This is a genomic window from Paenibacillus rhizovicinus (genome assembly GCF_010365285.1).
Classification (GTDB): domain Bacteria; phylum Bacillota; class Bacilli; order Paenibacillales; family Paenibacillaceae; genus Paenibacillus_Z; species Paenibacillus_Z rhizovicinus.
Genome location: NZ_CP048286.1, coordinates 5,268,874 through 5,317,500, shown reverse-complemented (window position 1 = coordinate 5,317,500; position 48,627 = coordinate 5,268,874). Strand labels below are relative to the sequence as shown.

The window sequence follows — 48,627 nt, the reverse complement described above, 5'->3', positions numbered from 1 at the left end:
CACTTCCGGATAAACGAGTAGATCGAGCGGATTACGGACCGAGACGGCTACGGTGCGATCGGCAGCAAGCGCCAATAGACGGGTTGCCGTCTCACGCTCGTTGTCGAGCTTCGCCGCATCATAACTGACATAGACGATCTGCTCGAAGGCATCGAGTCCTTCCAATGCATCTTCATCGCCGATATGACGTTCCGTTACATCGGACATGCGAACCGCGAGCCGGCCGCCGAGCGTGCCGTCGTCCGTCAGCAATTCATCCGCTTCCGAGACGGTAACGATAGAAGGCCAGAGCACGAGCGTCTTTGCGGAACGCTTGAGCGGGAACAGACCGCCTTCGTTCTTGACGAGCGTTACCGAAGCCTCGCTCCACTGTCTAGCGGCAGAGGCTTGTTCAGGCGTATTCATCGCAGGCGCTACCGCTGACCAAGGTTGAAGCGGCTCGCCGACTTTACGTTTCTCCTTCAGCTTCATGATCCGCTTCAAGGACGCTTCGATCCGCGCTTCGGTCAGATCACCGCGCTCGACGGCTGCGGCAACCGCTTCGATAGCCGCACGCTGCTTGCTCGCGGTGTGACAGACCAGCACCATGTCCGCCCCGGCCTGAAGCGCCATGACAGCGCCCCGTTCCGGGCCGTAGAACGTATCGATCGCATTCATTTCCAAGCAATCCGTCACGATGACTCCTTCATAACCGAGCTCCTCCCGAAGCAGCCCCGTAAGCACCGGCTGCGACAAAGTCGAAGGTAGCCCGGACGGATCGATCGCCGGCAGGCACACATGTGCGGTCATGACCATGTCGGCCTCGTCCGCAACTGCCCGGAACGGCACCAGCTCGACCGCCTCCAGCCGATTGCGGTCATGAGGCAGCACGGGCAAATCCCGGTGCGAGTCGACGCTCGTATCGCCATGGCCCGGGAAATGCTTGACCGTAGCGCTCACTCCCGCGCGCTGATAACCGCGAACGGCGGCAAGGCCCAGCTCGCCCACTACCTCAGGACGGTCGCTGTAGGAGCGAACGTTGATGACAGGGTTATCCGGATTGTTGTTAACGTCTACGCAAGGCGCGTAGTTCAAGTTGATGCCGAGCGCGCGCATCTGCTCGCCGCAGATGGATGCCGTCTCGAATACGCCGGCGGAATTGCCCATCGCCCCGAGGGCCATGTTGCCGGGCATCAATGTTACGCCTTTGACGAGACGCGATACCATGCCGCCTTCCTGGTCGACGGCAATAAACATCGGGGGCCGCCCCGAATGCTCGGCGGCATCCATGAACGCCGACGTCAATCCGTGTACCTGCTCCGCATCGACGATGTTGCGCGTGAAATAGATGATGCCGGCAACGCCGTATTCGGCGATTAACGCCTTGATCTCTTCAGACGGTAGTTGTCCATGAAAGCCAAACACGAACAGCTGACCGATTTTCTCCCGCAAACTCCAATTGTTCCAAGCCTCGCTCATGTCTGGTGCTCCTCTTCCTGTTGAATGTTGATAGATTCGCGTACGCAGCCTGCTCGCCGCCTAGCGTTCATCCTCGTGTTCCTCTTCGTCATGCACAAGCGATCCCGCGCCCTGCAGCGCCATCCGGTATTCGGACGGTTTCTGGCCCGTATACTTCATGAATACTTTCGTAAAATACCTGCGCTCCGCGTATCCGACTTCCTTCGCGATCTTCGCAACGCTCTTATGCGTCTCCCCAAGCAGCGACTTGGCGGTTTCCATCCGCTGCCGCGTGACGTATTCGATAAACGTCTCTCCGTAAGCGCCTTTGAAGAGCAGGCTGAAATGCGAGGTCGAAAGCCCGACATGGGACGCCGCCTCTTCCACGCTCAAGTCGCGGAACAAGTGGCGGTCGATGTACTGTTTCGCTTCCGCCATCTGCAGCTCGGAATGCTTCCTCTTGTCCTTCGAACGGGCAGCGCCTTCGCTGGAGGCCTGTTGAATGGCAGCGAACAAATCCTTCACGCCGAAGCGCAGATCCATCTTGCGCCAGAGCGCTTCTTCCTGCTCCCACGACAGCAGGTTCGCTTCCTTGAGCTCCCGCATCAAATGCAGCGCAAGGAAATGCAGCAGCGGCTTGAGCCTGCCCTCGGCACCTCCGCCTGCTTTCTGCAGCTGCTCCCCGATGCGCCGCTGCTCCGCGTTAACCCCTTCCGCATCGCCGCGCTTCATCGCGCCGATCAGCCGCTCCGCAATGTCCCACAACGCCTGGTCCGTCTCGTAAACGCCCGTCTGTTCGCTGCCGTAAAACGCTATCGGACGGGATTCCGTCGACAGCTGCATGCCGCGCTGGACGATTTTGTACGCTGCGGACAGCTCGTTCATCGCGGCGACTTGGCGATAAACGCCTGCGTGAAGCTGCAGCTTCGCGTTCTGCCGCACGGATAGAAGAAGCCGCTCCGTCCACAAGGATACCTGCTGCTCGCGAAGCCGTTCCCGCTCTTCTTCCGAGTACGCCGGAGCGGACGACTCACCCGTGCATCCCAGCAGGAGCACGCACCATTCCCCGTCGCGCATTTGGATGACGACATGCTGCAGCTCCGCGTTCTCGAGCGTTTCCCGCAGCACGTTGCACACCGCGAAATTCCACATCTTCCGTTCCTTGTTCCGCCATTCGCGCCAGTCCCGGGCATCCGCTGAACCGACGTCAATATCCAGCACGATAAGCGTGTATTGCGGCTCCTCGATGCGCTGCTCCTGCCCGGCCATCAACCAATGATCCGGCGTCAAATCGGCGTAATCCATCAGCACATCGTAAAGGATCTTCTCATTCGCCAGATCGATTATTCGCTGCAGCTTGCGCTGTTCTTCCTTCTCGAGTGCATGCTTGTTGCGGCGTTCCGACGTGACGCGCGCTATGACGCCGGTCAGCTCATCGTAAGGAATCGGCTTCAGTATGTAATCTTTGACCCCGTATTGAATCGCCGATCGCGTATACGAGAAGTCCTGATAGCCCGACAGCATGATGATGTCGCACGCTATGCCGCGCTCCCGGATAATCCGAACCAGTTCCAAGCCGTCCATGACGGGCATCCGAATATCGCATAAAACAAGATCCGGCTCCTCGGACATCATCAGCTCCAGCGCCTCGACGCCATTCTTCGCCGTGCCGGCAATGGTAAGACCGAGCATGCTCCAAGGAATGACCTTCTCCAAATTACGCGTGATGTGTTGCTCATCGTCGACGAGCAGTACTTTGCCGTTCAAGTTCAAGGTCCTCACCTCTGCTTCGGAATGTTGATCCGGATAACCGTCCCATGTCCCGCCGCGGAGCACAGCCGCAAGCCGTATTTGGGTCCATAATGGATCCGCAGCCGGTCCGCGACGTTATGCAGCCCCATGCCCCGGCGTTCTCCCAGCCCTGCATCGTTCGCATCCAGGTCGCGCTCCCGAACATGCGACAGACCGTTAATTCGTCTCAGCGCGTTCGGATCCATGCCAATGCCGTTATCGGCGATGCAGAACACAAGCTCGTCTTCCAAAGCCGTAATGGCAATGCGGATCGTTCCGCTGTACGGCAGCCCTTCGAAACCGTGCTGGATGCTGTTCTCCACCAGCGGCTGCAGCGTCAGCTTCAGAATCGTGCAGTCCAGCGCCTCGTCGGTTATATCCAGCTCGTAGCTGAACACGTCCTCGAAGCGATACTTCTGAATGTCCAGGTAGCTGCGCACATGCTCGACTTCCTGGCGAATCGTAATAATCTCGGAATGGTGCATGCTCGTGCGCAGCAAGATGCTGAGCCGGCGCACCATGGCCATGATTTTGCCGCCTTCGTTCTGAGCCGCCATCGCGTTGATCGATTCCAGCGTATTGAAGAGAAAATGCGGTTTGATCTGCGCCTGCATGAGCATCATCTCGGCCCGCTGCTTGCGCTCTTGTTCCGTACGCACTTCGGTGAGCAGGCCGCCGATCGTGTCGACCATGCTGTTGAAGCTGCGCGCGAGCAGCACGGTTTCGTCCTTGCCTTTGGCAGGCACGCGGATGTCGAGCACCCCCTGCTCCACAAGGCGCATTTTGCGGACGACGCGGATAATCGCTTTGGCGACCCGGCTGACGAAGAAAATATTGAACAGCACCGCGAAAACGAGACAAAGCAGCGTGATGCCGCCGATCCATTGAATGAAGCGGACGTTCTCGCTCGTCAAGGACTGCCATGATTTTACGGAAACGAGCACCCACCCGCTCCTGTCCAAGTTATAAGCGGAAATGAGCGAATCCTCATGGCCGAACTTCCCGTGGTAGCTGGCGTACCGTTCCGTAGCTTGCAAATCCAGCTTCGTCTCGTCTCCGGCCTTGCGTCCGTCGAGCTCATGCCGGCTGTCCATCATGACAAGCCCGTCATGATCGATGATGAGATAACGCGTCTGCGTCTGCTGTTCGCCGGTCAGCGTGAAGTCCTGCAGCATGCTGTCGACCTCGTCCGACTTCACCTGCGTGACCATGATTCCGGAATCGTTCAGCGTATCGATATCTTTCACGAGCCGCATCTGCGTGAACAGCGCCGCGTCCGTGCCCGTCAGCTCCGCCTGCTCATAAGGACCAATCCAGAGCGGACGGCCGGCAAGCCTGATAATTTCGGCATAAACGGAGTGGCTTTGCAGCAAATCATAGGGAATCGGCTTAAAAGTCGTCGGATCGTTGCGATACGAACGGAACATCGTGCCGTCCTTGCCATACAGCACGACCATGCTGAGAGCCGGGTTCTGAAACAAGATCTTGCCCAGCGATTTCTCGTATTGGCTGATTGCGATGAGCCGGCTGGCGTCGTTGACGGAGTCGCGGGAGCTGCGCAGCGCCTCTTGGACGCTCGGGTTCGTAACGCTGGTATCCGTCAACTGATCCAGCTCGCGAAAGAAATAGCGGATATTGCCGCCGACCGCCTTGAGCGTGATCTCGGTCTGCTCGCTGTATTTCTTCTCCAGCAAACGTTCCGAATTCAGAAAGGAGGCTATGCCCAGCCCGATCAGCGGGATGACAATCAGCGAAATGAAGGCTAGCAGCAGCTTAGGGCGCAGATTCATTGGCGAAGGCTCCTTGTAGGATGTGCGGATATTTCGCATGGCGAGCGGGCCGCGGACGTCTATTCGCGCGCCTTCTGAGCGCGCAAAGCTAGCCTTTGACGCCCCCCGCGGTCATGCCGTCTATAATTCGGCGCTGCAGAAACATATACACGGCCAGTACCGGAATAATGCTCATGATCACTGCCGCGGACAGAGACGAGAAATTGGTCCGATAGCCGTCGTTGAACGTCGCCATCCCCGTCGGCAGCGTGCGCAGCGAATCCGAGGTCACGAACAGCTGAGAGATAATATATTCGTTCCAGTTGCCGATGAACGAGAGAATGAACACGGTGACTAGCGCCGGAACGGTAACCGGAAGAACGATTCTGGCAAATAGGCCTGCAGCGCCGAGCCCGTCTATAATCCCCGCCTCTTCCAACTCTAGCGGAATGGACTGCATGAAGGCGTGAAGGATAAAAATCGTAATCGGCAGCGCATAGGTGCAGTATACCAAAATAAGCGATCGAAGCGTATTGATGAGATGAACATCCGTTACGAGTTGATAGAGCGGTATGAACACCGCGCTTGGCGGCACGATGAGCCCCATGAGGATAAAAGCGTGTATTTTCTTGCTGAGTCCCTTGTATTTCATCCGGGACAGCGCGAACGCGGTCGCCGACGACAGCAGCAGCGTTAAGAAGCAGGCGGCCAGCGTCACGTAAAGACTGTTCAGCGCGTAACTGCCGATGTGGGCGGTCTCCCAAGCGGCCTTGTAATTCCCGAAATTGAAATGCGATGGCAGCGACCATGTTCGGACGGTAATTTCCCGGTTTGTTTTGAAGGAGGACAAGAGAAGCCACATGAGCGGAAACAGCATGACGACGACATACGCCCCTAGCAGCAGATGCATCGGCCATTGACTGCCCGGGCTGCGGCCTCGACGTGTATGAACTCCACCTTCAGACTCCATCCGGGAAGAGGATTGCAGCATGCGAACCATCAGTACTGCACCTCCTCCGATCGCGCGATTCGCTGCAGGATGCCGGACATCAGCAGCGTGATCACGAACATGGCGACGCCGATCGCGCTGCCGTACCCCAGTTCCAAGGAGCGGAAGCCTACCTTAAGCATGTACGTGGACATGACTTCCGTGGATCGAAACGGTCCGCCATTGGTCATGATTTGAACGATATCAAGCACCTTCAGCGTTCCGGATACCGTCAGCAGCAGCATGACGAACAGAATCGGCCGGATTAGCGGCAGCGTCACGAGCCAGGTTTCGTTCCAGCCGTTGACGCCGTCGATCTTGGCCGCATCGGCGATCTCCTTTGGTACGTTCAGAACGGCAGCCAGGCAGAGCACGATGAAGAATCCGATATTTTGCCAAGCGTTCGCAATCAGAATGGACAGCATCGCCAGCTTCGGCTTCGAGAGCCATTCTCTGGCCCAGCCGTCGCCGCCGATCGCGCGAAGCACATGGTTAAACAACCCGGATTCGTAGTCGTATAGAACGCCGAACAGAATCGCGACGGTAGCCGTCGAGATGACGACAGGGACGAACACCGCCGATTTATAGAAACCGCGCAATCGTCTGACCTTGCTGATGACGATCGAAATCAGAAGCACGAGCGGAATGTTGACGATCAGCGAGAAAGCCATGAAATACATGTTATTGCCTAGCGCCTTCAGGAAGGTCGAATCGTGCAGCAGCCGCTTGAAGTTATCGATGCCGACGAACGCCTTCTGCGACACGCCGTCCCATTGATACAGGCCATAAATGAAGGAGACGACGACGGGATAGATGAAAAACAGCATGTACAGCACCAGTGTCGGAACGACGAATGCGATATAGGTCCATGGATTACGGAGCGCATTGATCATGATAGGGACCTCCTGGAAATCGGCGGCGAACAAGACCGGCGCAGTTACTGGTAAGCTGCTTGCTATCGATAAGGCGGTAGAGGCGACCGCTTATTTCTGCGCGTTCGCTTTGTCTTGGGACGCCTGGATTTCCTTGGCTACGGCTTCCGGCTGCTTCACTTTGCCGATCAGCTCCTGCAGGCCCACGCCCACATCGGCGCCTACGCTCGGCTGCACGATGGCGTCGAACGCTTTCCAGGAGGACGATGCGCCCGACATCACCTGCAGCACTTCGGAGATGAGCGGATCTACGCCGGACAGGTCGGACAGCTTCATGGACGGCAGCACTTTGTCCTCCAGCAGCGTTCGTTTCTGAATCTCTTCGTTAAAGAAGTTGCGGACAAACGCCTTGACCATCGCTTTCTGGTCATCCGACAGGCTGGACGAGAAGCCGAAGCCGTTGGAGTAGCTCGCATTGATCGACGTCTGGTCGCCTTTGCCGCCCTCAATGGAAGGGAAGGAGAAATAGCCGATCTTGCCATTCAGATCGCCGGCTTCGTCGCCCGTGAAGCGGTTCACGTCCCACGTGCCCGTGAACACCATCGCTGCATCGCCTTTAAGGAACTTCGCGCCTTGCTCCGCATAAGCCAGGCCGAGCGCGCCCTTCGTAAAGTAATCGTTATCCACCAGCTTGTAATAGTCGCTGAATCCGGCGACGAAATCAGGATCGGTCCACTTGGCTGCGCCCGAGACGAGCCCTTCAAAGCCTTTGATGCCGACATGGCGCTCCATGACCGTATTCCAGAGCATGCCGTTGACCCAAGCGTCCTTCGCGGCCAGCGCAAACGGCGTTTTGCCTTTCGCTCTGATCGAATCGGACAGCTTCAGCAGCTCGTCGAAAGTTCTCGGGATGGAGAGTCCCATGTCCGCGAACATTTTCTTGTTGTAGAAAATGCCTTCGCTGTAGCCTCCGAACGGCAGACCGTACACTTTGCCGTCGATGGTGAATTCGTCCAAGCTGGCGAATTTGTCCTTGATGCCCAGCTCCTCGATCATCGGCGTCAGGTCGAGCATGCGCCCCGCCTTGACGTACAAGTTCAAGTCCGCGCCGCCGAACACTTCGAAAATATCCGGCGGATTGCCTGCCGCCATTTCCGCTTTCAGCTTCTGGTCGCGGTTGACGACTTCGTCGATGCCTTCCAAATTGATCTTGAGACCGGGATTCTCCTCCACCGTCTTCGCGACGACGTCTTGGAGGATTTTCAAACGAACCTTGCTCGTTTCCTTGATTTGCGTATGTCGGAGCGACAAAGTCACGTCCTTGGCCGGAGGCGCGTCCTTGGCATTCGAATCCGCCGCCGTCGATGTATCGTTCGTCGAATGGTTGGTATCGTTCGTGGAGGAACCGCAAGCAGAGAGAACAAGTGATGCCGACATCCATGTCGTTGCAACGACCGCTAACCCTTTCTTCATGAAAAGCCCTCCCGTTCTGGCCGTAATGGTTGACATGCGTTCCTTACATTATAGAAGGAGATGGAACAAGACAGGAGGTCGAAATTACCACGAGCGCGGGCGACTTTTCGACGGAGATGTCAGCCGGGGGAAAATATAAACGGCCCACAGGAGGCGAATCTCCCGTGGGCGGCGTTTTTGAATCAGAGAATAGCAACCTCTATGTCGGCATGCTTAACGTGTGGACGACTACCAAGCGTAGGCGCGAGGCGCTTCTCCGCCAGGTCCTGGGAAAATCTCGTCGATCCGCGCCAGGGTCGCTTGGTCAAGCTCTACTTCCACCGTGCGCAGGGAACGTTCGAACTGCTCCAGCGTCCGAACGCCGATAATCGGTGCGGTTACGGCCGGATTGGCGATCAGCCAAGCCAGCGAAACGACATCCTCGCGTTCGCCGAGCTCGTCGCACAGCTTCGCATAGGCTTCCAGCTGCGCCGCATGCTTGTCGAAGCGCGATACGTCGCCGCTCCGTTTGCCGCCGCCGCCGCGTTTGATGTTGCCTGCGAGCAGGCCGCCGTCCAGCGGACTCCAAGGAATAACGCCGATGCCCAGGCCTTGGGCTGCCGGCAGCACTTCTAATTCCGGCAAGCGGCAAAGCAGGTTATATTTATGTTGTTCGGAAACAAGGCCGAGTACGCCGCGCGCTTTCGCTTCGCCTTGCGCGACGGCAAGGTCCCAGCCCGCGAAGTTGCTGGCGCCGACATAGCCGATCTTGCCTTGCGTCTGCGCCGCTTGGAATGCGTTCCACAGCTCGTCCCAGCTCACGTTGCGGTCGACGTGATGCATTTGGTACAGCTCGATGTGATCCGTTTGCAACCGCGCAAGCGAGCCTTCCAAATGACGGCGAAGCTTGTACGCCGAGAGACCGCCGTCACGGTTAGGACCATCCGTCTTGTCGCTCATATCGCCATAGAATTTCGTCGCCAGAACCGTGCGCTCGCGGCGTCCGCCGCCCTGCTTAAACCAACGGCCGATAATTTCTTCGGTGCGGCCGGCGTTCTCGCCCCATCCGTAAATGTTCGCTGTATCGAAAAAGTTGATCCCGGCATCAAGCGCCGCATCCATGATTTTGAAGGCTTCCTTCTCTTCCGTATCTACGCCGAAATTCATCGTGCCGAGACAGAGACGGCTGACTTTCAAACCCGAACGTCCCAAATACGTGTACTTCATGTTTACAGCTCCTTTGGATTTAAGTCTGCAAAAAAATAAGGAAAAGGATTCTAATCCCTTTCCCCATTATAAGGAATACCTACCGCCAAAAGATATGTCATAAAGTCTTATTTTCCGGAACGCATGTCCGAAACGGCATCCCGAATGGCGCGGTAGAAGTCACGCCATTGCGGCGCTGCTCCCGCGGGCCCGATGGCGGGAAGTCCGTCGTCGTCCGAAACGGCTCCAGTCCGGCCGCCCTCCGCCTCGTCGGATCCGCGATCGGACGCCTCCTGCCCCGCGGCTCCGGACTGTCCGGCCGGGTTCGTTCGGAGACGGTCGCCTGACGCCGGACCGGCGGACGTCTGTAGACGGTTCTCGGTCCGGCCGCTCGTTATCGGCTCGTATGTGGATTCATCCGCCATCTGCCTGCGCCTCCTCGTATCGCGGTTATCCACCGCCAATCCATTCCAATCCAATCCAATCCATTCCAATCCAATCCAATCCAATCCAATCCAATCCATTCCTAGCGCCTTAACTAGAACCTTACTTAGAACCTTACCCTTTCAACCTATGCTTCCGCAGCGAGAACAGCTCGCGCAATTCGTCGGTGGACAGCTCCGTGATCCAATTCTCCGAGCCGCTGACGACTTGGTCGTTCAGCATTTGCTTGCGCGAAATCATATCGTCGATCCGCTCTTCCAGCGTCCCCAGCGTAACGTACTTGTGCACTTGCACGTTGCGCCGCTGGCCGATCCGGAACGCCCGGTCCGTCGCCTGGTTCTCGACCGCCGGATTCCACCACCGGTCGAAATGGATGACATGGTTCGCCGCCGTCAGATTGAGCCCCGTGCCGCCCGCCTTCAGCGACAGCACGAACGCGCAGCCGGGCTCGGCTTCGTTCTGGAACGACTCGATCATCGCATCGCGTTCCGCCTTGGGCACGGCGCCATAGAGATACGGCGTCTGCACGCCGATCCGTTCTTCCAGCAGCCGCTTCAAGGTCGAGCCCATTTCGACGTACTGGGTGAAAATCAAACAGCGCTCGCCTTCGGCCGCGATCTCCTCCACCATTTCCAGCAGACGCAGCACCTTGTTGGACCGCTCCGGATCCCAGGCACCCGGCAGCATGCGGTCTTCCTTCAACAACAAGCTCGGGTGATCGCAAACCTGCTTCAACCGCGTCAGCGTGGAGAGAATCATGCCCCGGCGCTGCAAGCCGCCGGCTTTCTCGAGCCCGTTCATCAGTTCGGACACGATGTTCTCGTACAGCGTGCCCTGCTCGACCGTGAGCGACAAGTACGTGTTCATCTCGTTCTTCTCCGGCAGCGCAAGCTGAATCGCCGGATCCTTCTTCAGGCGGCGCAGCATGAACGGCTTCACCCAGCGCTGCAGCTCGGCGATCCGCTCCGCGTCCCGATCCTTCTCGATCGGGAGTACGACTGCTTTGCGGAATTCGTTCAAGCTGCCCAAGTAGCCCGGATTCGTAAAATCGTACAGCGACCACAGCTCGGTCAGCCGGTTCTCCATCGGCGTACCCGTCAAGGCGATCCGGTGATTAGCCGGCAGGCTCCGGATCGATATCGACTGCTTCGTGTAGTAATTCTTGATGTTCTGCGCCTCATCCAGGCAGACAACGTCCCATGAAATGCGCTGCATATCTTCTTCGTCGATCGGCGCGAGCGTGTACGACGTGATGACCAGATCCGCTTCCGCCACCGCGGCCGCGAATTCTTCGCCCCGCGCGCGCTTCGGCCCGTAATGCACCAGAACGCGAATTTCCGGCGCAAACCGTTCGAGCTCCTTCTCCCAGTTGCCGATAACCGACGTCGGGCAAATGAGCAGCGATGGACCAAGACCGCTCGTCGCCATGACATGGAGCAGGTACGCGGTGAACTGAATCGTTTTGCCGAGGCCCATGTCGTCCGACAAACAAGCGCCAAGGCCGAAACGGCGCAGGAACGCGAGCCACGAAACGCCCTGCAGCTGGTAAGGCCGCAGTTCGCCGTGGAACGCTTCCGGGATCTCGACGAGCGGCAGCTCGCTCGATTCGTTCAGCTTCGCGATCCAAGCCGTCAAATGCTCGTTCAGCTCCACTTCCGCGGTGAGGGCATCGCCGATCTCGCTCTCCGGTTCCAGCTCCGTGCCGCCGCGCAGATGCATCTCGAAGACGTCCCGCATCGTGAGGCCTTTCTTGCCGCCGTTCTTCTTCAGCCAGCGCTGCAGACGTTCCATGTCGCCCGGGTCCAGGTGAACCCATTCGCCGCCGATTTGCATCAGCCGCTTGTTCTGTGCCGCCAGCTGCATGAATTCCGCTTCGCTCATGTTCACGTTGCCGACCGCAAGCTTCCAATCGAAATCGACGATTTGCTCCAGGCCGAACATCGACTGTTCCCCGGAGCCGACGGAAGATTTCACTTTCGCCTTCAGCTTCATCTTCTTGCTGCGCGCCGCCTCCCACCAGCCCGGCAGCAGCACGGAGCAGCCGGAAGCCAGCAGCTTGACGCTCTCGTGCTCGAGAAACTCCCACGCCTGCATATCCGTAAGTTCCGTAATGATCTCACTCTGGATGCTTCCCTCGTCGTTCACGCCGACGGGCTTCGCCCAATCCGCCAAAGCGGCCGCCCATTTGGCTTCTTCCTTGACCAGCCGTTCGGCGAAGTGTTCCCTCCACTCCTCTGGAGCATCGTCCGGAAGAACGAAACGCGAAACCTCGTTGTCGGCGATGCCATTAACTTCGTCCTCGGCATCGCCGTCTCCGCCGCTTCCGCGATGGGCGTCATGACCACTGCCATTGCCATAACCGTCCGCAGCAAATGCCAGCGTAAACCATGCTCCGCCTTGCTCGCGGTCCTGAAGCGCGGGCCGCAGCTGCCAGCCATGCCGCTCGTTCGGCTCCAGCAGCTGAAGCGCGATTCGGAACGGCACATGATCTTGCTTCATGCCGATCGAGACGAGCCAATCGTCCTCGTCGACCGCTTTCATCACGAGCGCGCTTTCGCCAGCGGCTTCCGCGGCTCCGCGCCAGGCCTCGCCCGCAGCAGGATTCGCCGCGATCAGCTCTTCCACGATGCCGCCGAGCCAGCCCTGCACCGCGGCCGCGTCGCCGTTCGCTTCAAGCTGCGGCACCAGCTGGCGCCAAGCGGCCAGCGTCGCAGGTTCGCCCTGCGGCAATTCAAGACGCCAAGCCCGGGCATCCGGCTGCCAGCGCGACCAATCCGGCGTATACCAGCCGTTCATCAGCGCCTGCCGCAGCAGTACCCCAAGCTCGGATAAGCGTTGAAGCCGTTCCGTCCACTCCACTTGCAGCAGCCGGACAGGTTCGGGGGAAGACAAATAATCCATCGCAATGGCCGGCGTGAGCACCATTTCCGTCTGCTTCAGCCGTTCATTGTTGCTTTCCTCGATTTCCGCGCCGTACCAAGAAGCCTCATGCCAGGCGAACAGCAGCCGCCGCAGCCGAATCGTCAATCCGGCGGCATGCGCAGCGGCGAGGACGATGCCCTCGCCTTCTTTCCAGAAACCGTCCACTACGATTGTTTCAGCGCCCGTGTACCCTCTCATGTGACGATCTTTCCTCTCCACAGCTCTTCCTGCAGCGCGCGCAGCCGCTGGTGTTTCCGTACGATGCCGTCCACGAAGCGGCTCCACGCCTCATGCTGCTTCTCTGCTTTATACAGTTTCTCCAGCCGCTTCATCAGTTTAACCGCCTGCTTGTAGCCTTGACGGTTGCGCGAACGTATCGCGCCGTCGATCGCCTGATGGTACAGCGGATACAGCACGCGGGGCGCTGCCTTGCCGATTTCCCGCATCAGCTGAACGTCGATCTCGTCAGGCTCGATGCCGAACAGCAGCTGCAAGTCCGCCCATTTCGTATACTGGCGCAAATCCAGCCAATGCTCCGTCAAGGCGGAATACGAATACGGCAGAAACGATACCAAATACCGCTGCCAGCGCGGATTATCCGGCTGCTGCCGGTCCGCAAGGCGGCACATGGACAGGAACGGTCCGAATGCCTTGGATTTGCGTTCGATCGACAAGCCCTCGTACAAATACCCGATCCAGTCCTCCAGCTTGGTCCAATCCCGCTCCTCCAGCCGCTGCAGGGCGCAGTCGCAGGCGAGCAGCGCCGTTCGGCTGAACACGGTCCGGCTCAGCAATGCCATCGCATCCTCGTCGCGGTCGTCCGCGAACGCGAGATAAGCGAGCGCCATCGGCAAGAAGAAGATGCCGTGCTCCGCCTTCATTTGCCGCAAACGTCCGCGCAGCAGCTTTTCTTCCCGCGCCGCCCACTCGGCATCCGCGATCAAATTCGCCCATAGCGCAAAATAAAGCGTCTCCCAGCGGTGCAGCTGCTGCTCGCGATCCATGTCGCGCCGGTGGAATACGCCGATCAAGCTCTCGACGGCAGCGCGTTCTTCCGCATTCAAAGCCGCAGGATCAAGCTCTGCCGCAAGCTCCTGATATTGATTGACCCAAGGCTCCGTCATCCGGGCAAACGCCATTTCGTAGTAATAACGGCTGTAGCTGTCCGTATGCGAATATGCCCGTTCCGCTTGCTCCAGCACGAATACGATGCCATGCATCCAGTGAAGCCGCCGCAATCCCGCATCCCAGTTCTTCGAAGCCGCTTTGATCGACGTCAGCACGGACTGCAGCGGATGAAGGGAGTGCCGGCACTGCTTCCACACCTCGCCGTGCTTCTCCTCCATCTCGTCCAGCCAGTTTCCCGGATGATGCTCGATCAATCCGGAATCCTCCGCATTCGTCTTGGCTCCCGCGGACGGTTCGAACGGAATTCCGTTCAATAACCGGTTATAGACTTCATCCGGACTCGCTCCGATAAAAGCTTGGTAGGCAAAGAAAACGGCAGCCATATGCTTGCAATTGCCTTTAACCGGACAGGTGCACGTGCTGAACGCGAAATCGTCGCTATCCAGCGTAACTGCGTAAATCGCCGTCCCTTTCACGACGCCATAGATGGAGAAGCCCTCCATCACCTGAACGGAGAGTACTTTCTCGCGGCGGTAATAATCGAAGCCTCTCTCCAGCACATCCAGCGGAATGCTGCTTGCGATCGCAGATTCCAGTGCCCGCAGCCGCCCGTCATCCAGCTGAAAAAACGTGCTCATGGCGTCCCTCCGTTCGTTGATACCCATTCCTGCCATTATAACACAATCGATCCTGTTGTCGCTTTGCAATCTAATCCCGACGGCGGCAGCCGACGACAAAGCCCCTTATCCGACTTCGACGCGGACAAGGGGCTGCAATTGGATTTAATACGGAATCTTAATCATAAACGTCACGGAATTGGGTTCGTCGACCGACATCGTAATGACGCCTTTGTACTTGTCGACGATGGATTTCACGATATGCAGGCCGAGACCGGAATGTCCGTTGCCCTTCGTCGAGAAGCCGGCTTGGAACAACGGCTTGTCGCGGAGCGCTTCGGCGCGGCTGCAGGTGTTGCGGATCATGAACTGGAAGTAGCCGTCTTTCTGCCCCGCCTCGATGCTCACGCTGCGATTGCCTTCCTCGTAGGTCATGACCTCGTCGAAGGCATTATCGATCAGGTTTCCGAGCAGGCGCGTCAAGTCGAGCGACTTGATCCCGAGCTCCAGCTTGTTCATGTCGTTGAATACGGTCGTGAACTCCACCTTCAGCGTGTCCGCCTGCAGCATTTTGGAACGAATCAGCGCCGCGATTGCAGGATTGCCGATATTGATAATATCGTTCATCTGGTGAATCTCGCCCGTCAGCTCTTCCGCGTAGGCGGTCAGCTCTTCCGTCTTGCCGAGTTTCGCGAGCGAATTCATCGTCTGCACGTGATTCAGGAAGTCATGCCGCTGAGACCGGATGGATTGGAACATCCCGTTAATCTCCTCCAGGTAGGTCTCCTGCGCCCTGCGGACCAGCTTATCCTGCGACTTGCGGTAAGCCGCCACGACCCAGTAGAGGAAGACCAGGCTGAGCAGCGTCGCGATTCCGATAATAAGCGCAATGTTGATCAGCTGCTCGTTCAGCGTGTGCTGGATCGTTCCGTAATCCGCGACGAGCGTGAGCACGTACCGCGGGATCGGCTCGCCTTCGCCATCCAGCATGCTGGCCACCTTCGTGCTGACATCGACCGGGATAAACAGCTTAATGACATGCTCGCCGCGAATGGTCGCGTCTTGATATGTCTTTAAACCCTGCTTATTCGCCAGCTTCACGTTAGCGGTATCGGTTGCAGCCTTCAGCGTGTAGGCGCCTTCGATGATCGGGTTTTGCGTCTTGTGCGTGACCCATTCGCCTTTTTCGTTCAGCGTCTTCGCTTTGCCATCCGGGAACGTCTCCGGGTTAATGACGGCGATTTCTTTCAGCCATGAATTAGCGTCAAGCGTCTTCTGGATCAGCGTGTTGACGCCCGTTGCGTTATCGAATGCAAGCTGCCGGCTCTCGTAACTAATGTAGGGGTCGGAAATATAGTTCGTCGTGCCGTCGAAATAGTAGCCCCATTTTTGAATCGATTTCGTCTCCGTCGAGGAGAATTCGAACGGTCCCGTCCAAAAATTCTGGAGGCTCTGGCCCCAGTCGATGGTCACTTGTTTCTGGTCGAACAACTGATTAAACGCCTGGTACCACGGATCCCAGCTGTCCGTTTTGTATCCGATCTCCTTGGGGTCGGAGGATTTGTACAAGACGATATTGTCTTTCGTCCGCTTCAGCAGCGTAATATCGACGAGATCCAGCTTCTTCGCCAGTTCCGCGAGCTGATCGTTCGAGACTTTATCCACATCGGAGTCGAGCGCGTACTGCGTCGCGACGGATGCAGCGCGAAGCTCGCGTCCGACTTCTTCTTGATAGATTTCCGAGCCGTTGCGCGAATTTTCGATCGATATGGCAATTTGCTTCGCCACTGAATCAAGCTCATGGCGGAGGCCGTCTTCCAGCGAATTCTTCGTCGTAAAATAATATACGGTATTGTTCACGCCGAGAAGCACGGCGATCAAAACGATGATCAGCAGCCAGGCATTACGAGACATTTCGAGTTTCTCCGTTCAAAGCCATATTTTCTGCGCCTTTCATGGATGCTCACATCCTGGCGGACGCTATCATTATGAACGATTTTGACGAGAGTGACAATGTGAGAATCCAACATTACTGGGACATTAAAGCAATCCTTCGCGGAATTAATTATGAAGGTAACCTGGCATATTCGGAAAACCAATCGGTCAAGAACGCATGCCTTTCAACCAAGCGCGCAGCGCCCATTTGCGTTCCTGGCGCTTCTTGTAGCGCGGGAGCGAGCGGTAGATCGTGCCGCACTCCGCAAACATGCGCTTCGCTTCGTCCCGCTGCCCGAGCAGCGTGTAAATTTCGGCAAGCTTATAATAAGCTTCGATCGACGATGAATGAATGCCGCGGAACGCCTGAAGATAGCCGATCGCCTTCTGCGGATCCTTCTTGGCATAGATGGAAGCAAGCCGGAGATAGGGCGTACCGTATTTCACCCGGGGGTTAATGGAAAGCGCGTTGCCGATCGAGGCTTCCGCCGCTTCCAATTCGCCCAGCTGCAGCAGACAAGCGCCGAGATCGTCCCAGAACTCCGCCGAATTCTCGAGCGCGTCCTGCAGCGGCATCAGCCATGCTTTCGCTTCCGCATAACGTTTGCGTTCGATCAACAGCCGGGCAAGCTCGTGCTTGGCCGGAACATCGTTCGGGTTCATCGCGATTTGCTGCCGCAGCCGTTTGATCGTGCTCATGCGCCGAAGCGGCCGCACGATGCTCGGGGTCAAGCCGACATATCTCCGTTCCAAGACATATAAAATAATCAAAAACACGATAACGGCAAGTATCGGACTTCCTGTCAGCCGCCATAGAAGGAAGAAAAGCAATACTTTGAACATAGGGGCCTCCCACCAAGTCTCGGAAATGGCAAATCTCCCCTTATTGTACACGATGGGCGGTGTTCCTCATAGCGAGGATTGATTATTGCACACGCCCCGCCATGGGACGTACACTAGTAGAAAGACTTATCATCGATAGGTTAGAAGAAGGAAGAAGGGGATCGCTATAATAGAAGAATTACGCGCGAAGCTCCCCGCTTGGGTGGAAGCAAGCCGGGCAATCGCAGTTGAAGGACAGGTCGCTTCCTATATACCGGAGCTGGCCAAAGCTCCGCGGGAAGCATTGGGAATTACGATCCTGAGCCCTGATGGAGAAATCGTCTCGGCCGGCGAAACGGAGCTTCTCTTCACCATGCAGAGCATCTCCAAAGTGTTCACGCTGATGCTCGCCTTCATGGACAACGGCGAGGAAGGCGTGTTCGCCAAAGTCGGCATGGAGCCGACCGGAGATGATTTCAACTCCATGTTGAAGCTGGAATTAGTGGAGCCCGGCAAGCCGTTCAACCCGCTGATCAACGCCGGAGCCATTGCGATCTCTTCCTTGATTCACGGCAGCACGCCGGCAGCCAAGGTCGAGCGCATCCTGGCGTTCTTCGGCGAAGTGGCCGGAGGAGCCGCCCTATCCGTGAATGCCGATGTCTTCCGTTCCGAATCGGCGACGGCGCATCGCAATCGGTCGCTTGCTTATTTTCTGAAAGACAACGAAGTGCTCGGCGAGGAAATCGACGTCGAGGAAGTCTTGAGCGTCTACTTCCAGCATTGCGCGATCGAGATTACATGCGGACAGCTTGCGCGCATGGCATTGGTGCTGGCACTCGGCGGCGCTGATCCCGTCAGCGGGCAGCAGTTGATTCCGCGGCGCTACGTGCAGATCGCCAAAGCCTTCATGATCATGTGCGGCATGTATAACGCTTCCGGAGAGTTCGCGATCAAAGTCGGCATTCCTGCGAAAAGCGGCGTGTCCGGCGGCATTCTCGCACTGGTGCCCGGCCGTTACGGCATCGGCGTCATCGGACCGGCACTCGGCCCGAAAGGCAACAGCACGGCCGGCGTCCATTTGCTCGAAACGATGTCCGCTTCGCTTGATTGGTCGGTCTTCTGAATGTTGCACACGCAACTAAAAAACGGCTGTACGGGTCTACGCCCGTACAGCCGTTTTCTATGGCGGGATCGGATTATCCCATGTGCATCATCATTTCAGGCTGCGCGTTCTCCGCGCCTTCGACCTTCGCCGGACGGCGAAGCATCAGGCCGAGAACGGCGCCGAATACCGCGATGAACGTCAGTATGAGGAACGTGTCGCCGAATCCGGTCGCATACGCGTCCAGTTGTTCCTTGCCTTCTGCCACATGCGCCGTGACGCGTTTCGCCAGAATCGTGGACAATCCTGCGACCGCGAACGACGTCATGACTTGCTGCGCCGCATTGGTCAAGGACGTTACGCGTCCGACAAGCTCGCGCGGAGCCGACTGCATCAGATGCGTGTTGAGCGGCATCATGGAAAGCCCCATGCCTGCGCCGAGCAGCGTCAGCGGGCCCATGATCATGAGCATGCTGGAATCCGCATCGACTTTGGACAGGATGAACGCTGCCACCGTGACGAGCAGCATGCCGATGAAGACGAGCGGTCTTGCGCCGATTTTATCATACAGCTTGCCGCCGATCGGCATGAATACGCCTGCCGCGATCGCTTGCGGAAGCATGATCAAACCTGTGTCGAGCGGGCCTTTGCCATGTGCGTTCTGAAGGAACACCGGTACGAGGAACATCGTGCCGAACAAAGCGATTTGGGAAATCCACTGTACGATGATGCCGCGCGTGAAATCCGAAGAACGGAAAACGCGAAGCTCCAGCAGCGGTTCTTTGTGACGCAATTCTGCGGCCACGAACAGAATCAGTGCAATTGCGCCGACTGCGATACCCGTGATCGTTTTGGCGGAAGTCCAGCCGTTAGCGCCTTCGCTGACGCCGTAGGACAAGCCTGCGAACGCGAGCGGGGCCAAAATAAATCCAAGACGATCGAGCGCGGCGACCGCTTTGCGCTCAATGCGCGGCAGCGTGCGAATACCGAGCAGGATGCCGACAACGCCGATCGGAATATTAATCAGGAACAGCCATTTCCAGCTGACGGATTCGATCAGCCAGCCTGCAAGGACGGGGCCGAGCGCAGGAGCAAGCAGAATCGGAATCCCCATCATGCCCATGACTTGACCGACCTTATCGGGCGGGCTCAAGCGATACGTAAAGGCCATTGCGATCGGAAGCACCATGCCTCCGCCAAGACCTTGCAGGATCCGGAACGTAATGAGCATTTCCACGCTTGTGGAAAGCGCGCAAAGCAGCGAACCTACCGTGAATAGGAAAACGGAAATCAAGAATACCTGTTTCGCGCCGAACCGGTCGGATAACCAGCCCGAAAGCGGAATTGCCGCCGCTTGCGCGAGCGCGTATCCCGTTACCGTCCAGCCTACGACTTGGAACGTGGAGCCGAATTCCTTCATTAAGCCCGGAATCGCGACGTTGACTGCCGTTCCGTCAAGAACGACCATGAAAATACCGATAATAATAGCTGCAAGCGGGGCCAAAATTTTCTTAATCGAAAACGGCTCCTCGATGTTCGCTGCAGATGAAGCTTGTGCCGACATGCAAACCCTCCTACCCCAAATCTTAGTTCCGCATCGGCGACGAGGCGTCACGGCCGCTTAACATTGACCTCTCTCCTTACGTAAGGTTACAATGAAGGCAGCGCGAACGGATTCGGTCCGTGCGGTTTTTTATAAATGGACAATTGTCCGCTTACTTATTTACAGCTTACCTAACAACAAACGCATTGTCAATGAAAGACAGTGTAAAGTTTATTTATAAACAGGGGGTCATCGCACATGCAGCAGCGCAACGAACGCAAGGACGCCGCCAGGCACCGCGAAATTATCCTCGATACCGCTTCTCAGTTGTTTCATCAGCATGGCATCGAAAGCGTCAGCATGCACCAAATCGCCAAGTCCGCCGGGGTCGGCCAAGGTACCTTGTACAGAAGGTATTCGTCGAAGGCCGAGCTTTGCATGGAATTGCTGGCTGAAAGCTTCGGGCGTTTCATGAACAGCATCGAACAGTATTTCGAGGAGGCGGAAGCCGCAGGCGCTTCCGTCCGCGAGAAGCTGGAAGGGTTTATCTCTCGCGCAATCGCCTATATCGCGAAGGAAATCGAATGGTTCAGCGCCATCACCCCTGCAGCGGTATGCGCGGAGGACAGAATGGATCTCTATAAATCGGAACCTTTCGTGTACGTCGTCGGCAAACTGAAAGGTTTGTTCGACGAAGCGGTCCGAAACGGCGAAGCACGGTGTCCGGATACCGATTTCGCGGCGTTTATGGCTGCCACTTCCTTCGATGTCGACGTCTTCTTCTACTTAACGAAGGATCGCGGACTATCCGTCGAGCAAATCCAGCAGAAGTTTGTCAGCCATTACCTGTGTATGTTCTTGAAGTAGCGGTAGTGGAGCTGAAAATAAGAAAGACGCCGCCGATGGATCGGCCAGCAGTGCACCGATCCGCCGGCGGCGTTTTTTTGCGTTATAGGTGTTTGTTGCGGGGTGCTGACGGCGCTGCTGGTGCTGGTGCTGGTGCGCCAAGGAATCGTACGTTATTGCTGCTGATGCTGGTGATGCTGGTGCGCTAAGGAATCGTACTCGCCTTATTTGGACGAAATTTGCATTTGGAGCGAGCTAACGAACCTTACCAACCTTATTCCGGTGAAAATGGCCCGAATGGCGGGCGAATACGTGATATAGCGACGCTAGGATTCGTTACGAGACTGAGCGCGGTTAATTGGTGCCAATAGCGCTGATTCGGTTCGTTAGCATCGTTGGCTTGTGGTTCAAACCGCTTAGCTGGACGATTATTTGTGAACGAGCGACGTCCCTACGCCAATCCATTTACTAATTATCGTGTGCACTACATTAAACCAACGAAACCTGACCAGCCGAACACATGATGCAAAAAACATTTGAATAACCCGAGGCAGGTGACAAATTATCATTGTAACTCACGCCTATTTCGCCCTCGCGCTCTGCCCGTAGGAATATGCCTTCCCCTTGGTATCCCCGCGGGCCGAGCTTCTGCCCAGTCAAATGCATGACAGACATCATCGAAACCGCGTCATCGAACGAAAAAAGCGCATAGCGAAGTACCAGCGAAGTACCTGTCTGGTTTTCTCGCTACCATCGTCCCTAAATCAGTATGTTATAATAGGAATACGACACTTCAAGCGAGGTGAAGCCAATGAAATGGGGAGAAATTACCGAATTGCACCCAAGCCGTTTGGTTCTATTGGAAGCGATAAAGGCAAGCTCTAATGACCGTATGCGGAAATTGGAGGATATGGCGGTTATACAGGATTACGACAATCCGCAAGAGGCATGGAGTGGGTACAAACATTTTCATAAGCTCCATCCAGCACGCGAACTTTATGTATTTCATACCAGCCGTAGCGATGCAGAGGTAGTTGAAGAGTTCTTTTCAGGTGTGCGGCACCACTCATGAAGATAGATCTCCAGCATGGATTGCCGATTGTATCTTTGACCCTAACTCACAACAACCAATCTATTATTTTACTGAACGTCCTATTCGATACTGGCTGTGCCGCAACGGTATTTGATACCGATGTGCTTGCTCAGATTGGCATTTACATCGATTTTATCAATGGCAGAGCTAAGCGAAAGTATGGAGTAGGAGGAACAAGCGAAATTTGTTATGAACAGATAATCCCTGAACTTCAGATTGAACATTTTGCATTAAAAACTCTTCCCGTCCAACTCGGATCTATACAAGAGACTTATGGCTTTGACGGCATACTTGGAATTGATTTTATGATAAACAGCAAGTGCAAAGTCGATTTCGAATTGATGAAAATTACGTTTTTTAACTACAACGAGCGATTCCCTTTATCGGGCAGTCGCTTGTTTTTTGCAATCTATAAGAAACTCCTTCATCCTCTTACTCAGCAATAAAGCCCCAAGTTGTCCAAGGGATATCACTAAATCGTTTTCTCCTGTTCTAGCACCTCGAAGACCTCGCGCCGTACTGACCACGTCAAAAAACCTTCTCGCAACGCTTCCGCCGAAACGGAAACACTGCTAGAAGGCTGAGCAAGGTATGCGGTGAAGAACGTCAAATTTTTAATTCCCCAAGCTTAATTAGCTCGACAACCGCTTGTGAACGACCTTTAACGTTCAATTTTTGCATGACGTTGGAAATGTGGTTCCGGACGGTTTTCTCGCTGATGAACAGCTGCTGAGCGATATCTCTAGTCGTTTTATCCTGTACTAGCAGCTCGAAAACCTCGCGTTCACGATGAGTTAGTAAGAACTTGCTCTTCTGGTCGCTACCCATTTAATTAGTCACCCCTCCTTGCTCGGGTTTTTATGTTTTACAAGGTTAAGGGATACAGTCAAAGTATCATATGAAAGGGCATATGGAGTGGTGCGGTTATCCTTAAAAATGGGCGGGTATTTGTCGCTCAGCGCATGTCCCGGTATGTCCAGCCACTCGAGCAGCCAAAAAACAGCCATCCCGCGCGGGTGGCTGTTCGCTGTTTCTAATACCCTGTCTATGGAACACGCTATCTCCGCCAATAAAATTCATGCGCATACCGGTATTGCTCCGGCTGCTTCGGCGAGCTGATCGCGAAGGCACCGGTCGGCTTGTAGGCATACGGCGTTTCGTCCTGCGAGTAAGCTGCCGCTTTGCGGCGTTCGATGCAGTCCAGCAGCACGTGCTGCTTGTTCGCGAGATATTCCAGCGTATGCGGCCCGAACTCCGCTTCGATTTCCCCTGGGCGGAATTCGTAATAGACGGTTCGCCGCAGCGGATTGCCGTCCCCTTCCGGCGAGCCGTGCAGCACCTCGATGTTGTGGAAGATCACGTCGCCCGGCTGCATCGGCACCGGGATGGCGTCCTCCGTCGTAAAACCGGGCTGCGCGCAGCGCGCATCGGACTCTGCCTTCGTCCACTTGTTGCTGCCCGGAATGACCCAAAGGCAGGTCTTCAAATCCGCCTCGTCCAAGTAGAAGTCCACGTTGAAGATCGGCCGGGTATCGGTACAGCCGGCCGGAACGGCTGCGTCGCGGTGCCAAGGCACGATAACGCCCTCATCCGGCGCCTTCAGTACCATCGAATCCCAAGTCGGTATCAAGTTGCGCCCCTGCAGCTTCTCGACGGAACGAAGAATGAACGGATGAGCGAGCAGAGCCTTCATCGGATCGCTTTTATCAATGACGTACTCAATACGCCGTAAAATTTGTTGGCCTGATTTCACACCGATGCCATACATGTAATCCGGATCGCCGTCGTTCCCGGCAACGCCCTTGTCATAAAGCTTCTGCATTTCGTCCTGCACGAGTCTCAGTTCTTCCCCTACGACGACATTCCGAATGACCAGAAAACCGTTATCCAAGAAAAACTGCGCTTGTTCGTCTGAAATCGCATCCTGCACTCTAGCATCTACAACCGGAATAATCACATTGGCCAGCCCCATTCGAATCGCTCCCATACGGTAATGTATGCCTTTACACTCGTAATTATAAGGGAGAACCGGCGGCATGTATGTAGCTGAAAGTAACAATAAGGTTGCCTAAATCACACACTTGTGCGATTGTGATTTTATCCGATCAATCGGCAATTTAAGCGGTCAACGAAAGAAGGGATTTCCGATTTCGAACGTCATCCACGTTCCGTTCCCGGAACATGCGGCTAACCTGTATTTTCATCCGCCCTATATTACGCTCGCGCATTTGTTTCACGCTCCGCCGCATTGGGGCTTAACGAGCCGCCAGCTAGCCAGCTATCAATTCCAATACGTCGTGGAAGGAGCAGCCGAATACGAAATCGAGGGCCGGAAGATCGAGACGCGGCGCGGGGATTTGATCTACCATTCCCCTTCGCAGGCACACGAGGTACGAACGTTTCCGGACGAGAAATACATTTGCATTTCCATTCTGTTCGACTTTGGCGATATCCCTTATCCCGTGGAGCATATGCTGGGACAGGACCGTTATTTGGGCAATTTCGCCGGCCATGCCATCGAGAAAATGCTAACCCGGCTGATCACGCATTATCACCAGCCCGGCGCAGCGCATCATGCCATATGCCAAGGACTGCTTATGCAGATCATCGGCGAAATTTCGGGCTGGAAACGGGAACAGGAAAATAAGACGCAAGGCCAGCAAAAAATCAAAACGAAAATGGTGCTGGTCCGCAACTACATTGCCGATCGTTTCGACCGCGATATCAAACATCAGGAGCTCGAGGAGCTTTCAGGTCTCAGCCGCAACTACATTATCTTGAAATTTCGCAAAGCGTTCGGCATGACGCCCTTCGAATATTTGACGCGGGTACGGATCGAACGGGCCAAGGAGCTTGGCATTCAGACGAATATGTCCATCAGCGAAATCGCCAACCGGGTCGGATATGCGGATGTGCATACGTTCGGGCGCATGTTCAAACAGAATATGGGCACGAGCTTCAGCCAATTCTGTTCTTCGATGGTGACGGATTAAACCGAGCCGGCGAACGGGAAACGGAGATAATGGAACGGGCAGCGAATTCATGGTAGATGCCATGAATCAGCTGCCCATTAATGGTTCATCTTAATAGATGATTCCTTTACCTTACGGAGTAGTTACCTGCGGACGCGAGCCGGGAAGATCCGGTCGACCATGGCGTTGAACTCCGTAATGTACATCTGAATCGAATTTCCTTTTTTGACGTCGGCCATATAAGAAGCCATGCGTTCCACATACTCGGGGTCAGCCGATACGTAGACGTTTTTGATTTGCGGGGACATCTTTTGGATAAGGCTCGTGATCTCCGCTTGCTGCGCCGCCGATACCTCGCTGTCGGCAGTCCGGTGAACGGCATACGGCGTTACGGTTCTCGACAGATCCGTCGTGTTTCTGGAGAGATTCGTCATGCCGCTGCCATACATGTCGCGGGCAACGTTATTCGTTCCTCTGTTTACGTCACGGGATAAACCCGTCGTACCGCGGAACAGATCGGCCGTTCCTTCGGACAGGTCCCGCATGCCGCGTCCGATGTCACGCCCTACATCCGCCGTGCCGCGAGCGATGTCGGTCACTACATTGCCGGTGCCGCGGGCGACATCGGTCACTGCATTGCCGGTGCCGCGAGCGACGTCGGTCACTGCATTGCCGGTACCGCGGGCGACGTCAGTCACTACATTGCCGGTACCGCGAGCAAGGTCGGTGCCCGCGTTCGATGTGCCGCGGTACATGTCCCGGCCCACGTTGCCCGTGCCACGCGTAATGTCCGTTACGACATTCCCGGTACCGCGGGCAAGGTCCGTGCCTACGTTCGATGTGCCGCGATAAATGTCTCGGCCCACATTGCCCGTACCACGCGCAATGTCCGTTACTACATTCCCGGTGCCACGGCCAAGATCAGTAGCCGCGTTCGATGTGCCGCGATAAATATCCCGGCCTACGTTCGATGTCCGCGTGTTCATCATATCGCCGGACATATTCGTTCTGCCCGTCGAAATGTCTCTCGACAGATTCGTCAAACCGCGGCCGGTGTTCCGGGACAAGTTCGTCATGCCGTTCGGATGACGAGCCGTCAAGCCGTTAATATTCTTCTCGTTCATCAGCTTCTGGGCCGACATGCTGATCGACATGTTCCGTATGCCGTTCGAAACGTTATGGAACGAGCTGCTGCTGTAGCCGTACGACTTCGCGTTCATCGTATGGGCATTCCTGTTCATTGCATTTCCGTTCATCGACTTGGCTCGTATAATGCCCGATCCCGTGCCCGTGCTGCGAAGATGCATGTTTGGCGTCGCGATGGAGCTTGCACGGGAACGTTTAGTGTTGGTAAATGCGTGCGCATTGCTCGTCTTCATATTGTACGGACGCATATAAGCCTGCTGCGAGCGGCCGATCGTCGTCGGCGAATTCAGACTCATCGCATTGGTGCCATGACCGGCATTGTTACGCGTTATCGCTACGTATGCGTTGTCGCCGGACAGCATCACGTATGCTTTGCCAACGCCTTTCACGTTGGAGACGCGATCGGACATCCCTTCGCTCATTTCCAAATGGTAGTTCTTATGAAGGCCAACTAAATTATTGCTGTTCAAACGATACCCGTCCACGCGGTTCATTTCGTTCATTTGATCATTGGCAAACCGGGTATTCAAAATCCGGTTGCCGTTCATGTCGTACTTCACGCTGTTGCCTCGAATGTTACGATTGCCCAGCTCACCGTGTTTCTCCATACAGCCAGCCAGCATGGTCGTTAACATGGCTCCGGCTGCAAGCACTGCCCACTTCCGCTGCTGCATCCTCTCATCCTCCGTTTCATCATCTGAGCATTCTGTTGCGGCCCACATGTAGCGTTAGCCGAACGGCGAAAGGCTATGCTGGCAACTTTTTAGCTGAACTGCGCCGGATTCCCTTCGCGTACGCAAGGTCCGACGAGGTTCGCTGGCTGCGAAGGGAGATGCTGATGCATGTTAAAAAGGCCGCCTCCGGGATAGGTTTCCCGAAAGCAGCCTTATGCATGAAGGATGCAATTGAACGAGACAGCGGCAGCCTGCCTTAACAAGCGGAATTATGCGTATTCCTTCAAAAACGCCGTCAAGCCTTCGTCCACGCCTTGCAGCGGAACGTATTCCAGTCCGACGTAGCCCGTATAACCGGTGCCGCGAATGGCGTCCAGCACGTTATGGTAATTGATCTCGCCCGTACCGATCTCATGACGGCCAGGATGATCGGCGATATGAAAATAACCGATCCGGTCGATGTTCGCCCGAATGGTCGAAATCAAATTCCCTTCGGAAATTTGCTGATGGTAAACGTCGTAGAGCACTTTGACGAACTTGCTGCCGACTTTATCGATGATTTCGAACGCTTCGGCGGAACGAACCAGGTAATAGCCGCCGTGGTCGACAAGCTCGTTCAACGGTTCCACGACTAGCGTAATCCCCGCTTCCTCCAAGTACGGTACCGCCGCGCGCAAGCCTTCGACGATGCTGTCATGCTGTTCCTCGCGCGATACGCCTTCGCGCGCATTGCCGACCGTCGCGATCAAATTCCGGCAGTCTACGATCTTCGCCGCGGCGATGCTTTCCTGAAGGCCTTCAATGAATTTGCCGCGATTGCTTGGATTCACCAAATCGCTGTTGGTCGTGCAGAACGAGCCGACTTGCAGCCCGAGCCGTTCCTTCAACGCCGCAAGCCCTTGCAGATCCTTGCTGCCCCAGCCCCAAAATTCGATCGACGTATAGCCGAGTTCCCGTGAACGCTCCACTTGCTGTTCGAAAGGCAAACCCGTTTTACTGAATACCGCATCTAACGATGGCGAGAAAATCATTATGAGCACTCCTTTCCGGTTAAAGAAACGCCAAGCTTAATGCTGGCTTCCGGCTTCTGATCGACATAAGTCTCGTACGCCTCGGCGGATTGCTCGAACGGGACGACGGGATTGATAATTTCTTCGCAATTAATCTTCCCGGCGGCCAGCAAATCCCAGCACGCTTCGCGGATCCGTTTGAAATCCCAGCGCGGATGATCCGGATTCGGTTCGCTGCATGCCCGGGAGAAGACGATCTTGGCATTGTTGAAATGGGCTTCGCGTCCCCAGTCCATTCCGCCCTTGAAGGCGCGCGCCCAGCCGACGAATGCGATCGTGCCGCCGTAGGCCAATCCCCGCAGCGCATGCTGCAGCGCGAATTCGTTGGCGCTGGTCTCGATCACGACGTCAACGCCGAGTTTCTCCGTATCCTGCTTCAGCAGAAGTCCGACATCGTCGACCGTCGGATCGTAGCACACGTTCGCGCCGGCCCGCATGGCCACTTGGCGGCGCTTCTCGATCGGATCGACGACGGCGACGTACGACGCACCGGCAAGCTTGGCCATCTGGGAAGCGAGTTGGCCGATTGCGCCAAGGCCGAATACGGCAACGCGGTCGCCGATGCGGATACCCGCATCACGGATCGCCGATAAGGCGAAATGCGCCGGATCGTAACAAACCGCGCTTTTCCAAGACATATTCTCAGGCATTCTTAGCAGGTGGGCAGGTTCGGTCACCACGGTTTCCCGGATGCCGGAATAACCGCAGACACGGTCGCCGACCGCAAATTGATTCACTTCGGCGCCTACTTCAGTAACCACGCCAACATATTGATTGCCAAGATTCCATTCTCCGAATTTCTCCTGCGGTTCCGCTTCTTCGCGGGGCAGGAACGCATGCCAATCCCCGTCGTAGTAATCCGTCACGAACGGGCTCACGCCGCGGAAAGCAGCCAGTTCGGACCCGTGCTTCGGCGAAGCGTATTCCACGCGGACCCTCACTTGATCGGGACGGAGCGCCCCATTGTCATCGTAAGGCAGCAAGGCCGCTTTGCGCGGCGCGACAGCTATCAGTTGGTTCGGCATCAACAGCACCTTCTCTTCCGTAAATAGGTTGGCGACAATATCCTTATTGTAAGCCCGCCGGCGATGTAAGCGCTATGAATTGCTGTGCGTTTTTGTTGCACGGATGTGGTTTGTTTGCTAGTGTCTAGCTAGGGGGCGATTCTCTTGAGACATGAAAGATTCCATATTCCATCGCTGATTTCCGACTTGGAGCTCTACTACTGCGGCATCGAGGAAGTCATTACATATTTTACTTGCGGCCCTAGTATCCGGGATAATCACTTGATTCATTACATCATGAAGGGCAAAGGCTTCTTCGAATGCCGTGGCCGGCGGTACGAGGTAAAGCAAGGCGAAATCTTCGCGATCGCTCCGGGCGAGCTGACCTATTACGAGACGGAACCTGCCGATCCGTGGACATTCTGTTGGATCGGATTCGGCGGCAGACGGTCGAAGGAGCTGCTGCAGCGGGCCGGCGTTTCCGTTGACGAGCCTGTCCGTTATATCCAAGAGGGCGACGGCATCCCCGGATATGTCGGCGTTCTGCTGGAGACGCTGGAGGCGTATCCGAGCCGCGATCTGCCGGCTTCGAAGATCCACGGCGCCCTCTATAATATTTTCGCGGTGTTGGAAACGTCTTATCTAGCGTCCCGTCCGCAGCTCCCTGCCAGAACCGAGACGGCGGATTACGTCGGCAAGGCGCTGCGCTTCTTCGAAACGCATTATCAGATTCCGACGATTACGATCAAGGACATCGCCGATTACGTCGGACTGGAACGGACCTATTTCACGAAGCAATTTACCAAAGCGACCGGCGAATCCCCTCAGCAGTACCTGATTAAATATCGCATCGACCAGGCTCAGCGTCTGCTAGCGACGACGGATATGACGATCGGCCAAGTCGGCAAGAGCGTAGGGATCGTGGAGTTGGCTTATTTCTCGCGGCTGTATAAGAAAGTCGTCGGGGTGGCGCCGAAGCAGCATAGTCTTGGATTTCATTCTACATAGTTTCGACACATTGTTTCGACCATGCAAAAAACGCCGTCCGGATTACTCCGGACGGCGAAGGTAGAACAAGCATATGTTTGTGCATGTCTGTATAAATGCGGGTCACGGCTGATCGATCTCCAATGCGCCGCTTGCTTGCTTTTAGAAGCCAATCAAGCCTGCGCCGCACAATGCCCTACGCGTCAATCCCGCATGGCATGAACCGCTTCGGGCAGCTTCCTATGACTCCGGTCCCCCGATCATCAAATCCAACGCCAAATGCTGCAAGCCGTTCAAATAATCCTGCCTCAAATCGCTCATTGTCAACATCGGCAGGTGCTCGCGCGGAATATATGCCGCGCTGCGCTCCAATATACGCGCCAGAATCGATTCGTCGACCTCATCGTTACAGAAGACGACGGCACGCGGATTGATGATGGCGGTGAACGTAGCAATCAGCCGGGCAACGGCATCGAGCTGCTTGTCATCGGCCAGCACGATCCGGCAGCGGCGCTCCCCTTGATGCAGCGCCTGCGAGAACGTTTGATCGTCGTATTGCGGCACGAAGGAGACTTCGCCCGAAAAAAACGTGCTTCCCCGCACGACATCGCCGTTAATCATAATGCCTGAACCCGGTCCGTCTTGGCCGAAATACAGATAGACCAGCGATTCGTTCTCGATCTCCATGCTCGACGCGAAACCAAGCACCGCCGCATTCATATCGTTCTCCACGACTACGGGAATTTGGAAGCGCGACTCGATGATTCCCTTCAAATCATAGTTGAGGAAATGCGGGTACGGCGGTATAAAGATGACCTGCCCGTTGTTGACGGCACCGGGTACGCCGATCGCGATGGAGCGAAGCTTCGGGTATTTCTCGACCAACGATTCGATATGGTCTCCCAGCAGCTGCTCGCCTTGCTGCATCACGCTCGGCGTCGTGCCCTTCTCTTTGATCTCTCCGACGCAGTCGAATATGGCGTACGTCGTCTCGTGCTTATCGATAAAGACGGCAAGTCCCAGCAAATATTCGGGATCGTACGCATAACGCTTTGCCCGTCTTCCGCCGCTGGAGTCATCGTCTCCGGTATAGCGGATTTCTCCGTCTGCCTCCATCTGAGCCAGAAACTTGCTGATGGTCGGAAAGCTGATGCCCAATCGTTGACACAGCTCGGCTTTCGTCGCACTTCCCATCATGATGAGCGCTGCCCGGATTCGCTGAATAATCGTTTGTTTCATATCTTTCGATGACGTGTACAATTCCGACATAGATTCAACGTCCTTCACAGAGTAGATGACAACTTATTTAACGAGTTAAATAAGTTGTAGTCATCATATTAGCAAAGAACAGCGGGTAAGACAACAGGGAGATTCCAATTTCTCTCTGCCGCTCACGAAGGATTCATGCTGGACTGCAACTTCGACGGCCGCGCTGGCAGCTCGCCGGAAGCACATCGGGCATCGTTCGAAAACATCGACCGCGCGTTCGGTGTCACGACGACGCCGGGAACATTCCGAATCCGTGGCAGGCCAACTCAGATCGCTGCTATCCAATCCGCTCATCATCCCAAGCAAAGAAGCCGAATCGCCAGAGACGGCTTCTTTGCATTGGGGTTCTTTTTATCGTGCCGGTAGGTGACCTGGTTGTCCTGTACGATCAGAGTTGCTAGAGAGTTGCTAGATACACAAGCAGTACTAGCCGCGCACGCCTTGCGTCATCATCGCTCCACAAACGCAACGGCAAAAGGAAGCAGCTCCAGTTCGAAACAGCCGTCTTGAATAACCGGGACGGCCGCTGCTGCCGGGACGGGGAATCCTCCGGATCCGTCGGCACGATCCCGCTGCGGAATGCAGCCGCGTTCGTCCAGCTGCCGCAGCCGGGCTGGACGGAAAGCAGGCGCGCGGACGCGAACGCGAACGACTGCATCGGTATAATTCGCGATCAGCAGCGCGGCTCTCCCGTCTTCGCTCCTCATAGCCATCGCCTCGTACGATAACGGCTCCTTCACGATGCACTCCAATAGCTCGGCGCCTTGATAAGCTCCGACCGCGGCCAAGACATGAAACAGCGGATAAGCGTCCGCTCCGCCTTCCGGCATTACGCCAAGCGGACCCGTCGTTTCATAGTAACAGACCCTGTCGGCGCCCGATTCCGCCAGGCTCTTCAAGCTTCCGAGCGTCCAGCCCGCGCCGAACAGCGACCATTGCCGGGCGTCCTCATGCTTGGCTCGGTCTTCGGAGGCCAGCAAGGCTTCAGGGCTGGTCGCACTCGGATTGAGCCGCGGCTTGAACGTGACCGGACCGACGGCGACAGGCAGGCCGGGCGCAATGGCCTGCGCGCTGCGAACGGCTTCTCCCTGTGCCGATGCCGCTTCCGCCAGCGAAGCGGCATCGAACGCATGCACCTGCGGATTTATCGTGAACGCGGCGGCTTCCATGGCTTCGAGCGGCAGCGCGGCGCGGCCGAATTCCGCGAAGTACGCGCGCGATCCGCCGCCGACGCGGAAGGACAGTCCGGCGTTGTCCCGCAGCCGGATCACTAGCGATAACAGCTCGCCGTTGCTGACATACTCGGACGCCAGGTAGGGATATACGGCATCCAGCGGATGCCGGCATTCCGCGATCGCTTCCACGAGCCGTTCCGCCTGACGCGAATAGGATTCGCCGGCATCAGCGCCGTCATGGAACAGCGCTTCCAGTTCCAATCCGCTCGCGAGCCGCTGCGCATTATGAGCGGCGGTTTCAAGCTCCGTCGCCCACGACGGGTCCGACAAACGGATCGTCGCCCGCAGGAAAGCCGGACGCAACTCGCCGAGTTTCTCCGCCTCAAGCGTCTCCAGCGATCTGCCCGGTCTATGGCCCAAACCGATTTGCGGCACCCGGCCTATGGAGCGAGCGCCGACCGCAATATGCGGCTTTGACAACAATGACGCATCCCCATCGCCTGCTGCACCGATCCCCGAAGTAAGCGGAGAAGGCTCCCCGGTCAGCCGCAGCGTAACCCGCTGCCGCACCTGCTGTCCCGGCTCGATTTCAACCGGAAAAGGCAGCGATAACGGCGTGCAGTAGGTTTTGAACGAAGCGTCCGTCCAATTGCGCTGGTCCTCCATCTCGAACAATTCCCCTTCGAAACGAAGCTCTGCCGTCAGGCCGCCTCCCGCCTCGTGGCGGATGGCAAGCATATCCTTGAAAGGCTGATGCGGCGAGATGCGCGCCGGAAACGCCCCGGCGATGACGCCATCCGGCGTTTCGACTTCCGCTCGTACGCCTGCCAGATCAGCGGGATGCAGAATGCAGAAGCCGATCCGATTCTTCATGAAAGCGGACCTTGCCGTGCCGTCGAACGAGAACGTTATCGTGCCGTCCGCGTTCCCGTCGATCGCGCCTTCCCAGCCAAAATCGATCTCCCCTTGCCGATGCTCGGCGATGAACCGGATGCGGAAGGAATCCGCTCCTTGCTCGATCGCGCCTCCCCGGAATGCCGGCTTGATCGTCCCCCAGTTCCGGTCGCGCACGGCGGCATAGATGCCTCGGATGAGCTCCTTGTCGCCCAGGCGGATGTAACGGAGCCCGCCGTCCTCGAATACGGCCGTCAAAGAACCCGCGCGCAGCTCATGCCGCTCGGGCAGCGGTTCTGCCGAGCCGTAGCGGAGCATCCGTAAGTCTTGAACGTTTACCATCCTGCAGCCACTCCATTCTCTAATTGTCCGATGCCTTCGACTTCCACGACGACGCGGTCGCCCGGCAACAAGTAAACCGGCGGATTACGGAACTTGCCTACGCCGGCTGGCGTTCCGGTCGACAAGACATCGCCGGGTTCGAGCGGTATATAAGCAGATACCGCCTCGATCAGCGTCGGAACGTCGAACAGCATCAATGCCGTGCTGGCATCCTGCCGCAGCTCGCCGTTAACGCAGCGCGGATGTTCACGTCGTTGATTACCGTGTAGCCGAATACATAATTCAGCGCATCGGCTTTCTTGACGCCCTTGGCGGTCGTGCCGATGACGGGCGAAGCGTCCTGCGCTTCGTCCCGGATTTGCGCGAGTAGTCCCGCTTCGCCATCGCGAATTAAATCCTTCATGTCCGAGTAAGAGGTCCGATACACGCCTTCCTCCCGTTCGGCGCCGACGGAAATGATTCCGTCCGCTTCGCATGTCGCCAATCTCATCGCCGCACATTCCTCCTTACCGTATCGCCTAATTCAATCGTCTCCCCGACTTCCATAATGAGCACTTGGCGCGTGCCCGTCGTATCGAATTCGGGAACGAGGGCAGCGAACTGCTCCACTTCGCCGCGTTCCGTTTCATTCGTCAGATCGAGATCATGCGATGCGATCGCAAGCTTGATGGATCTGCGTCGACGGAAACTCGCCATCCCCTCTCCAAGCCGCCGATCAGCGCGACCATGGCGCGGTTCAGCGGTACGTCCACCCCGGATGCGGATGCGGCTTTCACGACTGCGCCAATAATAACTTCGATCTCGGTCTTGCGGTGTCCTTCCGCATCCTGAAGCATCGAGGATTTGCCCTTGCCCGCTCGGGCCAGCACGGCCGGCCGTACAAGCATCCCGTCCTTACCCTGCCGGCGCCCATGCGTCGACCTGTCTCTGCTTCTCGGCAATGATCGTATCGATGCCCGCCGCCTTCAGCTTCTTGTTCAGCTCCGGCACGTATTTGTCCGGATCGAGGCCTCCGGAGTTCAGGCCGATCGCGTATTGCGTCAACACCGTATTGCAGGCCGCAATCTCGTTCTGCACGGATGTCGGATCGAAGGTGAAGCCGAGCGATTTGGACAAGACCGCCTGCTCGTTGTACGCCCGGTACGTTTCCCGTTTTGTGCGGGTCTTCGGTCTTGAATAGATAGCTGTTGAACTGATTGCCGAAGATCCATTGGTCGCCCTGCGCTCTGTAGCCGACGTTCGCGGCGCTTATGCCGAGCGGAAAGCCGATGATATCGTCCGAAATCTTCGTATAATGCCGGCCCTTGATGCCCAGTCGATCAGGTTGAGCAGCGTCTTGTCGGAATAGAGCAAATTCCCTCCTGGCGGTAGCTGAACGTTTGGATGTCGGGGTCCTGGGAAATAAAACGGAACAGGTTCGCATTGATCTCCGCGAACCGGTTCTCCAAATCCGTCGCGTTGCTCGTCAAAAGCAGCCGGTTGGCATCCGCGATCTGGGAACAGACGACATTCATCGCGTAGCCGTTGTTGGCGATCAGCAGGACGGTGAGCAGCGAGGCCACGATGACGAATCCGGACAAAACTTGAAAGCTGAGCGATCTGGTCATGGATTCGGCTCCTTGGCTATTCGTTATTGCATCTCGACCTTCGCCATGTTCCGGTCGTCGATTTCGACTTGCGCCTTTCGCTGAAGTTCGTCAACGAACCGATTGTATGCGGTCGACGCCAAATCTTTCTTGATCTGCGGCTCTGCTTCGTTCAACGGAATTGCCGCGATCCCGCTCTTATCGACGCAAGCGTATATGCCGATTGACAGTCCGTCCTCGACGAGGCCGGATGTCTGACCGGCGGCCAGCTTGTTGATGGCCGCCATGAGAACGGGATGATTAATCGATTCCGTCCGCGGCGTCTTATAGTCGTAGACGCGCTCGGATACGGAGAGCCCGCTTGCCGAATCGGCGGATAACCGATCGTACACGTCAGCGAATTTCGCTCCCCCGTCCAATTGCGCCAAGATATCGTTCAATTTCGAGCGCGCCGACCCGATGGCCTGCTTCCGATCCTGCTCATCGGCGAATACGACTTCGATGGCGCGGATCGTGCGCGAGTCGCCAAGCTCGAATTGCGTTTTGTTCGCCTCGTAATAAGCCGATATCTCCGCGTCCGTGATCGCGAATCCGGGCTGAAGCTCGTCCCGCAGCGCCTGGAATAACCGCTGCCCGCTGTCGTCGATGAACCGCTGTTCGTCGAAAGTGACCGGACCGTAGACGACTTCGTTCCGTTTCACCTTGGCTTCCCGGTCGGCATTCGTCTCCTTCATCGTCCGCAGTAGCGTCCGGTAGCTGATATCCGCCGTCAAGCCATGCTTCCGCGCCTCGATCTGCTGGACCTTGCGCCTTACGCTGGCATCCAGCGCGAGCCGCTTCACACGGTCGAGCGGAAGCTCGCCGCCGACCGCCGTCGTCCAGAAGTCCGGCGAGAATTCCGTGCCGTACTTATCCTTGAAATAACCGATGACGACAGCCCGGTTGGCGGTCAGCTCGTGCGCGAACTCCCCGTAGCTGACCGGTTCTCCGTCGACCCGGGCAATGACGTCGGACGGATTCGGACTGCCGCCCGGCGAGCGCCACGCGACTAGGCCAAGAATAAGCGCCAGCAGCACCGCCGCGACGCCAGGCCATATGTAGATGCGGCGCTTGCGGTGCGGCTGCCTCGCCGCTTCTCTTCGCGATGCCTTCTCCGCGTTCCTGCCGGCTTTATTCGCCTTCGTTTTCGCTGTCGCGTTCGCGCTGTTTGGACGGAGCGCCTGCTTCTTCATGGAGCACCTGCCTACCTTCAGAGTCTGCCGATCGGATGATTGCAGCTTGGCGCGGACAGCGACGGGCCTTCGCGCAACGACTAGAAATAAGCAGAAAAGGCTGTCGCCGTTCGAACAAGAGGCCGCTTTCGCGTACAGCCTCTTGTTCTCCGGGCGCCATGCCTGCTCGAATTATGGTTGAACGATCGTATACGGCCCCGTCATCGTCCAGCCGGTATTGCCGCTCTCGAAACCGGGATTCGTCAGCTTGTTCGTGCCCCCGGATATGCCGAGGAACGCGTCGTCGAGGTACGTCGTGCCCGCCGTCGTGCCCAAGTCAACGAATTGGACGCGGAGCGTCGTGTTCGTGCCCGTGCTGAACGACGGCGTGCTGATCTCGGTCCACGTGCTGCTTGCCGTGTAAGAAGCCGACTCCGCGATGACGTTCCAGCTGTTGTCATAGACGACCAGCTTGCCTTGCTGGCCAGCGCCTCGCACCCAAGCCTTGAACACATACGTGCTGCTCGTCGCGATACTCGTCGGCGCTTGATACGCGCCCGTTCCGGACGCCGTGCCGGTGTTCAGCTGTTTCAGCGCCCATGTTCCGCCATGCGTATTGCTTGGCGCGGGCGGCTGTACGATCGTATACGGAGCCGCCATCGTCCATCCGGTGCTGCCGCTCTCGAAACCGGCGTTCGTCAGCTTGTTCGCGCCCCCGGATATCCCGAGGAACGCGTCGTCGATATACGTCGTGCCCGCCGTCGTGCCGGTATCGATAAACTGCACGTTCAGCGACGTATTCGTGCCGGTGGAGAAGGACGGCGTGCTGACCTGCGTCCACGTGCCGGTTGATGTGTAAATGGACGATTCGGCGAGCACGTTCCACGAGCTGTCGTAGACGACCAGCTTGCCTTGCTGGCCGGCGCCTTTCACCCAGGCATTGTAGACGTACGTGCTGCTTGCCGCGACGCCGCTGACCGTTTGGTAAGCGCCCGTGCCGGAAGCCGTTCCCGTACTCAGCTGTTTCAGCGCCCATGTTCCGCCATGCGTATCGCTTCCGGACGGAGGAGGCGTCGTGCCGCCCGTCGGCGCTTCGTACGCGCCGATATCCGGCGAGCCGTTGTACAGCGTATTGCCCCAATAATCTTTGCCGCCGTTGCTGGCAATCGAGGTTCCCGCGTCAATCATCGGCGAGCCCGATTGCAGCTTGAAGCCGTCGACGGAAGTAATCGAGGTGCCCACGCTGGACGGATTGACGAAGAGCGGATCGCCCGTGACGGAAGCCGTTCCTTTGTTCAGCGCGGATTGGGTGCCGCCGAAGCCGTTGTTCGAGAACGTCGGCCCGCCGGACTGATAGTTGGTATAGCTGGTATTGCTCGCGTTCGTATAGAAAATATTGTTTTTGAACGAGCCTGCCGTCAGCTTGGACTTGCTGAATCCGGCGCCGTTGTTCTGGTAGAACACGTTGTTGTAGTATTGCGAATTGGCATTGAAGAAGCCTTGGTCCGCATACGCCTGCTGGCTGCCGTCGTTATAGCTGATGTTGTACCGCAAGATCTGGTCGGTATTGCCGCCGAGCACGAAACCGCCTTCGTTGTCGCGGCTGAAGTTGTACTGGTAGACGCCGCGGACGGTCTGGTTGTCGAAGTCCCATGCCTGGCCGTCCCACACGATGCGGTTCGTATTGGCGACATAGTTGTACTGCACGACCTGGTCGGTGTCGACGATGCCCCAGATGCCGGCTACCGCGTAGCCGTGATAGCCGATGACGCCGGCCGTCTGCGCGCTCGCTCCGCTGTTGTTGCCTATATTCGTGACGGAGTTGTACTCGATGAGCGGCGACGTGGCGTTCCAGTATTCAATGCCGTCCGCTCCGCCGTTATTGACCGTGTTGCTCCGAATGACAAGCCCGGTTCCCACCTGCGTCGTCAGGACGCCGTTGACCGTGTTGTCGTGAATGTAGTTGTTCTCGATGAGGTAATTGTTCGCGGGGGTGCCGGTCTGATAGATCGCGCCGACCATATACATATTGTTGGCGCTCGCGTCCAGCGAAGTGCCGCGCGGCGAGCCGGTCGCCGAGTGGTTGCTGAAGCCTTCGACGTTGTAAATCTCGTTGTTGCGAATCGTAATATTGCTGGATGCGCCGTTGATTTTGATGCCGTCCCGGTTGCCTTCGACGCCGTCGGTCACATTCGCGCCGTCGTAGTTCGTGACCGCGACTCCGTCGACCGTCACGTAGCTCGCGCCGTCTATCAGGATGGCCGCGCTGTTGCCGCCGCCGTTAATGAGCGGCTTGCTGCCGGTGTTGTAGGCGCCGACCGTCACGGGATTGCCGCTTGCGCCGCTGTCGTTGATCAGCAGCTGGCCGGACCAGGAATCGCCGGAGCGGAATAAAATTTTGTCGCCTGCGCCGAATGCCGCTCCGCTTACTTTGGACAGCGTCTTCCATGGCGTAGTGCTGCTCGTTCCGTTATTGCTGTCGCTGCCGGCCGCGCTGACGTAGTATGTCGTATTGGCTGCGCTTGCCGTGCCGGCCGTGACGATCGTGCCCGTGAACAGCGATACGAGCATGGCCATCGTCGTGGAAATCGATAAACCCTTGTTCATCCGGTTCCGATTAAATCGCATTGGCATCTTATCCATCCCTTCACTTGTGAAATGCGGCTGACTGCCTGACGTACAACTTCAATCCCGGCGCGGACAACACTCCCTTCCGAGTGAAATCCTTTTCTTGAAGCCGCTGATCGCCTCCATCCACCACCTCCCTTCCGCTCATTGGGGAAATCAGGCAAGACTGGCAAGACAGGCTAAGCAGGTTAGGCAGGTTAGGCAGGTTAGGCAGGTTAGGCAGGTTAGGCAGGCCAGACAGACTAGACAGGCCGCAAAAGCATACACCGGTGCATCATGACGATATGGATGTACCCATTGCCAACTATGCCCGGTGTATGATTGCTTCGGATGAAGAGGAGAATTACGGCAGGAGGAACAGGAGATGCCCGTTGCTGCCGAGTGAAAGGCTGGATGATTGGTTCACTGTATCGCTGATCAATTCTTTGGCCGGCCGGCTCTTACTCATCACGGCGCCTCGTAGGCGCCGATATCCGGCTTGCCGTTGTACAGCGCATTGCCCCAATAATCCTTGCCGCCATTATCGGGAATCGAAGTGCCCGCGTTAATCATAGGCGAACCCTTCTGCAGCTTGAACCCGTCGACGGACTTAATCGAATTACCGACGCTCGACGGATTGACGAACAGCGGATCGCCCATCACCGGAGCCGTTCCCGTGTTCAATGCGGTTTGCGTGCCTCCGAAACCGTTGTTCGAGAACGTCGGACCGCCGGATTCATAGTCGGTAGCGGTGGAATCGCTGGCGTTCGTGTAGAAAATGTTGTTTTTGAACGTTCCTTCCGTCAGTTTGGCCTTGCTGAAACCCGCGCCGTTATCCTGGTAGAAGACGTTGTTGTAGTATTGCGAATTGGCATTGAAGAAGCCTTGGGCCGTATACGCCTGCTCGCTGCCGTCGTTGTAGCTGATGTTGTACCGCAAAATCTGGTCGGGTTTGCCCCCGAGCACGAATCCGCCTTCGTTGTCGCGGCTGAAGTTGTACTGATATACGCCCCCGACGGTATCGTTGTCGAAATCCCACGGCTGGCCGTCCCACACGATGCGGTTCGTATTGGCGACGTAGTTGTACTGCACGACCTGATCGGTGTCGATGATGCCCCAAATGCCGGCTACCGCGTAGCCGTGATAGCCGATGACGCCGTCCGTCTGGTCACTGGCTCCGCTGTTGTTGCCCACGTTCGTGACGGAGTTGTACTCGATGAGCGGCGATGTGGCGTTCCAGTATTCGATGCCGTCCGCTCCTCCGTTGTTGACCGTATTGCCGCGAATAATAAGTCCGGTTCCCACCTGCGTCGTCAGGACGCCGTTGACCGTGTTGTCGTGGATGTAATTGTTCTCGATGAGATAGTTATTCGCCGGCGTGCCGTTCTGATAGATCGCGCCGACCATATACATGTTGTTGTCGTGCGCGGCGAGCGAAGTGCCGCGCGGCGAACCGGTGGCTTCGTGGTTGCTGAATCCTTCGACGTTGTAAATCTCGTTGTTGCGAATCGTGATATTGCTGGATATGCCGCTGATTTTGATGCCGTCCCGGTTGCCTTCGACGCCGTCGGTCACATTCGCGCCATCGTAGTTCGTGACCGCAAGTCCGTCGACCGTCACGTAGCTCGCCCCGTCAATCAAGACGGCCGCGCTGTTGCCGCCGCCGTTAATGAGCGGCTTGCTGCCCTTGTCGTATGCGCCGACCGTGACGGGTTTAGCGCTTGTCCCGCTGTCGTTGATCATCAGCTGGCCGGACCAGGAATCGCCGGAGCGAAACAGGATCTTGTCTCCAGCGCCGAATGCCGCTCCGCTTACTTTGGACAGGGTCTTCCATGGCGCGGAGCTGCTCGTTCCGTTATTGCTGTCGCTGCCGGCCGCACTGACGTAGTACGTCGTATTGGCCGCATTGGAAGTGATGACCATGACGATTATTATCGTTAACAGCACAAGCACGGCAATCGTTGCGGTAACCGCAACGCGTTTGTTCATCCGGATGCTTTTCAATCGGGTTGACATTTTATTCGCCCCTTCACTGTTGAGCCTGGTTTTGGATTGAAGTAACCGCTTACAACTCTTATCGCCGTTTGGGGTGCATGCCTGTGAAATGCAGCGAGGCGCCGGTTGAGGAGGTTTCCGGTTTCCGGTCCATGATCCGCTCTGCGCAATTCATTCAACTCCATATGCCGTTCTGCTTGTCGTGTCTCTTCCGGGATGTCGTTTCCATTATAATGAATTTGGGCAAGCGTCACTATATGGGAATGCGACCAATTGATATGATTTTGAGATATTTTTTTAACGGAACTCGACACGGCTATCGTCCCCGGCGGATCGTTCTTGCCGGATAGGGAATTCAAGCTCGCACGGGTCGTTCATTCCTGTTGGTTACGGGAGGGACCGATGGTACAATACGCTTATTAATCACTTACCGGAGGTATGCGCGTGCGAAAGTTAATTTTCTTCATCGGTCCTGCCGGAGCAGGAAAAACAACGCTGGCCGAAGCATGGGTCCATCGCCGCGGCGGCGCTTATCTGGATATGGACACGCTGCTGCGCCCGGCAGCCGAAGCCCTCATGACGCTCGCGGGACGGGATCCGGAGGATCGGGATTCGCCGTTCTACAAGGCGCACTGCCGCGACTTGGGCTACCGGATTACGATGGACGCCGCTCTTCAGCAGCTCGCGCTCGGCCAGGACGCCGTTGCGGTCGGCCCGTTTACGCGGGAAACGGAAGATGCGGCATGGCTGGCAAGAGAGCTTGGACGCATCGGCGCTTCGGCGGCGGACGTATGCGTGAAGACGGTCGTCGTTCAGCTGCCCGCGGAAGAAGACTATCTGGCGCGTATCCAAGCGCGGGCTTCGACGCTCGATGCGTGGAAGCTGGACAATTGGGCGCAATTCCGGGCGTCGCTCCGCCGCCGTACCATCGCATGGCCGCTGCCCCCCGAATCCGTGCTCGAATTCGACAATTCGGGCCCGTTCACGGAAGCGAAGCTGGAGGAGCTGGAACGGTTTATTCTTGGGAGCAGAGCGGATTCGCGCTGAGCGCTGCGGACTTTGGCCCGTCCGGCGAAGCGAGCGGCATTCGCGTTCGATACGGATGATATCGAGGCGGCGCGCGGCATGCTCGCCGAAAATGGCGTGATGGTGGGCCAACTGCCTAGGGGCAGCTTCTCTTTCTCTTCGTTTTGGACTTGCGGGTTTGCGGATTTGCGGGATTGCTGGTTTGCGGGTTTGTGGATTGCGGTTTGCGGTTTGCGGTTTGCGGTTTGCGGTTTGCGGTTTGCGGTTTGCGGTTTGCGGTTTGCGGTTTGCGGTTTGCGGTTTGCGGTTTGCGGTTTGCGGTTTGCGGTTTGCGGTTTGCGGTTTGCGGTTTGCGGCTTGCGGCTTGCGGATTTGCGGCTTGCGATTATCGGTGTTACGTTGCTGATTCCTGCCTTTCAGGCAGTTATCCAATAGCGAACCTCATCCTGTGTTAGCTGGAAGCAAGCTAACGAATCGTATAATGCTTAAAACCGCCAAATTGGCTCCTCGCTTGTTCTAACGAACTCCAGAAGCGTTAATGGTTAGCGAATAGGCCCAAATAGGCGGAAATTGCTTCATTCCAAGCAAATAACGTGTCTGGAGTTCATTACACATTCAAAAGGCCGCAAACGGTCCAAATAAGACGCCTTGGATTCGTTAGGCGTTTTTTTCTTTTTGCGCCGCTACCGAGATGCGAGTTGCCGCCGCCGGAGCAGCCTTCCTTCTCTGCGCCCACGATACCAACATACCAATGTACACACCTTGGTCGTTCGAGCAGCCTTCTCTGCGCGCCCCCCATACCAACATGTCAATGCCCGCACCATGGCCGTTCGATCAGCCTCCTCTACGTCCCCTCATACCGATGCCCGCACCATGGCCGCCGGAGCAGCCTTCTGCCGCGAGTTCAGCATCTCCAGGAGCCGGCTCTCTCTCCTGCCACGATCCGCAACTTGCCACGACCCGCAACTTGCCGCGCGCCTCGCGGCCGCCGTCAGCGACACCTACAAAGCGCGGCAAGCCTGCTCCCCCGCGCACCAACGATAAAATCGCCAAAAATCCGAGCTGCGCCATAAACGTCGAAGCTCGGATCTTGCCCTCCTTATTATTGCGTGCGAAGCCAGACGGTCATTTCGCCCGTCTCCCGATTGCCCCACAAGTAATACGGCACAGCGCGCAGGCGCACCGCCCGCGAAGCCGGCTGCTGCGCCATCGGACGATACGGCGGCGCGTCCTCCTGCCAAGCGGCCGCATCATCGGCATAGCCGTCGGCTTCGATTACAACCGTGCCGCCGAGCAATTCGGCGTCGAAGCGGACTTGCAGCTCGGCATCCCGCGCAATCGACAACGAGGCCAACGGCTGACCGTTATCCGTTTCCTCCAAGCAGAACACGAGCGGGCCGCGCTCGATGGCGGCTTTGCCCGCATCGGCCCGGATGCTCGGATGCGCGGCCGTTAGCTGCGCGCGCAGCTCCGGCGCCCATTCCAAGCAATCGCCCTGCGACCAGGTTCTGCTTACGATCGCATAACCGTTCCGCGTCTCATAGTCCATCGGGACGCCATTCAAGCGAAGCGCGGCGCTCCCGCCGCACCAGGACGGAATGCGAAGCGCCATCGTGAATACGGATTCCGGCACCGCGGTAAACGTGAATCGCGTATCGCTTTCCCATGGCAGAAGCGATTGCTGCTGCAGCGCAACCTCGCCTGCAGCCAGCGTAAACCGCGCCTCGCCGCCGATGAACAGATGCGCGTATATCGTGTTCGCTTCCGCCGACGACGTATAGACGTAATCGTTCAAGGAGCTGAGCAGCCGAGCCACGTTCGGCGGACAGCAGGAGCAGCCGAACCATTTCTGACGGGTCGCCTTCACATGATGTCGCCCGGGATTGCGCTCGGAAGCTTCGGGCCATACCTCCAGCGGATTCACGTAGAAGTAATGCTTGCCGTCTTGAGACATGCTTCCGATCACGTTGTTGTACAGCGCCCGCTCCATCACATCCGCGTATTCGCTCTTGGCTTCCAGCAGCAGCATACGCCGGGCGAAGAAGATCAACCCAATCGAGGCGCAGGTTTCGGCATACACCGTATCGTTGGGCAAATCATAATCGAACGAGAACGCTTCGCCGTGATGGGTCGAGCCGATGCCGCCCGTGATGTACATCTGCTTCCGCGTCATGTTGTTCCACAGCCGCCGGCATGCATCGCGCAGTTCGCGGTCTTCCGTCACTCTGGCAAGGTCGGCCATCGCCGTGTACATATATACGGCCCGAACGGCATGCCCGACTGCGGTATCCTGCTCCCGGACCGGCCGGTGCGCCTGGTTGTACGCCAGCTGCAAGAGCGTCGGGGGCTCCAGCTTCCGGTCGGTCCAGATGCTGCGGCCGTCTCTCCGCTTGGTTTCCTCGACCAGAAAATTCGGCTCCGCCCCGCGCTCGTCGATGAAGAATCGCGCCAGCTCCATGTAGCGCTCCTCGCCCGTTGCCTCATACAGCTTCACCAGCGCGAGCTCGATCTCCTGATGGCCGTCGTAGCCCCGAAGCTGGTCCGGCTCCGGCCCGAATACGGACGCGATATGGTCGGCGAATTTGCGCATGACGTCCAGCAGCTTGCTTTTGCCCGTTGCGTAATAATAGGCGACCGCCGCTTCCATCATATGGCCGGCGCAGTACAGCTCATGCGCTTCATAGAGATTCGTCCACCGCTCGCCCGGCGCTTTGATCGTAAAATACGTATTCAGATAGCCGTCCTCGTGCTGCGCCATCGCGATCAGTTCGATGACCCCGTCCGCGGTTCGTTCCAGCTCGGCATCCGGATGCTGCGCAAGCGAGAAGCCGACGGCTTCCAGCCACTTCGCCACGTCGCTGTCCTGGAACACCATGCCGCCGAAGGCGCCTTCTTCCATCCCCGCCGCAATGCGGAAATTTCGAATCGCATAGCTCGGTTCGGCCTCCGGTATGCTGTCGTTCAGCGCCTCCCATTGATAGGGAATCACCGTTCCCCGAACAAGCTCGATAAAGCGGTTCCAAAATTCATCGTCGATACGCACCGCACTGCGGCCAGACTGACTGCTGATTATACGATTCATCTGTTATCCATCCCCATTCAATCTCGAATTCCAACAGGTACTGCTCGTCAAGTTTCCTATTCGGTACCCTAGCGAAGGTATCCTTCCCGACCGAGCATATTTGTTTTGCCCGACATGAAAAAATGGAGGCCAGCCGGCCCCCATCCGTTAATATCTATCCATCTGACCTCGTGCCTGTTTAAACCGTACCCGTTCCATCCGGACCGTCGGGTCCGTCGACGAGATCGATCACGCCGACTGCAAGAACAGTGACTGCCGCCGCTTTTCCTAATTTCTTGACGCCGTCTTTTATCCGCTCGCTGTCCTTATCCTTGATGCCTGTCACCACGTCTTTGCCGCTTTCGACCACGTATTCGATTCCTTGGCCGGCGCTTCTCACCGTTGTCGTTACCGCATCGCCCAGATCGTCCAGTCCGTTCGTCGCCTTCTGCTTATCCGACGTTATCAGGCCCGCGCCAACATCCCATACGCCGCTCGCCGCTTGACCCGCGATCGCTCCCGTTCTGGCCGTCACTCTCTCCACGTCATTGCCGATCTCTTTCACGTAATCGCTGTGAACAAGCTCTCCCGCAACGCGCACCGTGCCGCCGATCACTTTGCCGGTCACTTCGCCCGCCAGCTTCCCGATCCCTTTCAGAAAATCCATCTGAAGCACCTCCGTCTCTTCTTGCATGCTATTATAACGAATGCGAATGCGTTTCGTTTCATTTCCAACCAAAAAGAAGGCTCCTGCCCGAGATAATTATCTCTGGCAGGAGCGTTCAGCCTTTTCGGCTCGTCCATATTCGATTTCCTCTAGCTTGTCCGATTACTTCTCGGATTATTTCTCCGGATACGGATCGATCGTCCGGATCGTCCCGTCCTCATTATAATGAAGCTCCGTGAATTTCACGCTGCGCTTATGGTCGACGCCGCCGGACAAGGAAGCGTCGTGGTAGAACAGATACCATTTGTCCTGGAATTCCACGATGGAATGGTGCGTCGTCCATCCGAGGACGGGCGTCAGAATCGTCCCTTTGTACACGAACGGGCCTTGCGGATTCTCGCTCACCGCATAGACGAGCTTATGCGTCGTGCCCGTGGAGTAAGACAGGTAATACAAACCTTTATATTTATGCATCCAAGGACCTTCGAAATAGCGGCGGTCTTCGTCGCCCGCGACGATCGGATTGCCGTCCTCGTCCACGATCGAAATTTCCGCCGGCGCCGATTTGAACGTCAGCATATCGTCGCTCATCTCCGCGACAAGCGGTCCGATCGCCGGTGCCGATGCATCCGGGCCTTCGGTTACGTCTGGCTTGAACTCGCCGGTCTGCCATTTCTCCAACTGTCCGCCCCATAGACCGCCGAAATACATGTACGCCCGGTTGTCTTCATCGACATATACGGCCGGATCGATGCTATAGCTGCCGGGGATGTAGTTCTCTTCCGCTTTGAAAGGACCGGCCGGGCTTGTACCCGAAGCAACTCCGATACGGAAGACGCCGTCCTTGTCTCTTGCCGGGAAATACAGATAGTACGTATCGTTCTTGAAGGCGGCGTCCGGCGCCCACATTTGCTTCGATGCCCAAGGGACGTCGCGGATATGAAGCGCTTCGCCGTGATCCACGCAAGGCGCATTCACGTCATCAAGCGATAATACATGATAATCTTCCATCGCGTACTGGTCGCCGTTATCGTTCGTCGGCCCGTCATGATCGATGTCATGCGAAGGATAAATGTAGAGCTTCCCTTCAAATACATGCGCGGACGGGTCAGCGGTGTAGATGTGTGTGACGATCGGCTCGTTCGGTGCGGCAGGTTTGGCGGAATTGGACATGATCAGACTCTCCTCTGGAATGATGGAATGAAATCAGCCTTTAAATGAAATCAGCCTTTCACGGATCCGGCCGCGATACCTTCCACGATCCGGTTGCTGAGCAGGAAGAAGATGACGAGGATCGGCAGAATGCTGATCATCAGCGTCGCTCCGATCGCGCCCCAGTTCGTCGTATACTGGCCAACGAAGTTCTGGATGCCGACCGTCAGCGTCTTCTTGCCTTCCGAGCTCAGAAATGTATTGACGAAAATAAACTCATTCCAATTATAAATCATATTGATGATGGCTGCAGTAACACTTACGGAAACGGTCATCGGCAGAATGATGCGGAAGAACATCCGGTTCACGCTGCACCCGTCCATAATCGCTGCCTCTTCCACCTCTCGCGGAAGCGAATAGTAGAAGCCGATCAGAATCATGATCGTCAGCGGCAGATTGAACGCCATGTACGACAAGACGATGCTCCATTGCGAGTCGGTCAAATGGACTTTCTGGAACATGCTGAAGAGCGGAATGAGCGTAGAATGCACGGGAATCATGAGCGCGATCATGAACAAACCAAGCGCGGCCTTATGCAATTTCCACTGCATCCGCGTCATCGCGAAGGTTACGAAATTAGCGAACAAAATCGTAAGCACGACCGAAACCGTCGTAATCCAGATGCTGTTCAGAAAATACCGTCCGATGTTTCCCTGCGACCATACCGTGGCATAGTTGCTCCAATGCAGCTGCTTCGGAAGGGCAAACGGCGATAGATTGAAAATTTCCTGGTTGTTCTTCAGCGAGAACAGCAGCAGCCAGATGATCGGCAGCACCTGCAGCACCGCCGTCAATCCCAGCACGCCGTATAAGACGCCGTAACCGATTCGGCTGCCTAGCTGCCGGGACGAGATTCTCGATTCGGGACGAGGATGAATCGCTGTTGTAGTCATGCCGGACAAAGGGATCCCCTCCTATTATGAATATTGAATCGTTTCTTTCGTCGCCGTCAGACGCCGAATGATCCAGGTAGCGACCAGACAGATGACGAGCAGGAAGAAGCCGATCGCGCTGCCGTAACCGAAGTCGAATTCCTTGAAAGCCTTGTGATACATATAGGATGCCATCACTTCGCTCGATTGGTTCGGCCCGCCGTCCGTCATGACGTAGATCAGGTCGAAATATTTCAGCGAACCGACGACCGCCAGCACGACGGTCACCTTGATGACCTCCGAAATAAGCGGGAGCTTGATGCGCAGCGCGACCTGCAAGGAGGTGGCGCCATCGATTCGAGCTGCTTCCTCGAGAGAAGTTGGGATATTTTTCAACGCCGCGTAGTAAATGAGAATGTAGAAGCCCGCAAACTGCCAAAGAATCGGAATAAAGATGGCATACAGCACGATATGGGGATCGGCCAGCCAGTTTGGCGTATTCACGACGCCGAATTTCTCCAGCAATGCATTCAGGATGCCGTTCGTTGGGTGATACACTTTCAGCCACAGCTGGGCGATGGCGACCGAAGACAGCAGCATCGGAAGCAGATAGATTTTGCGAAGCAGATTCGCCCCTTTGATCTTGCCTGCAAGCACGAGCGCTACCGCTAGATAGAGAACGAGACAGAGCGTGGACAGCAGCGCGAATAAGAGCGAATGATAAGTACTGTGCCAGAAGACGCTGTCGTGAATGAGTTTCTTGTAATTGTCGAGCCCGATAAAGTCCGGCTTGCTCATGCCGTTCCAATCCATTAATCCGTAGTATCCCGTCAGCACGATCGGAATATAGATGATCGCCAGAATCAAGAACAAGGACGGCAAGACGTACA

Annotated in this window: 39 protein-coding genes and 1 pseudogene (2 of these 40 cut by a window edge); 7 read left to right on the top strand and 33 right to left on the bottom strand. The window is 56.7% G+C overall.

Features of this window, described 5'->3' with window-relative positions:
• The 12 genes from GZH47_RS23795 to GZH47_RS23740 all read right to left on the bottom strand — a co-directional run.
• Positions 1-1,458, bottom strand: the 5' portion of a protein-coding gene (locus GZH47_RS23795; protein ID WP_162643517.1) for a glycoside hydrolase family 3 protein. Its footprint begins 144 nt before the window's first position; 1,458 of the gene's 1,602 nt are visible here — the first part of the coding sequence; the start codon lies at positions 1,456-1,458; its stop codon lies off the left edge, out of view.
• A gap of 60 nt (positions 1,459-1,518) precedes the next feature.
• On the bottom strand, positions 1,519-3,204 hold the full coding sequence (locus tag GZH47_RS23790) for a response regulator (RefSeq protein WP_162643516.1): 1,686 nt from the start codon (positions 3,202-3,204) through the stop codon (positions 1,519-1,521).
• A gap of 11 nt (positions 3,205-3,215) precedes the next feature.
• On the bottom strand, positions 3,216-5,018 hold the full coding sequence (locus tag GZH47_RS23785) for a cache domain-containing sensor histidine kinase (protein WP_162643515.1): 1,803 nt from the start codon (positions 5,016-5,018) through the stop codon (positions 3,216-3,218).
• Between the two features lie 88 nt (positions 5,019-5,106).
• Positions 5,107-5,997, bottom strand: a complete 891-nt coding sequence (locus GZH47_RS23780; protein ID WP_225446180.1) for a carbohydrate ABC transporter permease — start codon at positions 5,995-5,997, stop codon at positions 5,107-5,109.
• On the bottom strand, positions 5,997-6,878 hold the full coding sequence (locus GZH47_RS23775; RefSeq protein ID WP_162643514.1) for a carbohydrate ABC transporter permease: 882 nt from the start codon (positions 6,876-6,878) through the stop codon (positions 5,997-5,999). The genes GZH47_RS23780 and GZH47_RS23775 overlap by 1 nt, the downstream gene beginning before the upstream one ends.
• 90 nt (positions 6,879-6,968) lie before the next feature.
• Positions 6,969-8,330: an ABC transporter substrate-binding protein gene (locus GZH47_RS23770; RefSeq protein ID WP_162643513.1), complete on the bottom strand. Its 1,362-nt coding sequence runs from the start codon at positions 8,328-8,330 to the stop codon at positions 6,969-6,971.
• A 228-nt stretch (positions 8,331-8,558) separates the two neighbouring features.
• Positions 8,559-9,536 (bottom strand): aldo/keto reductase, encoded by a 978-nt coding sequence (locus GZH47_RS23765; protein ID WP_162643512.1) that lies wholly within the window; start codon positions 9,534-9,536, stop codon positions 8,559-8,561.
• 107 nt (positions 9,537-9,643) lie between these two features.
• Entirely contained in the window at positions 9,644-10,039 is a 396-nt protein-coding gene (locus GZH47_RS23760; protein ID WP_162643511.1) for a hypothetical protein, read from the bottom strand.
• Positions 10,040-10,073: 34 nt separating this feature from the next.
• Entirely contained in the window at positions 10,074-13,079 is a 3,006-nt protein-coding gene (locus GZH47_RS23755; RefSeq protein ID WP_162643510.1) for a DEAD/DEAH box helicase, read from the bottom strand.
• Positions 13,076-14,647 (bottom strand): SWIM zinc finger family protein, encoded by a 1,572-nt coding sequence (locus GZH47_RS23750; protein ID WP_162643509.1) that lies wholly within the window; start codon positions 14,645-14,647, stop codon positions 13,076-13,078. The genes GZH47_RS23755 and GZH47_RS23750 overlap by 4 nt, the downstream gene beginning before the upstream one ends.
• A 144-nt stretch (positions 14,648-14,791) precedes the next feature.
• A complete protein-coding gene (locus GZH47_RS23745; protein WP_162643508.1) occupies positions 14,792-16,540 on the bottom strand; it encodes a sensor histidine kinase in 1,749 nt (582 codons plus the stop codon).
• Between the two features lie 189 nt (positions 16,541-16,729).
• Positions 16,730-17,404: a tetratricopeptide repeat protein gene (locus GZH47_RS23740; protein WP_162643507.1), complete on the bottom strand. Its 675-nt coding sequence runs from the start codon at positions 17,402-17,404 to the stop codon at positions 16,730-16,732.
• A gap of 202 nt (positions 17,405-17,606) precedes the next feature.
• On the opposite strand from GZH47_RS23740, the gene glsA reads away from it, so the two are divergent.
• A complete protein-coding gene (gene glsA / locus GZH47_RS23735; protein WP_263866872.1) occupies positions 17,607-18,506 on the top strand; it encodes a glutaminase A in 900 nt (299 codons plus the stop codon).
• Positions 18,507-18,579: 73 nt separating this feature from the next.
• Here the strand turns inward: glsA and GZH47_RS23730 are convergent, their stop codons facing one another.
• Positions 18,580-20,049 carry a DHA2 family efflux MFS transporter permease subunit gene (locus tag GZH47_RS23730; protein ID WP_162643506.1) on the bottom strand — a complete coding sequence of 490 codons (1,470 nt, stop codon included), beginning with the start codon at positions 20,047-20,049 and terminating at the stop codon, positions 18,580-18,582.
• Positions 20,050-20,286: 237 nt separating this feature from the next.
• On the opposite strand from GZH47_RS23730, the gene GZH47_RS23725 reads away from it, so the two are divergent.
• From GZH47_RS23725 to GZH47_RS23715, 3 genes are all read left to right on the top strand, one after another.
• Entirely contained in the window at positions 20,287-20,895 is a 609-nt protein-coding gene (locus GZH47_RS23725) for a TetR/AcrR family transcriptional regulator (RefSeq protein WP_162643505.1), read from the top strand.
• 790 nt (positions 20,896-21,685) lie between these two features.
• Complete coding sequence (locus GZH47_RS23720) at positions 21,686-21,946, top strand: hypothetical protein (RefSeq protein ID WP_162643504.1); 261 nt, start codon at positions 21,686-21,688, stop codon at positions 21,944-21,946.
• Positions 21,943-22,413: a pepsin/retropepsin-like aspartic protease family protein gene (locus GZH47_RS23715; protein ID WP_162643502.1), complete on the top strand. Its 471-nt coding sequence runs from the start codon at positions 21,943-21,945 to the stop codon at positions 22,411-22,413. The genes GZH47_RS23720 and GZH47_RS23715 overlap by 4 nt, the downstream gene beginning before the upstream one ends.
• Positions 22,414-22,573: 160 nt before the next feature.
• On the opposite strand, the gene GZH47_RS23710 is transcribed toward GZH47_RS23715, so the two are convergent.
• Both GZH47_RS23710 and GZH47_RS23705 read right to left on the bottom strand, forming a co-directional pair.
• Positions 22,574-22,795 (bottom strand): helix-turn-helix domain-containing protein, encoded by a 222-nt coding sequence (locus tag GZH47_RS23710; RefSeq protein ID WP_090641524.1) that lies wholly within the window; start codon positions 22,793-22,795, stop codon positions 22,574-22,576.
• A 229-nt stretch (positions 22,796-23,024) separates the two neighbouring features.
• Positions 23,025-23,939: a phytanoyl-CoA dioxygenase family protein gene (locus GZH47_RS23705; protein ID WP_162643501.1), complete on the bottom strand. Its 915-nt coding sequence runs from the start codon at positions 23,937-23,939 to the stop codon at positions 23,025-23,027.
• A 109-nt stretch (positions 23,940-24,048) separates the two neighbouring features.
• On the opposite strand from GZH47_RS23705, the gene GZH47_RS23700 reads away from it, so the two are divergent.
• A complete protein-coding gene (locus tag GZH47_RS23700; RefSeq protein ID WP_225446179.1) occupies positions 24,049-24,960 on the top strand; it encodes a helix-turn-helix transcriptional regulator in 912 nt (303 codons plus the stop codon).
• 122 nt (positions 24,961-25,082) lie between these two features.
• Here the strand turns inward: GZH47_RS23700 and GZH47_RS23695 are convergent, their stop codons facing one another.
• The 3 genes from GZH47_RS23695 to GZH47_RS23685 all read right to left on the bottom strand — a co-directional run bounded on the left by GZH47_RS23695 (position 25,083) and on the right by GZH47_RS23685 (position 28,854).
• Positions 25,083-26,759, bottom strand: coding sequence for a YhcN/YlaJ family sporulation lipoprotein (locus tag GZH47_RS23695; RefSeq protein WP_162643500.1), 1,677 nt, complete (start codon positions 26,757-26,759; stop codon positions 25,083-25,085).
• A gap of 269 nt (positions 26,760-27,028) precedes the next feature.
• Positions 27,029-27,790 carry a hydroxypyruvate isomerase family protein gene (locus GZH47_RS23690; RefSeq protein WP_162643499.1) on the bottom strand — a complete coding sequence of 254 codons (762 nt, stop codon included), beginning with the start codon at positions 27,788-27,790 and terminating at the stop codon, positions 27,029-27,031.
• A complete protein-coding gene (locus tag GZH47_RS23685; RefSeq protein ID WP_162643498.1) occupies positions 27,790-28,854 on the bottom strand; it encodes a zinc-binding dehydrogenase in 1,065 nt (354 codons plus the stop codon). Before GZH47_RS23685 ends, GZH47_RS23690 begins: the two co-directional genes overlap by 1 nt.
• A 144-nt stretch (positions 28,855-28,998) precedes the next feature.
• On the opposite strand from GZH47_RS23685, the gene GZH47_RS23680 reads away from it, so the two are divergent.
• Positions 28,999-29,841: an AraC family transcriptional regulator gene (locus GZH47_RS23680; protein WP_162643497.1), complete on the top strand. Its 843-nt coding sequence runs from the start codon at positions 28,999-29,001 to the stop codon at positions 29,839-29,841.
• Between the two features lie 219 nt (positions 29,842-30,060).
• Here GZH47_RS23680 and GZH47_RS23675 read toward each other — a convergent pair whose 3' ends face one another.
• The 10 genes and pseudogenes from GZH47_RS23675 to GZH47_RS23635 all read right to left on the bottom strand — a co-directional run bounded on the left by GZH47_RS23675 (position 30,061) and on the right by GZH47_RS23635 (position 40,920).
• Entirely contained in the window at positions 30,061-31,089 is a 1,029-nt protein-coding gene (locus GZH47_RS23675) for an ROK family transcriptional regulator (RefSeq protein WP_162643496.1), read from the bottom strand.
• 449 nt (positions 31,090-31,538) lie between these two features.
• Complete coding sequence (locus GZH47_RS23670; protein ID WP_162643495.1) at positions 31,539-33,500, bottom strand: D-apionate lactonase family protein; 1,962 nt, start codon at positions 33,498-33,500, stop codon at positions 31,539-31,541.
• Positions 33,494-33,903 (bottom strand): annotated as a pseudogene (locus tag GZH47_RS34415) (fumarylacetoacetate hydrolase family protein). The gene GZH47_RS23670 and the pseudogene GZH47_RS34415 overlap by 7 nt, the downstream one beginning before the upstream one ends.
• 83 nt (positions 33,904-33,986) lie before the next feature.
• Positions 33,987-34,109, bottom strand: coding sequence for a hypothetical protein (locus GZH47_RS34410; protein WP_263866871.1), 123 nt, complete (start codon positions 34,107-34,109; stop codon positions 33,987-33,989).
• A 23-nt stretch (positions 34,110-34,132) separates the two neighbouring features.
• The gene (locus tag GZH47_RS23660; protein WP_162643493.1) at positions 34,133-34,387 is read right to left on the bottom strand and encodes a ketopantoate reductase family protein; all 255 of its coding nucleotides are present in this window, start codon (positions 34,385-34,387) and stop codon (positions 34,133-34,135) included.
• Between the two features lie 7 nt (positions 34,388-34,394).
• Positions 34,395-34,616: a DUF3502 domain-containing protein gene (locus GZH47_RS23655; protein ID WP_404823713.1), complete on the bottom strand. Its 222-nt coding sequence runs from the start codon at positions 34,614-34,616 to the stop codon at positions 34,395-34,397.
• 203 nt (positions 34,617-34,819) lie between these two features.
• Positions 34,820-35,107, bottom strand: coding sequence for a hypothetical protein (locus tag GZH47_RS23650; RefSeq protein ID WP_162643492.1), 288 nt, complete (start codon positions 35,105-35,107; stop codon positions 34,820-34,822).
• A 23-nt stretch (positions 35,108-35,130) separates the two neighbouring features.
• Complete coding sequence (locus tag GZH47_RS23645; protein WP_162643491.1) at positions 35,131-36,318, bottom strand: peptidyl-prolyl cis-trans isomerase; 1,188 nt, start codon at positions 36,316-36,318, stop codon at positions 35,131-35,133.
• 171 nt (positions 36,319-36,489) lie between these two features.
• Positions 36,490-38,931: a beta strand repeat-containing protein gene (locus tag GZH47_RS23640; protein ID WP_162643490.1), complete on the bottom strand. Its 2,442-nt coding sequence runs from the start codon at positions 38,929-38,931 to the stop codon at positions 36,490-36,492.
• A gap of 441 nt (positions 38,932-39,372) precedes the next feature.
• On the bottom strand, positions 39,373-40,920 hold the full coding sequence (locus GZH47_RS23635; protein ID WP_162643489.1) for a choice-of-anchor Q domain-containing protein: 1,548 nt from the start codon (positions 40,918-40,920) through the stop codon (positions 39,373-39,375).
• Between the two features lie 423 nt (positions 40,921-41,343).
• Between GZH47_RS23635 and GZH47_RS23630 the strand changes: the two genes are divergently transcribed.
• Positions 41,344-41,946, top strand: a complete 603-nt coding sequence (locus GZH47_RS23630; RefSeq protein ID WP_162643488.1) for a P-loop nucleotide/nucleoside kinase family protein — start codon at positions 41,344-41,346, stop codon at positions 41,944-41,946.
• Between the two features lie 1,081 nt (positions 41,947-43,027).
• Here the strand turns inward: GZH47_RS23630 and GZH47_RS23625 are convergent.
• The 5 genes from GZH47_RS23625 to GZH47_RS23605 form a co-directional block, all read right to left on the bottom strand.
• Complete coding sequence (locus tag GZH47_RS23625; protein ID WP_162643486.1) at positions 43,028-45,007, bottom strand: glycoside hydrolase family 127 protein; 1,980 nt, start codon at positions 45,005-45,007, stop codon at positions 43,028-43,030.
• A gap of 178 nt (positions 45,008-45,185) precedes the next feature.
• Positions 45,186-45,725 (bottom strand): hypothetical protein, encoded by a 540-nt coding sequence (locus tag GZH47_RS23620; RefSeq protein ID WP_225446177.1) that lies wholly within the window; start codon positions 45,723-45,725, stop codon positions 45,186-45,188.
• Positions 45,726-45,827: 102 nt separating this feature from the next.
• Positions 45,828-46,826, bottom strand: coding sequence for a glycoside hydrolase family 43 protein (locus GZH47_RS23615; RefSeq protein ID WP_162643485.1), 999 nt, complete (start codon positions 46,824-46,826; stop codon positions 45,828-45,830).
• Positions 46,827-46,876: 50 nt separating this feature from the next.
• Positions 46,877-47,758, bottom strand: coding sequence for a carbohydrate ABC transporter permease (locus tag GZH47_RS23610; RefSeq protein ID WP_162645393.1), 882 nt, complete (start codon positions 47,756-47,758; stop codon positions 46,877-46,879).
• 24 nt (positions 47,759-47,782) lie between these two features.
• A protein-coding gene (locus tag GZH47_RS23605; protein WP_162643484.1) for a carbohydrate ABC transporter permease crosses the window boundary here: on the bottom strand, positions 47,783-48,627 show its 3' portion. It continues 37 nt past the right edge of the window; the window shows 845 of its 882 coding nt (coding positions 38-882); its start codon lies beyond the right edge, outside the window — the gene reads right to left on this strand; it ends in the stop codon at positions 47,783-47,785.

Coding starts and splice junctions, on each gene's coding strand:
- GZH47_RS23785 (WP_162643515.1), bottom strand. CDS start 5,018: ATGAATCTGCGCCCTAAGCTGCTGCTAGCCTTCATTTCGCTGATTGTC.
- GZH47_RS23780 (WP_225446180.1), bottom strand. CDS start 5,997: ATGGTTCGCATGCTGCAATCCTCTTCCCGGATGGAGTCTGAAGGTGGA.
- GZH47_RS23775 (WP_162643514.1), bottom strand. CDS start 6,878: ATGATCAATGCGCTCCGTAATCCATGGACCTATATCGCATTCGTCGTT.
- GZH47_RS23770 (WP_162643513.1), bottom strand. CDS start 8,330: ATGAAGAAAGGGTTAGCGGTCGTTGCAACGACATGGATGTCGGCATCA.
- GZH47_RS23765 (WP_162643512.1), bottom strand. CDS start 9,536: ATGAAGTACACGTATTTGGGACGTTCGGGTTTGAAAGTCAGCCGTCTC.
- GZH47_RS23760 (WP_162643511.1), bottom strand. CDS start 10,039: ATGGATTGGATTGGATTGGATTGGATTGGATTGGAATGGATTGGATTG.
- GZH47_RS23755 (WP_162643510.1), bottom strand. CDS start 13,079: ATGAGAGGGTACACGGGCGCTGAAACAATCGTAGTGGACGGTTTCTGG.
- GZH47_RS23750 (WP_162643509.1), bottom strand. CDS start 14,647: ATGAGCACGTTTTTTCAGCTGGATGACGGGCGGCTGCGGGCACTGGAA.
- GZH47_RS23745 (WP_162643508.1), bottom strand. CDS start 16,540: ATGTCTCGTAATGCCTGGCTGCTGATCATCGTTTTGATCGCCGTGCTT.
- GZH47_RS23740 (WP_162643507.1), bottom strand. CDS start 17,404: ATGTTCAAAGTATTGCTTTTCTTCCTTCTATGGCGGCTGACAGGAAGT.
- GZH47_RS23730 (WP_162643506.1), bottom strand. CDS start 20,049: ATGTCGGCACAAGCTTCATCTGCAGCGAACATCGAGGAGCCGTTTTCG.
- GZH47_RS23725 (WP_162643505.1), top strand. CDS start 20,287: ATGCAGCAGCGCAACGAACGCAAGGACGCCGCCAGGCACCGCGAAATT.
- GZH47_RS23720 (WP_162643504.1), top strand. CDS start 21,686: ATGAAATGGGGAGAAATTACCGAATTGCACCCAAGCCGTTTGGTTCTA.
- GZH47_RS23715 (WP_162643502.1), top strand. CDS start 21,943: ATGAAGATAGATCTCCAGCATGGATTGCCGATTGTATCTTTGACCCTA.
- GZH47_RS23710 (WP_090641524.1), bottom strand. CDS start 22,795: ATGGGTAGCGACCAGAAGAGCAAGTTCTTACTAACTCATCGTGAACGC.
- GZH47_RS23705 (WP_162643501.1), bottom strand. CDS start 23,939: ATGGGGCTGGCCAATGTGATTATTCCGGTTGTAGATGCTAGAGTGCAG.
- GZH47_RS23695 (WP_162643500.1), bottom strand. CDS start 26,759: ATGCAGCAGCGGAAGTGGGCAGTGCTTGCAGCCGGAGCCATGTTAACG.
- GZH47_RS23690 (WP_162643499.1), bottom strand. CDS start 27,790: ATGATTTTCTCGCCATCGTTAGATGCGGTATTCAGTAAAACGGGTTTG.
- GZH47_RS23685 (WP_162643498.1), bottom strand. CDS start 28,854: ATGCCGAACCAACTGATAGCTGTCGCGCCGCGCAAAGCGGCCTTGCTG.
- GZH47_RS23675 (WP_162643496.1), bottom strand. CDS start 31,089: ATGTCGGAATTGTACACGTCATCGAAAGATATGAAACAAACGATTATT.
- GZH47_RS23670 (WP_162643495.1), bottom strand. CDS start 33,500: ATGGTAAACGTTCAAGACTTACGGATGCTCCGCTACGGCTCGGCAGAA.
- GZH47_RS23660 (WP_162643493.1), bottom strand. CDS start 34,387: ATGCTTGTACGGCCGGCCGTGCTGGCCCGAGCGGGCAAGGGCAAATCC.
- GZH47_RS23650 (WP_162643492.1), bottom strand. CDS start 35,107: ATGACCAGATCGCTCAGCTTTCAAGTTTTGTCCGGATTCGTCATCGTG.
- GZH47_RS23645 (WP_162643491.1), bottom strand. CDS start 36,318: ATGAAGAAGCAGGCGCTCCGTCCAAACAGCGCGAACGCGACAGCGAAA.
- GZH47_RS23640 (WP_162643490.1), bottom strand. CDS start 38,931: ATGCCAATGCGATTTAATCGGAACCGGATGAACAAGGGTTTATCGATT.
- GZH47_RS23635 (WP_162643489.1), bottom strand. CDS start 40,920: ATGTCAACCCGATTGAAAAGCATCCGGATGAACAAACGCGTTGCGGTT.
- GZH47_RS23625 (WP_162643486.1), bottom strand. CDS start 45,007: ATGAATCGTATAATCAGCAGTCAGTCTGGCCGCAGTGCGGTGCGTATC.
- GZH47_RS23615 (WP_162643485.1), bottom strand. CDS start 46,826: ATGTCCAATTCCGCCAAACCTGCCGCACCGAACGAGCCGATCGTCACA.
- GZH47_RS23610 (WP_162645393.1), bottom strand. CDS start 47,758: ATGACTACAACAGCGATTCATCCTCGTCCCGAATCGAGAATCTCGTCC.